General features: G+C 71.3%; 39 protein-coding genes. 26 read left to right on the top strand and 13 right to left on the bottom strand.

The window, feature by feature from the left end:
* A partial coding sequence (locus tag JNL41_RS11850; protein WP_293475172.1) for a transglutaminase family protein occupies positions 1–866 on the bottom strand: 866 nt, incomplete at its 3' end.
* A complete protein-coding gene (locus JNL41_RS11845) occupies positions 863–3,358 on the bottom strand; it encodes a circularly permuted type 2 ATP-grasp protein (protein ID WP_293475170.1) in 2,496 nt (831 codons plus the stop codon). The genes JNL41_RS11850 and JNL41_RS11845, both read right to left, overlap by 4 nt.
* 126 nt (positions 3,359–3,484) lie before the next feature.
* Between JNL41_RS11845 and JNL41_RS11840 the strand changes: the two genes are divergently transcribed.
* Both JNL41_RS11840 and JNL41_RS11835 read left to right on the top strand, forming a co-directional pair.
* Positions 3,485–4,270, top strand: a complete 786-nt coding sequence (locus JNL41_RS11840; RefSeq protein ID WP_293475168.1) for a hypothetical protein — start codon at positions 3,485–3,487, stop codon at positions 4,268–4,270.
* Positions 4,267–4,851 (top strand): N-acetyltransferase, encoded by a 585-nt coding sequence (locus JNL41_RS11835; RefSeq protein ID WP_293475166.1) that lies wholly within the window; start codon positions 4,267–4,269, stop codon positions 4,849–4,851. Before JNL41_RS11840 ends, JNL41_RS11835 begins: the two co-directional genes overlap by 4 nt.
* Before the next feature lie 46 nt (positions 4,852–4,897).
* Here the strand turns inward: JNL41_RS11835 and JNL41_RS11830 are convergent, their stop codons facing one another.
* The gene (locus JNL41_RS11830) at positions 4,898–6,529 is read right to left on the bottom strand and encodes a SpoIIE family protein phosphatase (RefSeq protein WP_293475164.1); all 1,632 of its coding nucleotides are present in this window, start codon (positions 6,527–6,529) and stop codon (positions 4,898–4,900) included.
* A 123-nt stretch (positions 6,530–6,652) separates the two neighbouring features.
* On the opposite strand from JNL41_RS11830, the gene JNL41_RS11825 reads away from it, so the two are divergent.
* From JNL41_RS11825 to JNL41_RS11810, 4 genes are read left to right on the top strand one after another with little or no spacing between them, the layout of a single operon-like run.
* Entirely contained in the window at positions 6,653–9,283 is a 2,631-nt protein-coding gene (locus tag JNL41_RS11825; RefSeq protein WP_293475163.1) for a hypothetical protein, read from the top strand.
* Positions 9,273–10,298 (top strand): hypothetical protein, encoded by a 1,026-nt coding sequence (locus JNL41_RS11820; protein WP_293475161.1) that lies wholly within the window; start codon positions 9,273–9,275, stop codon positions 10,296–10,298. The genes JNL41_RS11825 and JNL41_RS11820 overlap by 11 nt, the downstream gene beginning before the upstream one ends.
* Positions 10,295–10,684 carry a hypothetical protein gene (locus JNL41_RS11815; RefSeq protein WP_293475159.1) on the top strand — a complete coding sequence of 130 codons (390 nt, stop codon included), beginning with the start codon at positions 10,295–10,297 and terminating at the stop codon, positions 10,682–10,684. The genes JNL41_RS11820 and JNL41_RS11815 overlap by 4 nt, the downstream gene beginning before the upstream one ends.
* Positions 10,681–11,916: a hypothetical protein gene (locus JNL41_RS11810; protein WP_293475157.1), complete on the top strand. Its 1,236-nt coding sequence runs from the start codon at positions 10,681–10,683 to the stop codon at positions 11,914–11,916. Before JNL41_RS11815 ends, JNL41_RS11810 begins: the two co-directional genes overlap by 4 nt.
* Here the strand turns inward: JNL41_RS11810 and JNL41_RS11805 are convergent.
* On the bottom strand, positions 11,893–12,225 hold the full coding sequence (locus JNL41_RS11805; protein ID WP_293475155.1) for an STAS domain-containing protein: 333 nt from the start codon (positions 12,223–12,225) through the stop codon (positions 11,893–11,895). The two genes, JNL41_RS11810 and JNL41_RS11805, sit on opposite strands and share 24 nt — an antisense overlap.
* A gap of 90 nt (positions 12,226–12,315) precedes the next feature.
* Here JNL41_RS11805 and JNL41_RS11800 point away from each other — a divergent pair, with 90 nt between their 5' ends.
* The 7 genes from JNL41_RS11800 to JNL41_RS11770 all read left to right on the top strand — a co-directional run bounded on the left by JNL41_RS11800 (position 12,316) and on the right by JNL41_RS11770 (position 18,726).
* Entirely contained in the window at positions 12,316–12,720 is a 405-nt protein-coding gene (locus JNL41_RS11800) for an ATP-binding protein (protein WP_293475153.1), read from the top strand.
* Between the two features lie 48 nt (positions 12,721–12,768).
* Complete coding sequence (locus tag JNL41_RS11795; RefSeq protein ID WP_293475151.1) at positions 12,769–13,215, top strand: SET domain-containing protein-lysine N-methyltransferase; 447 nt, start codon at positions 12,769–12,771, stop codon at positions 13,213–13,215.
* Positions 13,212–14,426 carry a diaminopimelate decarboxylase gene (locus JNL41_RS11790; protein WP_293475149.1) on the top strand — a complete coding sequence of 405 codons (1,215 nt, stop codon included), beginning with the start codon at positions 13,212–13,214 and terminating at the stop codon, positions 14,424–14,426. The genes JNL41_RS11795 and JNL41_RS11790 overlap by 4 nt, the downstream gene beginning before the upstream one ends.
* Positions 14,427–14,500: 74 nt before the next feature.
* Entirely contained in the window at positions 14,501–15,433 is a 933-nt protein-coding gene (locus tag JNL41_RS11785; RefSeq protein ID WP_293475147.1) for a glutaminase, read from the top strand.
* An 85-nt stretch (positions 15,434–15,518) separates the two neighbouring features.
* Positions 15,519–16,250 (top strand): SDR family oxidoreductase, encoded by a 732-nt coding sequence (locus tag JNL41_RS11780; RefSeq protein ID WP_293475145.1) that lies wholly within the window; start codon positions 15,519–15,521, stop codon positions 16,248–16,250.
* 13 nt (positions 16,251–16,263) lie between these two features.
* Positions 16,264–17,106: a fumarylacetoacetate hydrolase family protein gene (locus JNL41_RS11775; RefSeq protein WP_293475143.1), complete on the top strand. Its 843-nt coding sequence runs from the start codon at positions 16,264–16,266 to the stop codon at positions 17,104–17,106.
* A 54-nt stretch (positions 17,107–17,160) separates the two neighbouring features.
* Positions 17,161–18,726, top strand: a complete 1,566-nt coding sequence (locus tag JNL41_RS11770; RefSeq protein WP_293475142.1) for an MFS transporter — start codon at positions 17,161–17,163, stop codon at positions 18,724–18,726.
* 97 nt (positions 18,727–18,823) lie between these two features.
* Here the strand turns inward: JNL41_RS11770 and JNL41_RS11765 are convergent, their stop codons facing one another.
* Positions 18,824–19,645, bottom strand: a complete 822-nt coding sequence (locus JNL41_RS11765) for an enoyl-CoA hydratase (protein WP_293475140.1) — start codon at positions 19,643–19,645, stop codon at positions 18,824–18,826.
* A gap of 118 nt (positions 19,646–19,763) precedes the next feature.
* Here JNL41_RS11765 and JNL41_RS11760 point away from each other — a divergent pair, with 118 nt between their 5' ends.
* The 5 genes from JNL41_RS11760 to JNL41_RS11740 are packed head-to-tail and all read left to right on the top strand — an operon-like array spanning position 19,764 to position 25,538.
* Positions 19,764–20,519 carry a VOC family protein gene (locus JNL41_RS11760; protein WP_293475139.1) on the top strand — a complete coding sequence of 252 codons (756 nt, stop codon included), beginning with the start codon at positions 19,764–19,766 and terminating at the stop codon, positions 20,517–20,519.
* 19 nt (positions 20,520–20,538) lie between these two features.
* Positions 20,539–21,012, top strand: coding sequence for a formate dehydrogenase subunit gamma (locus JNL41_RS11755; protein ID WP_293475137.1), 474 nt, complete (start codon positions 20,539–20,541; stop codon positions 21,010–21,012).
* Positions 21,009–22,481: a formate dehydrogenase beta subunit gene (locus JNL41_RS11750; RefSeq protein ID WP_293475135.1), complete on the top strand. Its 1,473-nt coding sequence runs from the start codon at positions 21,009–21,011 to the stop codon at positions 22,479–22,481. The genes JNL41_RS11755 and JNL41_RS11750 overlap by 4 nt, the downstream gene beginning before the upstream one ends.
* Positions 22,482–22,485: 4 nt before the next feature.
* A complete protein-coding gene (gene fdhF / locus JNL41_RS11745; RefSeq protein ID WP_293475133.1) occupies positions 22,486–25,326 on the top strand; it encodes a formate dehydrogenase subunit alpha in 2,841 nt (946 codons plus the stop codon).
* Complete coding sequence (locus tag JNL41_RS11740) at positions 25,323–25,538, top strand: formate dehydrogenase subunit delta (protein ID WP_293475131.1); 216 nt, start codon at positions 25,323–25,325, stop codon at positions 25,536–25,538. Before fdhF ends, JNL41_RS11740 begins: the two co-directional genes overlap by 4 nt.
* Here JNL41_RS11740 and fdhD read toward each other — a convergent pair.
* The 6 genes from fdhD to JNL41_RS11710 form a co-directional block, all read right to left on the bottom strand.
* Positions 25,497–26,321, bottom strand: coding sequence for a formate dehydrogenase accessory sulfurtransferase FdhD (gene fdhD, locus JNL41_RS11735; protein ID WP_293475130.1), 825 nt, complete (start codon positions 26,319–26,321; stop codon positions 25,497–25,499). The genes JNL41_RS11740 and fdhD overlap by 42 nt on opposite strands.
* Positions 26,322–26,353: 32 nt before the next feature.
* Positions 26,354–27,037 carry a DUF1080 domain-containing protein gene (locus JNL41_RS11730; RefSeq protein ID WP_293475128.1) on the bottom strand — a complete coding sequence of 228 codons (684 nt, stop codon included), beginning with the start codon at positions 27,035–27,037 and terminating at the stop codon, positions 26,354–26,356.
* A gap of 10 nt (positions 27,038–27,047) precedes the next feature.
* Entirely contained in the window at positions 27,048–27,665 is a 618-nt protein-coding gene (locus JNL41_RS11725; protein ID WP_293475126.1) for a gluconate 2-dehydrogenase subunit 3 family protein, read from the bottom strand.
* On the bottom strand, positions 27,662–29,716 hold the full coding sequence (locus JNL41_RS11720; protein ID WP_293475124.1) for a GMC family oxidoreductase: 2,055 nt from the start codon (positions 29,714–29,716) through the stop codon (positions 27,662–27,664). The genes JNL41_RS11725 and JNL41_RS11720 overlap by 4 nt, the downstream gene beginning before the upstream one ends.
* An 82-nt stretch (positions 29,717–29,798) precedes the next feature.
* Positions 29,799–30,635, bottom strand: coding sequence for an S-formylglutathione hydrolase (gene fghA, locus JNL41_RS11715; RefSeq protein ID WP_293475122.1), 837 nt, complete (start codon positions 30,633–30,635; stop codon positions 29,799–29,801).
* A 61-nt stretch (positions 30,636–30,696) separates the two neighbouring features.
* Complete coding sequence (locus JNL41_RS11710) at positions 30,697–32,115, bottom strand: alpha/beta fold hydrolase (RefSeq protein ID WP_293475120.1); 1,419 nt, start codon at positions 32,113–32,115, stop codon at positions 30,697–30,699.
* 111 nt (positions 32,116–32,226) lie between these two features.
* Between JNL41_RS11710 and JNL41_RS11705 the strand changes: the two genes are divergently transcribed.
* Positions 32,227–33,666 carry a LytTR family DNA-binding domain-containing protein gene (locus JNL41_RS11705; RefSeq protein WP_293475118.1) on the top strand — a complete coding sequence of 480 codons (1,440 nt, stop codon included), beginning with the start codon at positions 32,227–32,229 and terminating at the stop codon, positions 33,664–33,666.
* A 52-nt stretch (positions 33,667–33,718) separates the two neighbouring features.
* Here JNL41_RS11705 and JNL41_RS11700 read toward each other — a convergent pair whose 3' ends face one another.
* Together JNL41_RS11700 and JNL41_RS11695 are read right to left on the bottom strand one after the other, a co-directional pair.
* Positions 33,719–34,354: a carboxymuconolactone decarboxylase family protein gene (locus JNL41_RS11700; protein ID WP_293475116.1), complete on the bottom strand. Its 636-nt coding sequence runs from the start codon at positions 34,352–34,354 to the stop codon at positions 33,719–33,721.
* A 172-nt stretch (positions 34,355–34,526) separates the two neighbouring features.
* Positions 34,527–34,949, bottom strand: coding sequence for a heme-binding protein (locus JNL41_RS11695; protein ID WP_293475114.1), 423 nt, complete (start codon positions 34,947–34,949; stop codon positions 34,527–34,529).
* 157 nt (positions 34,950–35,106) lie between these two features.
* Here JNL41_RS11695 and wrbA point away from each other — a divergent pair, with 157 nt between their 5' ends.
* The 7 genes from wrbA to gltB all read left to right on the top strand — a co-directional run.
* On the top strand, positions 35,107–35,712 hold the full coding sequence (wrbA, locus tag JNL41_RS11690) for an NAD(P)H:quinone oxidoreductase (protein ID WP_293475112.1): 606 nt from the start codon (positions 35,107–35,109) through the stop codon (positions 35,710–35,712).
* A gap of 171 nt (positions 35,713–35,883) precedes the next feature.
* Positions 35,884–37,251, top strand: a complete 1,368-nt coding sequence (locus JNL41_RS11685) for an MFS transporter (RefSeq protein ID WP_293475110.1) — start codon at positions 35,884–35,886, stop codon at positions 37,249–37,251.
* A 30-nt stretch (positions 37,252–37,281) separates the two neighbouring features.
* Entirely contained in the window at positions 37,282–37,572 is a 291-nt protein-coding gene (locus tag JNL41_RS11680) for an antibiotic biosynthesis monooxygenase family protein (protein ID WP_293475108.1), read from the top strand.
* A gap of 96 nt (positions 37,573–37,668) precedes the next feature.
* The gene (locus JNL41_RS11675; RefSeq protein WP_293475106.1) at positions 37,669–38,607 is read left to right on the top strand and encodes a LysR substrate-binding domain-containing protein; all 939 of its coding nucleotides are present in this window, start codon (positions 37,669–37,671) and stop codon (positions 38,605–38,607) included.
* Positions 38,608–38,784: 177 nt separating this feature from the next.
* The gene (locus JNL41_RS11670) at positions 38,785–41,148 is read left to right on the top strand and encodes a TonB-dependent receptor (RefSeq protein ID WP_293475104.1); all 2,364 of its coding nucleotides are present in this window, start codon (positions 38,785–38,787) and stop codon (positions 41,146–41,148) included.
* A gap of 34 nt (positions 41,149–41,182) precedes the next feature.
* Positions 41,183–41,761 carry a VOC family protein gene (locus JNL41_RS11665; RefSeq protein ID WP_293475102.1) on the top strand — a complete coding sequence of 193 codons (579 nt, stop codon included), beginning with the start codon at positions 41,183–41,185 and terminating at the stop codon, positions 41,759–41,761.
* A gap of 197 nt (positions 41,762–41,958) precedes the next feature.
* Positions 41,959–46,482 (top strand): glutamate synthase large subunit (gltB, locus tag JNL41_RS11660; RefSeq protein WP_293475100.1); only part of this gene is annotated, 4,524 nt, incomplete at its 3' end.

Genomic DNA, 46,482 nt, shown 5'->3' with positions numbered 1-46,482 from the left:
ATCACGTCGACCTCGACCTTCAGGGTCTGGGCGCCGGAGGCGAGAATGACGCCGTCGATGGGGGCGACGTCGGCGTAGTCGCGGCCCACGGCCAGGACCAGGTGGTCGTTGCCGGCCAGGATGGCGTTGGTGGGATCGACGCCGACCCAGCCCAGCGCGTCGCCGCACCAGACCGAGACCCAGGCGTGGGTGGCGTCGGCGCCTTCCAGACGCGGCTGCCCGGGCGGCGGGATGGTGCGCAGGTAGCCCGAGACGTAGGCCGCCGGAAGGCCGAGGCCGCGCAGGCCGCAGATCATGATCTGGGCGAAGTCCTGGCAGACGCCGTGGCGGGCGGCGAAGGCCTGGACGACGGGCGTCGAGACCTCGGTCGCGCCGGGGTCGTAGCGGAATTCGCCGTGGATGCGCCGGTTCAGCTCGTCGATCGCCGCGACGATGGGACGGTGGCGCGGGAAGCTCGTCCGCGCGTACTCGGTGATCTCGGGGACGATCGGCGTCCGCTGCGTCGGGAAGAGATAGGCGGCGGGACTGTCCGGGCTGAGGTCGGAGGCCGCGAGCGCGGCGCCGCGGATCTGCTCCCACGGAGGGCTCTGCTGCGGATCGCCCGACGGCGGTACGTGGACGTCGATCCGCGAGTTCGCCTCGATCACCAGGGCCTTGTGCGGCTTGTCGACGGTGACGGTGAGGATACGCGCCCCGAAGGGTCCGATGCGGTCGAGTTCGGCCGACGGCGTGGGCGTGACGGTCACCTCGCTCTCCAGCACCGTCTGGGTCGGCGACGAGCGCGGCGTCAGCCGCAGCACGCAGCGGGCGAAGCTGACGTCGTCGTCGTAGCTGTAAGTCGTGCGGTGGCGCAGCTTGTAGTTCATGCCAGCCCGACCAGCTTGACCGTCGGCACGGCGTTGGCGCCCTGCAGGAAGAACCGGTCGGCGATGGCGTTGGCGAGGCTGAACAGCGTCTCCTCGTAGCGCGTCACATTGTCGGCGAAGAGCGCCGAGGCGTCTTCGGTCTCCAGTTCGGCGGCCAGCGGCAGCAGGATGCGCGACGGGGCCTCGGCGATGCCGTCCTCCTGCAGGGTCGGCAGGACGGCGATGTGTTCCTTCAGCGCCTGGACCTGGAACGCCACCGAGCGGGTGTTGAACGGGTCGAGCATGACGAGGTCGCGCACCGGGTTCAGCGCGAGGCCGATGATGTAGCGGGCGCGGTAGGTGATCTGGCTGTCGTTGAGGTCGAGCAGCAGGTCGAGGTCGTCGATCGAGGCCTCGTCGTGGGCCAGGGTGCGGACGAACTGGCAGGTGTTGGCGCCGCGCTCGATGCGCCGGCCCATGTCGAGGAAGCGCCAGCCGGCGACCCGGTTCATGTTCTCCTGGGCGAGGCCCGAGAGGCCGGCGAGGTGGCGCAGCGCGTTCTCGACCTGCTCAAGGGCCTCGGCCTCGTTGTGGATGGAGCCCGCGCCGCCCGCCAGGTCGGCCTCGAGGTCGACGAGCAGGCCCCAGAAGTCGGCGCTGAGGCGTTCGCGCATGCCGGACGCGGTGCGCTTGGCCGAGCGGACGAGGTTGATCACCGAACCCCAGGCCGAAGCGTCCTGCAGGCTGTTCTTCGCCGCGTCGGCCGCCAGGCCGCCGTCGCCCTTCAGCGCGCCCCAGTCGACCAGGATCTCGCGCAGCGCCTCGAAGGTCTGCCCCCGGCCGTGCAGCGAGGATTCCGAGTCCATCACGCTGGAGCAGAGGGCGCGGACCATCCGCGCCGTGGCCTCGGTGCGCTCCAGGTAGCGGCCCAGCCAGAACAGGTTGTCGGCGGCGCGGCTGGGCAGGTGGCCCAGGATGCGGCGCACCTTCACGTCCTCGCCGGCCTGGATCAGCGTCATGCGTTCGACGGGCTTGTCGTCGACGATCCAGACGTCGGTGGTGCGTGCGCCTTCGCCCATGAAGACGGCGCGGACGTCGGCGCCGTCGGACGTGCGGCAGAAGCCGCCCGGCATCACGCGCAGCCCTTCCGGCGTGGCGGCGCAGAACACCCGCAGCACGAACGGCGTCGGCTCCAGCCGCCCGTTCCGCAGCACCGGCATGGTCGAGAGCTGCGCCACCTCCTGGCCGACGAAGTCGCCGGGCCGGTCGGCCAGGCGCGCCCGCAGTTCGCTCTTCCGCTCGGGCGAAAGGTCGCTGAACAGGCGCGGGCCGGTGAGCGGCCCCGCGGGGCCCGGGAACGCCGGAGCGATCGCCATGTGCTCGAGTTCGGCTTCGACCAGCGCCTGCTCGCGCGGCTGGCCGCACCACCAGGTGGCGATGTTGGGCAGCTTCAGGTCCTGGCCCAGCAGCCGGCGGCAGAGCGGGGCCGAGAAGCCCATCAGGGCCCGCGACTCGACGACGCCTGCGCCGGGCATGTTGAGCACCGTCACCCCGCCCGAGCGGATGGCCTCCAGCATCCCGGGCACGCCCAGGTGCGAAGTGGCGTTCAGCTCCAGCGGATCGAGGAAGTCGCTGTCGACGCGGCGCAGGATGACGTCGGCGCGCTTCAGGCCGGCGATGGTGCGCACCCAGACCTTGCCGTCGCGGGCCACGAGGTCGTCGCCCTCGACCAGCAGGAAGCCGAGATAGCGGGCGAGGTGGGCCTGTTCGAAGTAGGTCTGGCTGAACGGGCCGGGGCTCAGGAGGCAGATGCGCGGCTCGTCGCGCTCTGCGCTGGCGGCGAGGCCGCGGCGCAGGGCGTCGAAGAAGGGCGCCAGCCGGTGGACGTTCAGGCTGGTGTAGAGGTTCGGATAGGCCCGGCTGACGACGAGGCGGTTCTCCAGCGCATAGCCCGCGCCGGACGGGGCCTGGGCCTTGTCCTCCAGGACCCACCAGCGGCCGTCGGGACCACGGCCCAGGTCGGCGGCGTAGATCTGCAGGTAGCGGCCGGCGGGCGGCTTCACGCCGCGCATCGCGCGCAGGAAGTCGGGGCTGCCGGTCACGGCGGCGGCGGGCAGGGCGCCCTCGCTTACCAGCCGGCCCTCGCCGTAGACGTCGCGCAGGATCGCTTCCATCAGCTCGGCGCGCTGGATCACGCCCGCGGAGATCTCGTCCCACTCGCCCTGGCTGAGGATCAACGGCAGCGGGTCGAGCGGCCAACTGCGCTCGGCCTCCTCGCCGTAGATGCGGTACGAGGCGCCGGAGTCGCGGATATGGCGCGCGGCCATGTCGAAGCGGTCGTCGGACGCCGCACCGGCGATCTCGCGCAGGAAACCCATCCAGTGCTCGGCGGGCCGGCCGCCCAGGCCCATCAGCTCGTCGGGCACGCCGGGCAGGGTGCGATAGCCGTCGAGCCAGCTCCTGAGCTGGTCGGCGCCGCGCCGCGTCCCTGCCGTGGAGTTGTCGTCCGCCACCGATTCGCGCCCCGGCTCCCCATCCCCGCGGCGACCGTACCATAGGTTCCGGGAAGTCATCCCGCCTTGGCGTCGGGCGCGACGCCTGCTCAATTGCGCGTCGGCAAGCGGGTTGCGGGGTGGACGATGGCGCGGCTGTTCCTGTCCGTCGACATGGTGGGCTCGACCGAGTTCAAGGCGCGCTTCACCGGCCAGGGCGCCGAGGCGTGGCTGGGCATCTTCAAGGCCTTCTTCACGAGCTTCCCGCTGATGGTCGCGGGCCAGATCGGCCACGCCTTCCTGGAGGACGACGCGACGCCGGCCATCTCGGTCTGGAAGGTGATGGGCGACGAGGTGGTGTTCGTCTGCGAGCCGGGCGGGGCCGAGGAGCTGACGACGATCCTGACGTCCGTCCTGAAGACCATGGCGCTCTACGAGGAGCGGCACTTCCAGCAGTTGCCGCTCAGGCTCAAGGGCACGGCCTGGCTGGCGGAATTCGACGACCAGAACATCGAGATCGAGATCCCGGAACTGTCGAGCGGCTCGGGCGAGCATGTCGACTTCATCGGGCCCGACATCGACCTGGGCTTCCGGATCGCCAAGTTCGCGCGGCCGGGCGTGATGGTGGTCTCGCTCGACGTGCTGGAGGCGGTGCTGGGCGCGGAGAACGCCGCGACGGCCGCTTTCTACCTGATGGGCCGCGAGGCGCTGAAGGGGGTCATGTTCGGCCGCTCCTACCCCATCGTCTGGATGCTCGAGGCCGGCGGCGCGATGCGGTTCCTGCCCTGGGAGGTCGAGCAGGATCCGGTGCTGGCGAAGGCCACGGCCTCCGAGCCGGCCGGCGCCGGCGAGCTTGCCGCGACCATCGAGGACATGCGCTTGTATCTGAAGAAAGTGCACGGCCGCGAACGGCCGCCGGTGAGGCTGGGATGAACCGACACAAGATCCGACTGGCGGCGACGGACGACAAGGCGGCCGTCCTCGACACCCTGATGCTCGCCTTCGCCGGCGACCCGTGCCTGCGTTTCGTGCTCGACACGCCGGACAAGCTCCTGCGCGGGTTCCACCGGTTCGCGGGCGGCATGGGCGGCGCGGCGGTGGACCTGGGCTCCGCCTGGCTTGCCGAGGATGGCGCGGCGGCGGCGTTGTGGCTGCCCCCCGGAGTCGGCCCGGACCGAGACTCCATGCTCGGGGTGGTCGGCGAGATGGCGCGCGAGGAGAAGCTGCCCACCCTGGGCGAGGTGGGCGACGCCATGGAGCAGTACCACCCGGCCGAGCCGCATTGGTATCTGGCGATGATCGGCGTCGACCCTGCGCAACAGGGCCGTGGCTGGGGCTCGGCGGTGCTGAAGGAGTCGCTCCGGCGCATCGACGAAGCGGGCGCCACCGCCTACCTGGAGAGTTCGAACCCCAGGAACGTGCCGCTCTACGAACGCTTCGGCTTCGAGGTGATGGGTTTCGTCCAGCCGGGCGACTTCCCGGGCCTCCATCCGATGATCCGCCGGCCGCGCTAGCCCCTTCGGCGCTCGGGTCGGGTCCGGGGCCGGCAAGCCGAATGGCCTACGCGCCTTCGTACCGCACCACCAGGATGGCCACGTCGTCGGCCTGCGGCGCCTCGCCCACGAAGACGCGGACGTCTTCGGCCAGGCCCTCGGCGATACCGCGGGCGCTGGAGTCCGGGCGGGCGGTGGAGAGCGCGGCCTCGATGCGGGCGATGGTGTAGAGGTCCTCGGCGGCGTTGGTGGCCTCCGAGACGCCGTCGGTGAAGAGGATCAGCGCGTCGCCGGCGCCGAGCTGGCAGCTCGCGGTTTCGAACTCCGCCTCCTCGACCACGCCCAGCGCCAGGCCCCTGGCCTTCGGCAGCCGGGTGATCGCGCCGCCGGCGCGGCGCAGGAAGGGCGGCTCGTGGCCCCCATCGGCGTAGTCGACGCGGCCGGTGCGCAGGTCGAGGACGCCGGCGAAGGCGGTCACGAACATCTGGGCGGCGTTGTCGCGGGACAGCTCCACGTTCACGCGGGTCATCACGTCGCCGATGGTCGCCGCGCTCAGCGCCGTGGCTTTGAACAGCGTGGTGGTCATGGCCATGAAGAGCGCCGCCGGCACGCCCTTGCCCGAGACGTCGCCCACCACGAAGAACAGGCGGTGCTCGTCGACCAGCACGTAGTCGTAGAGGTCGCCGCCCACCTGTTTGGCCGATTCCAGCAGGGCGTAGATGTCGATGTCGCGCCGGGCCGGGAACGGCGGGAAGCGGCGGGGCAGCATGCCCACCTGGATGTCGCGCGCCGCCGAGAGTTCGCCCTCGACCCGCTCGCGCGCCGCGGTCGCCTGCTCCATCTCGACCAGGTAGCGCTGGAGCCGCGAGATCATGGCGGTCATGGCCTCGGCCAGGCTACCGACCTCGTCCGAGCGGGTCGTGCCGATCCGCTGCATGGCCGCGGCTTCGCTCTCGTCGGGCTGGAAGTTCCGCTGCCCCATGTTGCGGGTGAAGAGGGTGAGCCGCGCCAGCGGCTGGACGATGCGGTCGACCAGGAGCCAGCCCAGCGCCATGGAAAGCGCGAACATGCCCGCCCCGATCAGGATCGAGGTCTCCAGCGCCTTCGTGGTCTGTTCGCGCACGAAGGCCAGGTCGATGTCGGCGCCGACCACGTAGGTCCGGTCGTCGACGCCGCGGACCGGCAGGTAGATCGAACGGAAGCGGCCGAAGCTGTCGCGGTACTCGTCGAAGCGGACCTTGCCGTCGGCGAAGCTGGCGTAGAGCGGCTTGGGGGCGGTGTCGTAGAGGGTGAAGAACTTCACCTGCTTACGGTTCTGGATCTCGTCGCGCGTGGCGCTGGTCGACACGGTCCGAATCTGATCGCCGAACTTCATGTAGGTGTAGACGTAGGCGAGGTCGGCCCCCTCGGCGAAGCGCGAGAGCCGGTATTGCAGCCGGTCGTATTCCTGCCAGGGGATCGAGTCGGGACCGGTGATGCGGGCGTGATAGCCGTCGTCGGCCATCTCCTTCACGGCCAGGACCGCGGTGCGCAGTCGCCCGTCGATGCCGTCGAGGATGGCGGCCCTGTCGATGTTGAAGAGCACGGCCGAGTAGACCGACGCGGCCACCAGGTTGAGCACGAACAGCAGCAGCAGGAGCTGCGCCTTCAGTCCGAAGCGCAGGCGCCGGCGCTCGACCTCTGCGCTCTCGTCGACCATTCCGATCAGCCGCCCGCCCTCTCCCCCTGGGGGATAGGAAGCTAGTCTATAAGGAAGCGTTGCTCCCGCGCCAGTTGAGGCGATTCGCGGCCAGGGGGATCAGACCAGGGGGATGGACAACGCGTGGCCGAGGTGCTGAACCGCCTCTTCCGGGTCGAGCGCGGGGAGTGGGGCAAGCTCCTCCGGTTCGGCCTGTTCGGGCTGATGCTGCAGACCGGGCTGGGTATCGGCTTCGCGGCCGGCGACGCGGCGTTCCTGACGCATGTTGGGCCGGCGAAGCTGCCGGTGATCTTCCTGCTCACGCCGGTCGTGATGGTCGTCTACACCGCGCTCTTCTCGTTCCTCCAGGTGCGCTTCCCGTTCGACCGGGTGGTGGACGTGACGCTGGTCCTGCTGGCGGCGGGCGGACTCGCCTTCGCCTGGCTGCTGGAGACGGGGCCGCGCGAGCAGGTCGCGATCTACTACGCGCTGAAACTGTACCTCGCGATGTGGTACATTGGACTCTACACTCTGTTCTGGAACTTCACGGACGCGTTCTTCGACATCCAGGACGCCAAGCGGCTGTTCCCGCTGTTCGCCGCCTTCTGCGCCCTGGGCGTCACCCTCGGATCGCTGATCGTCTCCGGGCTGGCGGGCGTCGTATCGCTGCCGGGGTTCCTGGCGGCCTGGGCGGCGATCGCGGGCCTGACGGCGCCGGTGGCGATCATGCTGCGCCGTCGGTTCGTCCGGATCGCCGACAGCGACGCCGACCTCGACGCCGAGAGCCGCAGCGTGGCCCAGCAACTGCTCCTGGTCTTGCGGACGTTCCGGGGCTCGCCCTACGCCCTGATGCTGACGGCGACGCTGTTCGTGACGCTGCTGCTCACCAACCTCATCGAGTTCCAGTATTCGTCGGTGCTGCAGAAGGGGCGGAGCGAAGCCGAACTCGCCAGCCTGTTCGGCGGGCTCTATGCGGCGACCAGCGTCTTCAACCTGATCGTCTGCCTCTTCGTCTTCAACCGGCTGGTGGGGCGGGCGGGGGTGAGGAACGTCGCGCTGATCCTGCCGGCGACCTACTTCGCGGTCTTCGCCTACTTCTTCCTGGCGGGGGGCGAGGTCGCGGCGCTGGCGGCCTTCTTCGCCTATCACGGCGTGCTGACCTCGATCGAATACAACAACCAGAACCTGCTGTTCAACGCGACGCCGTCGGCAGCGAAGCGGCCGTTCCGCACGATGGTCGAGGGGCTGGCCGAGCCGCTGGCCAGCCTGGTCGCGGGCGGCTTCCTGCTGCTGGCCGCCAAGGCGCTCGACGCGCGCGAACTCGCGGGCGTGGGCGTGCTGCTCGGTGCGGCGCTGATCGGCGTCGTGGTGGCGTTGCGCCACGTCTATCCGGCCGCCATGGAGGCCAACATGCGCCGCGGCTGGCTCCACTTCGGCGACCCGGCGGCGCGCACGCCGCGGTTCGACGAGGCCGCCGTGGCCCTGCTGGAGGCCAAGACCCGCGAGCCGGACTCGGGCGCGGCGGCCGCGGCGCGGGGCCTGTTGCAGAGCCGCACCCTCACCTCGCAGGCGCCGGCGCAGATCGACTCCGAAATCTCGGCCGCGACCGACATGTTCGCCGTGAAGCTCGGCGATCCCTCGCCGTCGGTCCGCCGCTACGCGGTGAGTTCGCTCGCCAGCGTCGCGGGCCGCGGCGACATCCACCTGGTGGCGCCGCTGGTCGCCCACCTGCCGCGGATGGACCGGGCCAGCCGCGAGACGATCCTGAAGCTGCTGGCCGCGATCGGCGACGTCGAGGCGATCCCGCAGATCCTGCCGGCGGCGGCGGAGCTCAGCCCGCGGGAAATCAGGATCACCGAGGACCTGCTGGCCGGATTGGGTGAGGCGGCGATCCCGCGGCTGGCGCAGGCGCTGGGTTCCGACGAACTGCCCTATCGGGCGCGGGCCCTGGCGGCGCGGGCGCTCTCGGCGCTCAGCCAGGCGCAGTTCCTGTCGCAGCTCGACCGGCTGGTGCGCGAGGAACTGGCGGCGACGGCGCGCAGGCTGGAGTCCGCCCAGGCGCTCGAGGCCGGCGCCGGGACCGACGCCGCCGCGCGGCTCCTCGCCCGGGCCTGCCGCGAGCGCATCGGATCGTCGGTCGACCTCGTGCTGGAGCTGCTGGCGCTGGGCGGTCAGCTTCCCGACTTCGACCTCCTGATCGTTTCGCTGCACTCGGCCAACCCGAAGGTGCGCGGCAATGCCATCGAGGCCATCGCGAGCGGCGTCGACCACGCGACCTGGCGGCGGCTGGAGCCGCTGGTGGCGCGGCGGGATCCGGGGCAGGCCCCGGCGATCGACCTGTTGCAGGTCTGCGACGAGGCCGTGGCGAGCGGCCGGACCTTCGAGGCCGCCGCAGCGGCGCAGGCCATGACCCGCCTGCTGCCGCCCGAAGCGCTGGCCGCGCGGCTTCGTCCGGCGCTCGGCCCGGACATGGCGCCGGCTCTGCGCCGCAGCATCTCGATTCTCCTGGGCCTGGCGCCGGCGGGGCCGACACTGGTCGACCTGGTCGGCGCGCTGACGGCGCAGCCGGACTTCGAGCCCGCCACGCTTGGCGCGCTGGCCGCGCTCGCCGGGCGTGCGACGCCCGCGGCGCAGGGCCGGCGGCCGACCGAGCTAGCGGTGGCCGGCGGGTCGTGGTGGCTCTCGCGGGCCGATATCGACGAGGTCGCTTCGCGCTACCCGGACCTGGCGCTCGCGATGCTGAAGGCGCGCGACGGACGCAGCTATGCGGCCTGACGGAACCCCGATCCAGGCGCTGCTCTGGCGCACCCTCACCCCGGCCATCGTGATCGTGGCGGTGGCGCTGGGCGCGCTGGTCTACGTGCGACTGTACGACACCATCCTCGACGGCTTCTCGCGCAGGCTAGCGACGGTGAGCGCGCTCACGGGCGTCCTGATCGACCCGGTCGATCACGACGCCCTGCTGGCGATGGCGAGGCCCGACGCCGACGCGGCGGCCATCGAGGCCGGCGAGGGCTATCGGCGCAACGTCGAGCCGATGCGGCGCATCCGGCGCGAGCTGGGGCTGACTTACCTCTACACGCAGGCCATCGGCGGGCCGCGGGACGTGCTCTACGTGCTGGACGCGACCGAGGGCGAGGAGCACTCGACCATCGGTTCGCCCGACGACCTACCCGACGACACCCTGGCCGGCCTGAAGGCCACGCAGACGACCGGGGCGATCTATGCCTCGCCGATCCAGTACCAGGAGCAGTGGGGCCTCCTGAAGACCGCCGCCGCGCCGGTGCGCGGGGCCGAGGGGCGGATCACCGCGACGGCGGGCGCCGACGTGAACATCTCGGTGATCCAGGTGGCGACCCAGAACGCGGTCCTGGCGAGCGCGATGATCGGCCTCGCGTCCTTGCTGGCGAGCGCGCTGGTGATCCTGGCGATCCTGCGCCGGGTGGCGCAGCCGATCGAGGGGCTGAAGGCCGATGCGCTGCGCATCGCCACCGGCGACCGCGCCCCGCCGGTGGAACGCCGAGCGCCGCGCGAGGTGGTGCGGCTGCGCGCGGCGCTGGCCGGGCTCGCCGATGAGCTGGTGGCCGCGATGCGGGCCGCCCGCGCGCGCACCCTGGCCGAGGATCGGGCGCGCGGCGTCGAGGCGATCCGCCAGGCGCTCGGCGCAGCGGAGGGCGGCGACGGCGTCGAAGCCCTGTTGCAGGCCCGCGCGCGGGCGGTGCTGGCGCGGCGGATCGCCGGGCGGCCTGAACTGGCGGCCGACACCGAAATGCTGGCGGGCCCGCGATGATCGGCGCCGGGGTCGTCCGCACGCTGTTCGCGCTCCGGGCGCTGGAGCCGTTCTCGCGTCTGGACGACGCCGAACTGCTGCTGATCGCGGACCACGCGCGGCTGCGCAGCTACCCCGCAGGCGGGGTGATCCTGCCGGCCGGACAGGTGGCCGACGTGCTGGTGGCGCGGCTCTCGGGCGGCGCGCGAACCGGCGCCGGCGCCGCCCCGCCGGTGTTCGACGCCGCGGGCCTGCTCTTCGGCCTCGCCGCCGCCCGGGACTACGTCGCCGGACCGGAGGGCCTGGAGGCGCTCGTGATCGCCAAGCCGCACGTCTTCACGATCGCGCGCGAGTGCCCGGAGTTCGTCCTCGGCCTGCGCGACATGGCCGGGAAGGCCGGCGCATGACCGTGCGGCGCACCTTCCTCCTGCTGGTCGTGCCGCTGTTCCTCGCACTCGCGGCGGTCAACGGCGCGCTGCTCTACGTCTGGGAGAAGACCGAGGCGCGACGCGGGCTGGAGGGACAGGCGATCGCCGCCGCGGTCACGACGGCGGCCTTCGCCGCCGGCTCCGACGACCTCGCCGTGACGCTGGCCGATCCGCGCCGGGCCGCCGCCCTCGCCGAAGCGGCCGCCAGCATCGAAGGGCTGGAGGGCCTGTACGTCGTGGACCCGGAAGGGACCGAGACGGCCATCGCCGGGCGTGCGCCGCACGTGTCGAAGCGCCGGATCGGCATGCCGACCGCGGCGACCGTGCTGCCGGTGCGGACCGCCCTCGACGGCCGCCGCATCGCGACCGCCGTCGCCCCGGCCGAACGGGGCCGCTACGTGATCGCCGAGATCGACGCCGAGCCGCTCTACGCCCGGCTCGCGAAGCTGCGGCGCATCATCGCCGGCGTCGTGGCGGGCGCGGGCGCCGTGGGCCTGGCGCTGGCTCTGTCGGTCGCCGGGCGGATCGACCGCGAGCTTGCGGTCAACAGCGCGTTGATCGCGTCGGACGACGCGGCGGCGGAGGCCGCGGCGCTGTCGATCCGCGAGACGCGGGACCTCGCCAACGCCGTGCGGCTGATGCGGACCAGCGTCTCGGGGCGGCTGTCGCGCAGCGCGCGCGAACTGGCGCTGAACGACCGTCGACGGACGGAGGCGGTGGCGGTGGCGGCCTATCGCGCCGAGGCCCTGCCGCCGGTCGTGGCGACGGCGGCGGGCGTGAGGGTAGCGGTCCGCGCGCTGGGGGCGGCGCCGGCGGGGGCGTTCGCGGCGCTGTGCGTCGTGGAGGACCGCGCGGCGCTGGCGCTGGGCGAAGCCGCGGGCGACGGGGCGGCGGAGGCGCTGGCGATGGCGCTGGCGGCGCGGGGCTTCTTCGAGCGGGCGCTGCTGGACGGCGATCCGGCGGCGCGGGCGGAGCAGGGCCGCGCGGCGTTCGGGCTCGACCGCGTCGCCTGGACGGCCTGGACCGCGGGGAGCCCGCCGCCGCAGACCCTGGGCCTGCTGGACGGCGACAACGACGCCCGCGCGGCGGCCTATGCCCGGCAGACGCCGGGCCTCGCGCCCGAAGCGGTGCTGGACGACCTGGCCGCGCTTCTGGAGGCGACGGGGATGGTCGCGGTGCTCAGGCCCTCACGCGAGGGCGGCCAGAGCTGAGTCGAGGTCGGGCTCGATGGCGAAGATCGTGCTGAACCCCGAGATGTCGAACACTTCGCGCACCGACTCCGAGAGGCCCGTCAGCACCAGCCGGTGTCCCTGGGCCTTCGCCGCCTTGGCCCCGATCAGCAGCACGCGCAGGCCCGCGGAGGAGACATAGGGCACCTCGGCGAGGGTGAGCACGACCTTGGCGTGGGTCTGCACACGGCCCGGCAGCACGGCCTCGAGCACGCCCGCCGAGCCCGAATCGAGGCGGCCGGACGGCGCCATCACCAGCGTGCCGCCGCGGGTTTCTTCACCGATGTGCATCAACGCTCTCCAGCCGTCGCGCGATTATCGGGGAGATTGAGCTAATTTTCCACGCGGCTAAGCTCGGAAATCGGTCATCAGGGGCCCGGCATGCTTCCGGACATCTCCCGCACGCTCGGCGGCCGCGAGGCCCTCCCGGCGCTGCTGGACGACATCGAGTCCGGCCTGTCGGCGCGCGGCGTGCCGGCGGCGGCGATCGCGGCGGTGAGCGTGGCGCTCGACGAGGTGGTGACCAACGCCTTCGGCCACGGCGGCGCGACGACGGTCGAAGTGGCCGCGCGGGTGGCCGACGGAAGCGTGACCGTCGAAGTCGGCGACGACGGACCGGCCTTCGATCCGACCTGCGCGCCCGAGCCCGATACCGGCGCGGAACTCGAGCATCGCCACGTCGGCGGGCTCGGCATCCACATGGTCATGAAGCTGATGGACGGCGTGGCCTATGAGCGGCGGCCAGGCCGCAACCACCTGCGGCTTTCGAAGGCCGTAGGACTTTAGTCGTGTTTCCGGCCCTAGGCTGACCCTTCATCCTGGGCGGAGGCGACGGTGCGGAGCGAAGCGGTGGCGCGGTCGCCGGCGGAGACCTTGCGGATTTGCCGGCCCGACGACGCGCGGGGCCTGGGCGTCGAGACGATCGTCGCGCGCAGCCGGGGCGAGGTGCTGCACGTCTTCACCGGCGAGATCGGTCCCGAGATCAGCCAGCACAGCCTGCAGGTCGACGAGACCAACCACATCGCCGACACCGAGTTCATCGGCTATCTCAGCCACGCGTGCGCCCCGAACTGCCGGCTCGACATGCGCGCATTCCAACTGGTGGCGCTGAAGGACATGCCGGCGGGCGAACTGCTGACCATCGACTACGCGGCCACCGAGGACCGGCTGTTCAGGCAATTCGCCTGCCACTGCGGCGCGCCGCAGTGCCGCCGCTGGGTCACCGGCCGCGCGGAGCCTCCGAACGTCGAGGGGCAAGCCCACCTCAAGGGCCTGTCGTGAGCGCGCCGCGCGCTGCGGCGGCGCCGCCGTGGTGGGTGCGGGACGACCTCGGCTACGTGGACGGCCGGCTGCACCTGGCGGGCTGCGATGTGGCGGGCGCCTACGACGAGGCGGGCGGGCCGCTCTTCCTCTACAGCGCCGCGCGGGTGGCGGCGAACCTGGCGCGGCTGAAGGCGGCGCTGGCGCAGACGGGCCGGACGGGGCGGGTCTACTACGCGATGAAGTGCAACCGCTTCGAGCCGCTGCTGGCGCGCCTGCGCGGGCAGTGCGGCCTCGACATCTGCTCGCCGAACGAGATGGACAGGGCGCTGGGCAGCGGGTTCGCGGCGAGGGACATCAGCTTCACCGGCACCGGCGTCTCGGACCGCGATCTCGACCGGCTGCTCGCCCAGCCGGACCTGCACATCAACTGCGACACCGTCGGCATGATCCGCCGCATCGGCGAGCGCGCGCCGGGCCGCGCCATCGGCGTGCGCGTGAACCCCGCCCGCGGGGTCGGCTACAGCGAGCGGCTGATCTACGCGGGCGCGGACGTCACCAAGTTCGGCATCTACCGCGAGCAGTGGGGCGCGGCGCTGGAGGCGGCGCGGGCGCATGGGCTGACGATCCGGACGCTGCACTTCCACGTCGGCTGCGGCTGGCTCGACCCCCAGCTCGCGAGCTGGGAGGCCGCCATCGCCGAGGGTCTGTCGTTCCTGGACGACCTGCCCGACGCGACGACGGTGAACATCGGCGGCGGCCTGGGCCTGCCGCAGACGGCGACCGACGCGCCGCTGGACCTGGGGCGCTGGGCGGCGGTGCTGAAGCGGCGGCTGGCCGGCCGCGACGTGACGCTGGCGGTCGAGCCGGGCGACTACATCGTCAAGGACGCCGGCCTCCTGGTGCTGGAGGCGACCGACGTGGAGGTGAAGCGCGACGTGGAGTTCGTGCAGGTGAACGGCGGCTTCAACCTGCATCCGGAGCCGGCGCACTACGACCGCCCCTGCGAGCCGATCGCCTGCGTCCCGTCGACGTTCGACGAACGCGCCTGGCGGCCGGTGACCGTGTCGGGCAACATCAACGAGGCGCTGGACGTCTGGGCCCGCAGTCACCGCATGCCGCCGATGGCCGGCGGCGACCGCATCGCCTTCCTGAACACCGGCGGCTACGGCGCCTCGATGAGTTCCAACCACTGCATGCGCGGCGACCTGACCGAACGGCTGCTCGGCTAGAGCCTTCGACGGTCCTTCGGCTTCCCGACCAGGGTCCAGTGGACCGACGCCGCGGCGGCGCTTACCGTCCGCGAATGGCCGAGCCGGATCTGCAGAGCATCCTCGCCGAGGTGGCGCGCGAGGTGGAGCCGCACCGCGGCGAGGGCGCTGTCGCCGACTACATCCCGCCGCTGGCGCGCGTCGATCCGCGCCGTTTCGGCATGGCGATCGTCACCTGCGACGGGCAGGCGGCCGAGGTGGGCGACGCCTGGATGCCGTTCTCGATCCAGAGCATCTCCAAGGTCTTCACGCTCACCATGGCGCTCGAGAAGCACGGCGATGCGCTGTGGCGCCGCGTGGGCCGCGAGCCGTCGGGGTCGCGGTTCAACTCCATCGTCCAGCTCGAAGCCGAGAAGGGCGTGCCGCGCAATCCCTTCATCAACGCCGGCGCCATCGTGGTGACCGACGCGGTGCTGTCGCAGCGCCAGCCGGATGTCGCCATCGCCGAGATCCGCGATTTCTTCCGCAGGCTCGCCGACAACGACACCATCGACGTCGACCGCGAGGTCGCCGAGCAGGAGGCGGCCACCGGGTTCCGCAACTTCAGCCTCGCCAACTTCATGAAGGGGTTCGGCAACATCCACGCCTCGGTGGAGAATTCGCTCGCCACCTACTTCAGCCAGTGCGCCATCCGGATCACCTGCCGCCAGCTCGCGCGGGCGGGGTTGTTCCTGGCCAATGCCGGCGTCGACCCGATCACCGGCGAGCGCATCGCCTCGGCCGAGCACGTGCGGCGCATCAACGCCATCATGCTGACCTGCGGCCACTACGACGCCTCGGGCGAGTTCGCCTTCCAGGTCGGGCTGCCCGGCAAGAGCGGCGTCGGCGGGGGCATCCTGACCATCGTGCCGGGCAAGGCGGCCATCGCCGTCTGGTCGCCGGGCCTGAACGAGGTGGGCAACTCCCAGGTGGGGACGCTGGCGCTGGAGAAGCTGGTCCGGCGCACGGACTGGAACGTCTTCGACTAGACATTCGGCTCAGTGGGGGCTCCCGGCCAGAAAAGGGCGGTTCAGGCATGGCGGGGCCCGACGCACGCCGTTACCCTGCACGGCGATGAGCGGACGTCTCTCGGGCAAGCGCGCCTTCGTCACCGCCGCCGGCGCCGGCATCGGCCGCGCCACGGCGCTCGCCTTCGCCCGGGAGGGCGCGCACGTGGTCGCCAGCGACATCGACGAGGCCGCGCTCGCGACACTGGACGGCGTGACGGCCGAGCGGCTGGACGTCACCGATCCCGACGCGGTGATCGCGGCCGCGGCGAGGTGGCCCGACCGGGAAATCCTGTTCAATGCAGCCGGCTGGGTGCCGAACGGCTCGGTGCTGGAGACGTCCGACGCCGACTGGGCCCGCGCCCTGGACCTCAACGTCACCTCGATGGTGCGGACGATCCGGGCGTTCCTGCCGGGGATGCTGGCGCGCGGAGCAGGCTCGATCGTCAACGTCTCGTCCGTGGCGTCGTCGATCAAGGCGGCCCCCAACCGCTTCGCCTACTCGGCCACCAAGGCGGCGGTGATCGGGATCACCAAGGCCGTCTCCGCGGATTTCGTCACGCAGGGCATCCGCTGCAACGCCATCTGTCCGGGCACGGTCGATACCCCGTCGCTGACCGAGCGGCTGAAGGCCACGGGCGACGAGGCGGCGGCGCGGATCGCCTTCATCGCCCGCCAGCCGATGGGCCGGCTGGGAACCGCCGACGAGATCGCCCATCTCGCCGTCTACCTCGCCAGCGACGAAGCGGCCTTCACGACGGGGCAGGCGCATGTGATCGATGGCGGGTGGGCCGCCTGATGGGGAGTCGGGGATGAAACTGATCCGGTTCGGCGAGCCGGGGCGCGAGAAGCCCGGCGCGATCGACGACTGGGGCGTCTGGCGCGACCTCTCCAGCGAGATCGAGGACTGGGCGGGACCTGCGCTGGCCGCGGCCACCGTGGCGCGGGTGCGCGACCTCAACGTCGCCCAGTTCCCCAGCGTCGATCCGGCGACACGACTGGGTCCGTGCGTGGGCGGCGTCGGCAAGATCGTCTGCATCGGCCTGAACTATGCGGAGCACGCCGCCGAGACCGGCGGCAAGGCGCCGGCCGAGCCGGTGGTCTTCCTGAAGGCCAGCGCGCCCACCGGCGCGAACGACGACGTGCCGCTGCCGCGCGGCTCGGTGAAGATGGACTGGGAGGTCGAGCTGGGCGTGGTGATCGGCAAGCGCGCGGCCTATGTCGACGAGGCCGACGCGCTGGACCACGTGGCCGGCTACTGCGTCGCCAACGACCTCTCCGAGCGGCAGTGGCAGCTCGAGGGCACGGGGACCTGGGACAAGGGCAAGGGCTGCGACGGCTTCGGGCCGATCGGCCCCTGGCTGGTGACGCGGGACAAGGTGCCGGACCCGCACGCGCTCGGCATCTGGTGCGACGTCAATGGCGAGCGGGTGCAGGACTCGTCCACCGCCAAGATGATCCACAAGGTCCCGTTCCTGATCAGCTACGTGAGCCGGTTCATGAGTTTCTCGCCGGGTGACGTGATCATGACTGGCACGCCGGCCGGCGTGGGCCTGGGCATGAAGCCGCCGCGGTTCCTGAAGGCCGGCGACACGGTGACCCTGGGCATCGACGGCCTGGGCGAACAGCGCCAGCGGATCGTGGACTCCGTCTGACGCCTCGCGCACTGTCCGCGCCAAGAAGAAGAGAGAACCTGGGGGGAAGTGACGATGGCGGACGCCGCAGTCGAGCCGCCGCGCGCGAAGGGACCGGGCGTCTACGCCTGGTACGCGCTCGGCGTGATGGTCGTCGTCTACATGCTGAACTTCGTCGACCGGCAGATCCTGTCGATCCTGGCGGAGGACATCAAAGGCGACCTCGGCCTCACCGACGCCCAACTGGGCTTCCTGTACGGGACGGCGTTCGCGATCTTCTACACCCTGTTCGGCATCCCGCTCGGGCGGCTGGCGGACATCTGGTATCGCGGCCGGCTCATGGCGATCGGGCTCGCCGTCTGGTCGTCGATGACCGCGCTCTCGGGCTTTTCCACCACCTACGCCCAACTGGCGGTGGCCCGCGTGGGCGTCGGCGTGGGCGAGGCCAGCGCCTCGCCGGCGGCCTTCTCGATGCTGGCCGACTACTTCCCGAAGGAGCGGCGCGCGCTGGCCGCGGCGATCTATTCGGCGGGGCTCTACGTGGGCTCGGGCCTGTCGCTGCCGCTGGGCGGGGCCATCACGGACGCCTGGAACGCCGCATTCCCGAACGGCAGCGGCCCGTTCGCGCTGGCCGGCTGGCAGGCGACGTTCCTGGCCGTGGGCCTGCCGGGCCTCGTCGTCGCCGCCTGGGTCTGGACGCTGCGCGAGCCGCCGCGCACCGGGCCGCGCGGTGAGCCGATGCCGGTCGCCAAGCCCGGCGCCTGGGGCATCTTCCTGCGCGAGTTCGCCGCCATCCTGCCGCCGTTCACACTGATCAGCGTCGCGCGCCACAAGGGGCTGAAGCAGAACCTGATCGCCGCCGCGGTCATCGCCGCCGCCGCGACGGGGCTGATCCTGCTCACCGGCGACTACGCCCAGTGGATCGCCTACGCGATGGGCTGCTACGCGGTCTTCTCCTGGGTGCAGTCGCTGAAGGCCACCGACCGGCCGACCCACGAGCTGATCTGGGGGACGCCGCAGGTGCTGCTCTGCATCGTGGGCATGGGCGGCCTCGCCACCGTCACCTACGGGTTCGGCTTCTGGGCCGCGCCCTACGCGATCCGGACGTTCGGGGTCACGCCGCACGAGGCCGGGCTGGCGCTGGGCATCCCGAGCGCCATCGCCTCGGCGGTCGGCGTCATCGCCGGCGGGCGGATCTCCGACGCCTGGAAGTCCCGCGACCCGCGCGGCCGGCTCTTCGTCTGCATGCTGTCGTCGGTCACGACCTTCCCGCTGATCGTCCTGATGTTCACGCGGCCCGACTTCGGCAGCTACGCGTGGGTGAACCCGATCGTCGCCATGACCAGCTCGGCCTGGGTGGGCTCGACGGTCGCCGCCTACCAGGACTTCGTGCTGCCGCGGATGAACGGCACGGTCTCGGCGACCTACGTCCTGGGCTCGACCATGGTGGGCCTCGCGATCGGTCCCTACGCCTCGGGCAAGGTGGCCACGGTGACGGGCTCGCTGCAGATGGGCGTGTTCAGCCTGCTGCTGATGCCGCCGGTGTCGCTCTTCTGCCTGTGGCTGGTCAGCCGGAAGATGGCGGGGCTGGAGGCCAGCAAGGTCGACCGCGCCATCGCCGTCGGCGAGCCGGCGTACTGAGGTCCCGTCGGGGGAGGCCGCGGAGCGGCGCCCTCCGATTCGATGAACCGCGTATCCAAAATGACGGAGCCCCCGCTTCCGCGGAGGCTCGGGAGCTTCAGCGGCCCGTGAAGACCGGCTCGCGCTTCTCCACGAAGGCCCTGGCGGCTTCCTTGTGGTCGGCGGTCTGGCCGCAGTGGACGTGGTGGGTGGCCTCCAGGTCCAGGCAGTCGTCCCAGTCGCCGGCCATGGCGCGGTTCAGGTTCTCCTTCATGTAGCGGTAGGCGATGGTCGGGCCGTTCGCCAGCCGCAGCGCGATCTCGCGGGTCTTCGCGGCCAGTTCGTCGAACTCGCAGACCCAGTTGGTGAGCCCGAGCCGCAGGGCCTCCTGCGCGTCGATCCGGTCGGAGAGGTAGTACATCTCGCGCGCCTTGGCCGAGCCCACGAGCTGGGTCAGGAAGTAGGTGCCGCCGTAGTCGCCCGAGAAGCCGACCTTGGCGAAGGCGGTGGTCATGATGGCGCTCGAGGCCATGATCCTGAGGTCGCAGGCGAGCGCCAGGCCCAGGCCCGCGCCGGCCGCTGCGCCCGGCAGGGCGGCCAGCGTCGGCTTGGGCATCTTGAAGAGCTTGCCGGCGGTGGCCCGCTGGTTGACCCGCTGACGGTGGATGGCCGCGTCGATGCCGAGACCGGGACCGCCGCCGTCGTTGCGGCTGTTCATCCCCTTCACGTCGCCGCCGGCGCAGAAGCCTTTCCCGGCCCCGGTCAGCACCACGACCTTCACGTCGGGATTGAACTCGGCGTCGGCCAGGGTGCGCGCCAGCGCCTGGTTCATGTCGTCGCTCATGGCGTTGCGCGCATCGGGACGGTTCAGCGTGATGGTCAGGACGCCGCTGTCGAGATCAGCGATGAGGTCGTTGGTGCCGGTGTCGATCGCGGCCATGGTCGGGCTCCCTTCGTTGTTGGCGCGACCCTACGCCGTTGCCGCGCGCGGAAGGAAGTCCGCTTGACCGACGCGGGGTCGCCCCCTGTAGTCGCCGGCAAAGGAACGGGAGGACGCCATGCGTATTCGCCAGATCGCCCTGGTGGGCGAGGACCTCGACAGGGCCAAGGCCGAGATCGTCGACGTCCTGGGCCTCGGCAAGGACTATCCGGATCCCGGCGTCGGCCACTTCGGGCTGCACAATGCGGTCTGGCCGGTGGGGGACACCTTCCTGGAAGTCGTGGCGCCGGTTCAGGCGGGAACGACCGCGGGGCGGCTGCTGGAGAAGCGCGGCGGCGACGGCGGCTACATGGTCATCATGCAGGTCGACGACATGGCCGCAGCGCGCCGTCACGTGGCCGACATCGGCGTGCGCATCGTCCACGAAACCGACCGCGACGACGGCAAGGTCGCCTGCAGCCACCTGCACCCGCGCGACGTGGGCGGCGCGATCCTGTCGCTGGACGCGATGACGCCGAAGGAGCGCTGGGAGTGGGGCGGTCCCGACTGGCAGACGAACGTGAGGACCGACATCTCGCTGGAGATCGTCGGCGCCGAGTTGCAGGGCGACGACCCCGAGGCCATGGCCACCCGCTGGGGCGAGGTGATGCAGCGGCCCGTGAGCTACCGCGACGGGCGGTGGATCGTGGGCGTCGACGGCGGCGAGATCCGCTTCGTGCCGGTGAGCGACGGGCGCGGCGAGGGCCTGCGCGCCTTCGACGTGAAGGTCCGCGATCCCGACGCGGTGAGGGCGCGGGCCAAGGCTCGCGGCGCTGTGGACGCCGACGGGACGGTGAAACTCTGCGGGACGCGTGTGGAGCTCGTGAAAGCGTAGGGCCGCGCCGGAGCCCCTCATGAGCGATGGCCCCACCTCGGACTGGAGCCCGGATGGCGTCCGCCAGATCGTGGCGGCGCACGCCGGCCTGGAGGGGCCGTTGCTGCCGATCCTGCACGCGATACAGGCGCAGTTCGGCTGCGTGCCGCCGGCCGCCGTCCCGGTGGTGGCCGAGGCGCTGAACCTGACGCGGGCCGAGGTCCACGGGGTGGTGAGCTTCTACCACGACTTCCGCGACGCGCCGGCGGGGCGGCGGGTGGTGCGGCTCTGCCGGGCCGAGGCGTGCCAGTCGATGGGCGGCGAGGCGGCGGCGGCCGACCTGCTGGCGCGGCTCGCGCTCGAATGGGGCGGGACCACGCCGGACGGCGCCGTGACGGTGGAGCCGGTCTACTGCCTCGGCCTGTGTGCGGTGGCGCCGGCGGCGCTGGTGGACGGCGAGCCGGTCGGGCGGCTGGACGCGCGCCGCCTGGCGGACGCGGTGGACGCGCGGTGACGCGCGTCTACGTACCCAGGGATTCGGCGGCCCTGGCCGTCGGCGCCGAAGCCGTGGCCCACGCCTTCGTGGCGGCGGGTTGCGAAGTCGTGCGCACGGGCTCGCGCGGCCTCTTCTGGCTGGAGCCGCTGGTGGAGGTCGAGACGCCGGAGGGCCGCCGCGCCTTCGGGCCCGCGACGCCCGGCGACGTGGCCGCGATCCTGGCCGGGGGCAGCCCGCTGGCGCTCGGCGACATGGCCGCTCACCCGTGGCTGGCGGCGCAGAACCGGCTGACGTTCGCCCGCTGCGGCGTCGTCGATCCGCTCGTGGCGCCGGCGTTCGACGCCCTGGCGCGGGCCCGCGAGATGGGGCCGGACGCCCTGATCGCGGCGGTGACCGCCTCCGGCCTGCGCGGCCGCGGCGGCGCCGGCTTCCCGGTCGGCGTGAAGTGGCGGACGGTCCGCGAGGCGGCGGGCGAGCACAAGTACGTCGTCTGCAACGCCGACGAGGGCGACTCGGGCACTTTCGCCGACCGCATGCTGATGGAGGGAGATCCGTTCGCGCTGATCGAGGGCCTGGCGATCGCCGCTTTCGCGGTCGGCGCGGGCAAGGGTTTCGTCTACTCCCGCTCGGAGTATCCGCACGCCAACGCGACGTTCGCAGCGGCCATAGAGACGGCGCGGACAAAGGGTCTGCTGGGATCGTTCGACATTGAACTAAGGGTCGGCGCCGGGGCCTACGTCTGCGGCGAGGAGACGGCGCTGCTGGAGAGCCTCGAGGGCCGGCGCGGCCAGGTGCGGGCCAAGCCGCCGCTCCCGGCGCACCGCGGGCTGTTCGGGCGTCCGACCGCGGTCAACAACGTGCTGTCCCTGGCGACCGTCCCGTGGATCGTCCTGAACGGCGGCGAGGCCTATGCGGCGCTCGGCACGGGCCGTTCACGCGGGACCATGCCGATCCAGCTCGCGGGCAACGTGGCGCGGCCGGGGCTCTACGAGGCGCCGTTCGGGCTCACCCTGCGCGAGATCGTCGAAGACATCGGCGGCGGCGCGGCCACCGGCCGGCCCGTCCGCGCGGTGCAGTGCGGCGGCCCGCTGGGCGCTTACTTCCCGCCGGCCCTCTTCGACACGCCCTACGACTACGAGGCCTTCGCGGCGAGGGACGGGCTGATCGGCCACGGCGGCATCGTGGTGTTCGACGACACCGTCGACATGGCGGCCCAGGCTCGCTTCGCCCTGGAGTTCTGCGCCATCGAGAGCTGCGGCAAGTGTACGCCCTGCCGTATCGGCTCGACGCGCGGGGTGGAGACGCTCGACAGGGTCCGCGCGGGCGTCGACGTCGCCGGCGGCCTCGCCCTGGTCGAGGACCTCTGCGAGACACTGAAATTTGGTTCGCTCTGCGCGCTCGGCGGGTTCACACCCTATCCGGTGATGAGCGCCATCCGGCATTTCCCGGAGGACTTCGCATTCCGCCCCGACGGCGGAGGAACGTAGCGCCATGGCCCGCGTCCTCGAATTCGACCTCGGCACGCCGGAAACGGTCGGCGAACCGATCGGCCTGACCATCGACGGCGCCGCAGTGACCGTGCCCGAGGGGACCTCGATCCTGCGCGCCGCCGCCGTCGCCGGGATCGCGATCCCCAAGCTCTGCGCCACCGACAGCCTGGACGCCTTCGGCTCGTGCCGGCTGTGCCTGGTGGAGATCGAAGGCCGCGCCGGGACGCCCGCCGCCTGCGCCACGCCGGTCGCGCCGGGCATGGCGGTGCGCACGCGCTCGGCGCAGCTCGACCGCGTCCGCCGCAACGTGATCGAACTCTACCTCTCGGACCATGCCGCACACCCGGACCGCGGCGAGTGCGAGCTCTGCGCCCAGGCCGCGGCTCTGGGCGTGCGCGGGAGCCGCTACGCCGGCGGCGCCGCGCACGACGGCCTGCCGTGCGACGAGTCCAACCCCTACTTCGTCTTCGATCCGGCCAGGTGCATCGTCTGCTCGCGCTGCGTGCGGGCCTGCGACGAGGTGCAGGGGACGCTCGCGCTCACCATCGAGGGCCGCGGCTTCGCCTCGAAGGTGTCCGCCGGCCAGGACGAGCTGTTCCTGTCGTCGGAGTGCGTATCGTGCGGAGCCTGCGTCCAGGCCTGCCCGACCGAGGCGCTGGTCGAGAAGGCCGTGCTCGAGGTCGGGCCGCCGGACCGGTCCGAGGTGACGACCTGCGGCTACTGCGGCGTCGGCTGCACCTTCAAGGCGGAGCTGCGTGACGACCGGTTGGTCCGCATGGTCCCGTGGAAGGACGGCAAGGCCAACCACGGCCACTCCTGCGTGAAGGGTCGCTTCGCCTGGGGCTACGCCAGCCACCGCGAGCGCGTGCTCGAGCCGATGATCCGGACCTCCATCGGCGAGCCGTGGCGCACCGTCTCCTGGGACGAGGCCATCGCCCACACGGCGGCCGAGTTCGCACGCATCGAGGCCAGGTACGGGGCGCACGCCATCGGCGGCATCACCTCGTCGCGCTGCACCAACGAAGAGACTTATCTCGTCCAGAAGATGATCCGGGCGCGGTTCGGGGTGAACAACGTCGACACCTGCGCCCGCGTCTGCCACTCGCCCACCGGCTATGGCCTGAAAACCACGCTGGGGACCTCGGCCGGCACGCAGGACTTCGACAGCGTCGAGCAGGCCGACGTCATCGTGGTGATCGGCGCGAACCCGACCGACGGACACCCGGTGTTCGCCTCGCGGATGAAGCAGCGCCTGCGGGCCCTGAGCGAAGGAGGCGGGGGCGCGAAGCTGATCGTGATCGACCCGCGCCGCATCGACCTCGTGCGGACGCCGCATGTGCGGGCGGCGCACCATCTGGCGCTGAGGCCCGGGACGAACGTGGCGGTGCTGGTAGCGCTGGCGCACGTCATCGTGACCGAGGGGCTGATCGACGAGGCGTTCGTGCGCGAGCGCTGCGCGATCGAGGACTTCCAGGCCTGGGCCGAGCATGTGGCCGGGCCGGAGCATTCGCCGGAGGCCACGGAGGCCGTGACCGGCGTGCCCGCGGGCGAGCTGCGCGCCGCTGCGCGGCTCTACGCCACCGGCGGCGCCGCGGCGATCTACTACGGCCTGGGCGTGACCGAGCACAGCCAGGGCTCGACCGCGGTGATGGCCATCGCCAACCTCGCCATGGCCACCGGCAACCTGGGCAAGCCGGGCGTCGGCGTAAATCCGCTGCGCGGCCAGAACAACGTCCAGGGCGCCTGCGACATGGGCTCGTTCCCGCACGAGCTGACCGGCTATCGCCACGTCTCGGACGAGGCGACGCGGGCGCTGTTCGAGGCCGCCTGGGGCGCGCCTATCGACCCCGAGCCCGGCCTGCGTATTCCCAACATGCTGGACGCCGCCGTCGCCGGACGTTTCAAGGCGCTCTACGTGCAGGGCGAGGACATCCTGCAGTCGGACCCGAACACGAAGCACGTCGCCGCCGGACTGGCCGCGATGGAGTGCGTCGTGATCCACGACCTCTTCCTGAACGAGACCGCGAACTACGGTCACGTCTTCCTGCCGGGCTCCACCTTCCTGGAGAAGGACGGGACGTTCACCAACGCCGAGCGGCGCATCCAGCGCGTCCGCCGCGTCATTCCCCCGAAGAACGGCTTCGAGGACTGGGAGATCACCCAGAAACTCTCGACCGCGCTGGGCTATCCGATGGCCTACGAGCACCCCTCGCAGATCATGGACGAGATCGCCCGGCTCACGCCGACGTTCGCGAGCGTGTCCTACGACCTCCTGGAGCGCGAAGGTTCGGTGCAGTGGCCCTGCAATGCGGCGGCGCCCGCCGGTACGCCGGTGATGCACCTGGAGCGGTTCGTCCGAGGGCTGGGCAAGTTCGTGGTCACCGAGTACCTCGCCACCGACGAGAAGGTGGGCCCGCGCTTCCCGCTGCTGCTGACCACCGGCCGGATTCTCAGCCAGTACAACGTCGGCGCCCAGACGCGGCGAACGGAAAACGTCGTCTGGCACGAGGAGGATGTGCTGGAGATCCATCCGCACGACGCCGAGGAGCGCGGCGTTCGCGAGCGCGACTGGGTGCAACTGGCCAGCCGCGCCGGTTCGACCACGCTCAGGGCGCGGATCACCGACCGGGTCGCGCCGGGCGTCGTCTATACGACCTTCCACCACCCCTCGACGCAGGCGAACGTGGTCACCACCGACTACTCCGACTGGGCGACCAACTGCCCCGAGTACAAGGTGACCGCCGTGCAGGTCGCGCCGTCCAACGGGCCCACCGACTGGCAGGAACGCTACGAGGCGATGAGCGCCCGCAGCCGGCGGATCGCGCCGGAGCCGGCCGAATGAGCGCGGCGGCGCGGCCGGACCGGCTGATCTACATGGCCAACCAGATCGCCCGCTTCTTCGACGACCAGCCCGGCGACGCCGCCGCGGGCGTCGCCCAGCACCTGAAGAGCTTCTGGGACCCCCAGATGCGCGCCGAGATCGTGGCCTGGCGCGCCGCCGGCGGCGAGGGGCTAGATCCGGTCGCGCGGGAGGCGGTCGGCCGGCTCGTCTGAGGGCGCGCTGAAGACGGTGTGGCCGTCGGCGCGAGCGAGCGCCACGAGCGTCAGGCCGGCCTCCTCGGCGCGGCGGATGGCGAGCGCCGTCGGAGCCGAGATGGCCACGATCATGGGCGCCCCCAGGCGCGCGGTCTTCTCGACCATCTCGAACGAGCACCGGCTGGTGATGAGGATGAAGCCCGTGGCGGGGTCGATGCCCGCGGCCAGCAGGGCGCCGCCCAGCTTGTCGAGCGCGTTGTGGCGGCCCACGTCCTCGCGCACGAGGAGGACGCGCCCGTCGGGCGCGGCGAAGGCGGCGGCATGGGTGGCGCGGGTCTCGCGGCCCAGCGGCTGGGCGCCGTCGAACGCGGCGGTGGCGCGCTGGATCGCCTCGGGCGCGATGTCCAGGCGGGCCGCGACGCGGGGCGTGGGCCGCATGGCGTCCTCCAGCCGCTCGACGCCGCAGAGGCCGCAACTCGTGCGGCCTTCGATCGAGCGGGCGCGCGCGGGAGCTGCGGCGCCGTCCAGGCGCACGTCGGCGGTGATGCCGAGTTCATGCACCTCGACGGCGACGTCGCGGATGTCGGCGAAGGCGGCGATCGCCTCGCTCACCGTGAAGCCGATGGCGAGTTCGGTGACGTCGCGCGGCGTCGCCATCACCACGGCATAGGGCTCGCCATCGAACGACAGCGCGATGGCCGTTTCGGCGGGGACGTCGCGCGTGATGTCGCCGACGCCGTCGGCACGCCACATGCGCCCGGGCAGGGGCGTCACCGGCGGGGGCAGGGGGCGGGCCGTCATGGGATCAACCTAACGCTCCCACGCCACGAACGTCAGTCCAGCCGCCTGATCCTGATGTTGCGGTAGGCGACGTCGTCGCCGTGGTTCTGCAGTGCGATGTGGCCGCGCGCGCCCTGCGCGAACATGGGCCAGGCCCTGAACTTGCTGCGGTTCACGCGGGCCTTGAAGTCGTCGGAGCCCAGGTCGTACTCGACCACCTTCGCGCCATTCAGCCAGTGTTCGACGTGGCCCTTGCGGATCACGATGCGGCCCTGGTTGTACTCGCCGACCGGCTTCGTCACGGCCCCCGCCGGTTCGTAGAGGTCGTAGAGCGCGCCGGCGCGCTGCCGCGGCGGCTCGCCTCGGCTGTTGTCCAGCACCTGGTACTCCGGCCCGCTCCAGTAGGTCTCCTCGCCGTCCTCGGTCACCCGGTACATGACGCCGGAGTTGCCCCTGGGGCTGATCTTCCATTCGAACGCCAGCTCGAAGTCGCCGAACGTCTCCCTGGTCATGATGTCCTTGGACGTCTTCGGGTCCGGGCTCAGGGCGCCGTCGGTCACATGCCAGCCTGAGTCCGGCGCGGGGGCCCTGAAGCCGCGCCAGCCGGCCGTCGTCGCGCCGTCGAACAGCAGCGACCAGCCGGCGCCCTTCTCGGCAGGGGTGAGCGAGTTCATCGGCTGAGCGAGGGCTCCCGTGGCGAGGACCGCCAGCACCACACCGAACGCGAACGCCTTCATCACCGCTCCTTCAGAGCCCGAGTTTCACCAAGGCCTGCTCGACGGCCGCCTTCGCTTCGGCCGACGGGCCGGGGTCGACGGCACGGCTCTCGTTGCCGATGTAGCCGATGTCCCGGAAACCTTCCTGCGTCGTGTAGTAGGCGCCGACCACGAGATAGCGGAAGCGCCTGAAGAAGGTCCTGGTCGTCTCGTCCGTGGCCTCGGGGAGGGCCGTCAGCCAGGCCGCGCGTTTCCCGGAATCGCCCATCGCCTTGATCAGCGGCTTCAGGCCGTCGCGGATGATCGGGCGGTCCTTCAACTGGTCGGGGTAGGGCGCGCTCACCCACTCGTCGATGAAGTCGGGCACGCCCAGCGCCGTGGCCGCGGGCGCGGTCCCGCTGGCCGGCAGGATGAAGTCGCAGAGGAGCGCGGCGGCCTGCAGTTCCTGCTTCGACAGAAGGCGTGGCCAGGGCGCCTTTTCGGGCTTCACCAGCCTGGGGTCCGTGCCGTAGCCCGCGGCCGGCTTCTCGCCCGGCGCGCAGCCGGCGACGACCACGCCGGCCCCGGTGGCGGCCCCGACCGCGCCGATCCAGGCGATGGCCGTGCGGCGGTCGATCCTGGAGACGTAGGGCTTGAAGGTCTCGCTCACAGCGCGCCCTCCTTCGCGAGCTTCGCCAGGTTGTCGGCCGAGCGCCAGGCCAGCGCGATGATCGACAGGGTCGGGTTCTTGTCGGGACTGGAGACCAGGACCGCGCCGTCCATCACGAAGAGGTTCGGCACGGCCCAGCTCTGGCCGTACTGGTTCACCACCGAGTCCTTCGCCGACGCCCCCATGCGGGCGGTCCCGACCTCGTGGATCATCTCGCCGCCCTTGGAGATGGATTTCCGGCCATCGCGCTCGGGCGTACCGAGAGGCTTCCCTCCGAGCTTGTCGATCACCTCCAGGAAGGTGGTCGTCATGTGCGCCGCCTGCCGGGTCTCGCTCTCGCCCCATCTCCAGTGGAAGCGCAGGACGGGGATGCCCCACTTGTCCTTCACCTTGGGGTCCAGCTCGCAGTAGCAGTCGTCGTTGGGGATCATCTCGCCGCGGCCGTTGAAGCTGATCAGGCTCCCGTAGCGCTGGCGCAGGTTGGCCCGCAGGTCGTCGCCCACGCTGAGGTCGCCCTCGGCCAGGACGCGCGACGCGCCCATCCGCACGGTGCCCACCTCGTGGATCATCTCGCCGCCCTTGGAGATGGCCTTCTTGCCGTCGCGCTCGACCTTGCCGATGGGCTTGCCGCCCAGCTTGTCGATCACCTCCAGGAAGGTGGTGACCATGTGGGCCGCCTGTCTCGTTTCGTGCTCGCCCCACTTCCAGTGGAAGCGCAGGACCGGGATGCCCCACTTGTCCTTCGCCGCCGGGTCCAGCTCGCAGTAGCAATCGTCGTTGGGGATCATCTCGCCGCGGCCGTTGAAGCTGATCAGGCTGCCGTAGCGACGGCGCAGGTTGGCGCGCAGGTCGTCGCCCACGCTCATGTCGTCCTCGGCCAGCAGGCGGGCCGCCCCCATCGAGGGCATGCCGCGGCCGCCGCCCAGCTCGATGTGGTAGCCGCGCGGGAAGCCCAGTTCCCTGTGCCTGTCGTAGCCCCACCAGGGCACGTAGAGGTGCTCGACGCTCATGCCGTCGTCGTTGGTGGGCGGCAGGCCCTCCAGCGACGGGAACTGGGCGGTCACGTTCAGGCCGACCGAGTCCATGAGGTAGCGGCCGACCATGCCGTGGTCGTTGCAGAGACCGTCCGGGAACTTGGCGCTCCTGGAGTTGAGCAGGATGCGCGCGGTCTCGCCCGAGCCGGCCGCCAGCACGACGGCCCGCGCCGTCGCCGAGTGGTGCTTGCCCGTGACGCGGTCGACCCAGGTGACGCCCTTCGCCTTGCCGGCGGCGTCCACGTCGACCTGGTAGACGAGTGCGTTGCAGGTGATCGTCAGGTTGCCGGTCGCCTTGGCCGGCGGGATCAGCACCGTGGTCGACTGGAAGTTCGCCCCGATCGCGCAGCCGCGGCCGCAGGGCGTGGCGAAGACGCACTGGTTGCGCCCCTCCATCGGCTGGGTGACCACCGCGGCGTGCATCGGCACGACCGGGATGCCCATGGCCTCGAAGCCGCGGGCGTAGAAGGTCTCGAAGGCGCGGGCCGGCGGGTTCTGCATCAGGCAGCCGGGCGGCGAGTCGGGGGTGTTGGTGAGGCCGCGGGGCGCGGCGGCGCCCGAGACGCCGATCAGCTTCTCGGTCTTGTCGTACCAGGGCGCGAGGTCGGCGTAGGTGATGGGCCAGTCGTAGCCCAGGCCGTCGCGGGAGCGCGGCTTGAAGTCCATCGGGCCGAAGCGGAGCGAGATGCGGCCCCAGTGGTTGGTCCGCCCGCCCAGCATGCGCGGCCGCCACCAGGTGAACGCCTCCGACCCCTCGGCGACGGTGTAGGGCTCGTTCGGCACCTCCCAGCCGCCGTCGACGGTGGCGTCGTAGAAGCCGAAGGGCTTGTCGGGCGTCGAGGCCCCGCGGAGCGGCGCTTCGGCGTTGATGTTCCACATCGGAGTCTCGGCCACGGGGTCGTAGTTGCGCCCCGCCTCGAGCATCAGGACCTTCATGCCCGACCTGGTCAGGTGATAGGCGCTCATCCCGCCGCCGGCCCCGGAGCCGACGATGATCACGTCATAGGGCTCGGCCACGCGGTTCTCCCCTCCTGCGGACTCGACGCCGCCACCGTGGCCCAGGTCGCCGCCCCGGGGAAGGGCGGCGTGCGCCGCGCGGTCAGCCGAGCCGTTCGGCGTGCCAGCGCAGGTGGTCCTCCATGAACGAGGCGATGAAGTAGTAGCTGTGGTCGTAGCCGGGCTGGCGGCGGAGCGTCAGCGGGATGCCGGCGTCGCGGCAGGCGGCTTCCAGCAGCTCGGGCCTGAGCTGGCTTTCGAGGAAGCCGTCGGCCTCGCCCTGATCGACCAGGAGGTCCGGCAGGCGTGCGCCGTCCTCGATCAGCGCGGTGGCGTCATGGCGCCGCCAGGCCGCCCGGTCCGGGCCGAGGTAGCCCCCCAGCGCCTTCTCGCCCCAGGGGCAGCGCATCGGCGAGGCGATCGGCGCGAAGGCCGAGACGCTCGCCCAGCGGCCCGGATGCCGCAGCGCCAGGGTGAGCGCCCCGTGGCCGCCCATGGAGTGGCCGGTCAACCCCTGGCGGGCCATGTCGACCGCGAAGGCCGCGGCGACCACCTCGGGCAGTTCGGAGACGACATAGCTCTCCATCCGGTAGTTCGCGGCCCACGGCGTCTGGGTCGCATCGACGTAGAAGCCGGCGCCCAGGCCGAAGTCGTAGGCGCCTTGCGGGTCGTCCGGCACGCCCTCGCCGCGGGGGCTGGTGTCGGGGGCGACGAAGATCAGGCCCAGCTCGGCGCAGACCCGCTGGAACTGGCCCTTCTCGGTCACATTGGCGTGGGTGCAGGTCAGGCCCGACAAGTACCAGACCACGGGCCGCGGCCCGGCTTGCGGCGGGACGAACACCGAAAACGTCATCGGCGTCTTCGTCTCTCGGCTCTCGTGGCGATAGACGCCCTGGACGCCGCCGAAGGCCTTCGTCGTCGAAACGGTCTCGAGGGTCACCGAAGCCTCCGCGGGTCTGGGGCCGCGGGTCAAGCATGGGTCCGGCGCCGCGGCAAGGCGGTCAGACGCGGAACTTCGGCGGCGGCAGGCTGAGCCGGGTGTCGCCCACCCGCTCGCCCCGGAAGAAGCGGACGATGAGCGGCCCGACCTCGGGATGGGACTCGAAGACGTCGTGGCCGGCGTTCTCGACCAGCACCTGGGCCTTGTTGCGGAACTGGGCGGCGACCTCGGCCTGTTCGGCCAGCGGCGTGCGGCCATCCAGCGAGCCCGCGATCAGCAGCGCGCGGTGCGGGATGCGGATCGGGCGGCGGAAGTCGTCGCCCAGGTCCATGCCCGGGATCGCGCCCAGCAGGTGCGGCATCGGAAAGTTCAGCGCGTCGCCCAGCACAGCCGTCTTCGCCTCGCGCTCGACCATCGCGAGCCTGCCCCTGGAGACGCCGGAAGCGAGGTCCATCGCCGTCGGCATGCCGTCGACCGTGATCGGGGCCCCGAGCGCGCCGATCAGCGGCGCCAGCACCTCGGTCCGGCCGCCATCCAGCCCCACGTACAGCCGCGGGATCATGGCGAGCGTGTCGGGGTTCTTGATCAGCGCCCCGGCCGTCATCTGCATGGCGAAGCCGCCGAGCCGGAAGGTCGTGCCGTCGGGCCGGGTGAGCGTCGCCGGGTCGGCCTCCAGCCGCGCGTGGACGCGCCGCATGAGCGCCGGCAGGTCGGGGACGGCGGCGCGGACGTCCCTGTCGGCGGCGAGCAGCCGGTCGACCCGGTCGAGGTAGCCGTCGATCCGCGCCGGGCGCTTCACCGTCTGGTCCTGGCCCTCGAGGCTCGCCAGCACGACGTCGCCGATCCGGTCGCCGTGCCGCCTGAGGGCGGCCAGCGCCAGGTGGCTCCCGTAGCTGATGCCCCACAGGTGGATCTTCTCGGCGCCGAGATGGACGCGGAGGTCCTCCAGGTCGTCGGCGCTGTCGTCGGTGTTGTAGCCGCGCATGGCGACGCCGGCCTTCGTCCAGTCGGCCCAGGCGCCCTGGGCCTCGGCGCGGGTGGCGGCGGTGAGGCCCTCGCGGGTCAGGGGCGGCAGCGGACCCTTCGGCGTCGGCCGGCGCGGGATGCGGCCGTTCGCGCCTGTGCCCCGCTGGTCGAAGGCGATCACGTCGGCGACCTCGCGCAGCGCCAGGAAGATCGGGAACCGCGGGCCCGTCGCCGTGCCCGAACCCGTGCCGCCCGGTCCGCCGGCCAGGTAGACGATGGGGTGGCCGGGTCTGGCGGCGGTCGAGCGGAAGCGGACGTAGCTCACGGGGATCCTGCGGGATTTCGGATCGCGCCGGTCCTCGGGAACCTCGAAGACGCCGCGCTCGGCGTCGACCTCCTGGCCGCGCCAGCCCCTGAAGCGGAACGGGCCGGCCGTCTGGGCGAAGGCGGCGGCGGGCAGGGCAAGGCCGGCGGCGGCGAGCACGCCGCGGCGGGAAAGGGTGCGGATGTCCATGCCGCCAGCAGAGCCCGGGTCGCCGTCTCGCGCGCCCCCGCATCGGCGAACGGCGCCGCCGGATCGGCGAACCGGAGCGCGGATCGGCGAACGGCGCCGTAGAGTGGCGCCATGTGGCGGGCGGTCCTCGTGGCGATGCTGGCGACGGCCTGGGCGACCGCGGCGCAGGCCGCGCGCGTCGGGCCGTGGGAGCTGTGCGCCGGGACCGGCCCTGCCGGCCTGCACGACTGCCGCCCGGTCGCCGGTCCGCGGGAGGTCGATCCCCAGGGCCGCGAACGCTGGATGCGGGCGCCGGTGGGGCCGCGCGGACCGAACGACGCGACGCCGACGCTGCTGGTCGCCGGCGCGATGTCGACGGAGGCCTGGTTCAACGGCGTGCGGATCGGCGCCAACGGCCGGCCCGGCGCGACGGCGGCGGAGGAGCATCCCGGGCTCTACCAGGCCGCGATCCCGATCGACCCGTCGCTCTGGCGCGGCGATGGCCGCAACGAGCTCGTCGTGCGCATGTCGGCGCACCACGCCGGTCTGCGTTTCGCCCACCCGGTCGGAGGGGTGTGGATCGGGCGCTACGCCTATCCCCTCGGCATGCTGGCGCTGACCTTCGGGGCCGCGGGCGCGCTGGCGGCCGCTGCGTTCGGATTCGGCGCGGTCTACGCCATGCGCCGCACGGGCTCGAGCCTGATGCTGGCGGCGCTCTCCGGCGTCGCGGCCGCGCAGGCGCTGGTCGAGAACCTGCGCAACCTCGTGGCCTATCCGTATCCGCTCCACGCCTGGCGGGTGGGCGCGATCTGGATGCTCGCGGCGGCCTTCGCCCTGTTGCTCGTCGCCTACGCCGCCGTCCGGTTCGCGCCGCGGCGGCGCAACCTCCTGCTGGCCGTGGCGGTCCCATCGGTCGCGGCCTCGCTGCTGCATGCGGGCTTCGACCAGAGGACCGGTTGGGCGCTGGTCGCGGGCGTGGCCGTCGCCGGCGCGGCGGCGGCGATCGGCGTGCGGGCAGGGCGGCCCGGAGCGGCGCCGGTGCTGGCCTATCTCGCGCTGTTCGCTGCGGTCGCGGCGATCTCGCCGTCGTGGCTGCTCGACCTCAACTTCTTCCTGCTGGCCGCGACCCTGCTGATCCCGCTGCTGGTCGCCGAGGTCGTGCGGGTGAGCCGCGACGACCGCGCCCGCGAGACCGCGCTCGCGCGCGCCGCCGGCCGCCCCGACCGCCTGACCGTCGCCACGGCCCGGGGCGTCGAGCTGACGCCGCTCGGGGACATCGTCGCGATCCTGGGCGCCGACGACTATGCCGAGCTGCGGCTCGCGGGCGGCCGCAGCCTCCTGCACGACGCGCGGCTGGAGCAGCTCAGCGCGGAGCTGCCGTCGGGCTTCGTGCGCGTCCACCGCTCGGCCATCGCCAACCTCGCCCACGCCGAGCGGCTGGAGCGCGACGGCGCCCGCTGGCGCCTGCACATGAGCGAGGGGGCGGCGCTGCCGGTCAGCCGCTCGCGGCTCGCGGCCCTGCGCGACGCGCTGGACCCGCCGCAGGTCGCTGCGCGGACGTCGGCGCGGTAGGCCTCAGGCGACGACGGAGCGGGGATCGCGGCGCCGTGCGCCTGGCCGGCGCCTATCCGGCGTAGCGCTTCCAGTCCTGGACGGTCGGCGACGCGGCCGGGCTTTCCGGCGCCGGGATCTCCACCACGCGCTCGGGCACGTCGTCGTATTCGAGCCTGAGCGCCTTCGTCGTCGTGGCGTGCAGGCTGTACATGCTGACGAAGTAGCTCAGCATCAGGATGTGGTCGTCCGACAGGTGCTTGCGCAGGATCTCGAAGAGCCGGTCGTGGACCCGGCCGTCCTGCAGGATGAGCCCGTCGACGTAGGCCAGCACCGCCCGCTCGGTCGGCGAGTAGAGATCGACCACCTGCCAGTAGGGCACGGCCTCGATCTTCTCCTCCGGCACGCCCAGACGCCGGGCGGCCTTGCAATGCTGGGAGAAGACGAAATGGCTGCCGCGGCCGTAGCCGGTGCGCAGGATGGCGAGTTCCCGCAGATGCGGGTCCAGCGAGGCTTCGGCCATCGGAAAGGCGCTGAAGGCCTTCAGAATGCCCGGGACGTTCGCCCAGGCGGTCCACCAGTTGCCCGGCGTGCCGGTCGCCGTGCCGGGCTGGGCGACGGGATCGCGCGCCGCGCCGAAGATCTGATCGTACAGCGCCTTGACGTCTGCTGTGGCCTCTTCGCGCGGCACGAGTTTCACTCTCGGCATCGGGTGCTCCTGGACTTCGTCGGGCTGAACGCTAGTGACCCGGCCGCGCCCTCGCCAAAGCAGAAATATTTGGCCCGCAGGCAATTTGGTTTGGCGTGGGATCTGGCGGCAAATCCCATTGCCGGGCGTGAAATTTTGTTGCCCTGACGCCGCGCCGCGGCGGCCGGCTCGGCTAGCCGAGCGCCGCGACGCCCGCCTGGGCGACGACCATGTCCTGCTCGTAGTGACCGCCGCTCACGCCGATGCCGCCGACGTTCGCGCCGTCGACCTGCAGCGGGTAGCCGCCGCCGAACACGATCAGGCGCGGCGTCTTGACGATGCCGTGCAGCAGCGGCGGGTCGTCCTTGATGAAGTTGTGCCAGGTGTCGGTGGAGATGCCGAAAGCAGCGGCGGTGTAGGCCTTGTCCTGGGCGATATCGACGCTGAGCAGCGGGGCGCCGTCCATGCGGCAGAACGCCTTCAGCACGCCCGATTCGTCGACGACGGCGATCACCATCGGCACGCCGATCTCGACGGCCTTGGCCTCGGCGGCGGCGATGACGGCCTGTGCGGCCTCGGCGGTGATCGAGGCCTTGCTGATCGTCCTGGCGCCCATGGGCGGTTCCTCCCGGTTTCTCTGGCTTCCGCTCTAGCGGACCCGGGATACCGGCGAACCCGCCAAAAGATTTGCGGCCACCGACAAATTATTTGCCGCTGGCGGAGCGGTCGGCCGCGGTCGAGGATCGGCGCCTTTGCAGGGGGAGGGACGGCCGATGGCGGCGAACATCCTGGTCGCGTTCTATTCGCGTGGCGGATCGGTTGAGGCCTTGGCGAAGGCGATCGGCGAGGGGGCCGAGGCGGCGGGGGCCCGGGTCCGGCTGCGCCGCGCCCGCGAGCTCGTCGGGCCCGAGGTGATGGCGCTGGCCCCCGGATGGACCGACAACGCCGCCCGCATGAACGCCGCCTACGAGGCGCCGACGCTCGCCGACGCGGAATGGGCCGACGGGATCATCCTGGGCGCGCCGACGCGGTTCGGCTCGCCGGCCAGCGAGCTGCGCGCCTACCTGGAGGGGCTGGGCGCGCTCTGGGTCCAGAACAAGCTGAACGACAAGGCCGGGGCCGCCTTCACCTCGACCGGCACGCTGCACGGCGGGACCGAGGCCACGATCCTTTCGTTCTACCCCACCCTGTCGCACCTCGGCTTCGTGATCGTGCCGAACGGCTACGGCGCGCCCCTGTCGCGTGCGGCCGGCACGCCCTACGGCTCCTCGTCGGTGGGCGCGCCGACGGAGAACGACCTGGAGGTCGCCCGCCACCAGGGCGCCCGCGTCGCCCGCGTGGCCGGGGCGCTGCGCGCGGCGCGGGGGCTGAGCGACTAGTTCGACTCCAGGTTCGGCGGCGTCTGCGTTGGAGAGGAAGAGAACCTGGCCTGCGGCAAATCCGAGCCATGCGCCACAAATCCGGTTTGTCGCGGGGCGGCATTTTTTGGCTATGCCCACGGGCCGACGCCGAACCTAGCATCGCGCCAAAATAGGGGAGGGAAGCTACCGATGACCGCGCCAGCGGCCGCCAAGGCGGCGTCGTCCCCCCAGGCCGGCTACATCTGGTTCGTCGTCGCCGCGCTCAGCCTCGTGAACATGGTGAGCTACGTCGAGCGGCAGATCCTGACCCTGCTGTTCGCGCCCATCAAACGCGACTTCCAGCTCACCGACACAGAGGTCAGCCTGCTGGCCGGCGCGGCGTTCGTGATCTTCTTCGTCGTCTTCGGGCTGTTCTTCGGGCGGCTGGCGGACCGGCGCAACCGCAAGCACATCATCCTGATCGGCGCGCTGTTCTGGAGCATGGCCACGACCGCCTGCGGTCTGGCGCAGAACTTCCTGCAACTGTTCCTGGCGCGGATCTCGGTGGGCATCGGCGAGGCGAGCCTCAACCCCTCGGCGCTCTCGATCCTGACCGACACCTTCCCGCGCGAGCGGCTCACGCGGGCGATCAGCATCTACACCGGCTCGCAGTACGTCGGCGCGGGCCTCGCGCTGGTGGTCGGCGGCCTCGCCATCCACTTCGTCGCCATGCTGCCGCCGGTGGACCTCCCGGGCGTGGGCGTCCTGCGGCCCTGGCAGCTCACGTTCGTCTTCGTGGGCCTGGGCGGCCTGCTCTTCGCCATTCCGGCGCTCTTCATCCGCGAGCCGGCCCGCAAGGGCCTCGCGCCCGAGCCGTCGGCCGACGAGAAGGCCGCACGGCGCTCGCAGTTCGCCGCCTTCTTCGGGGCCAACAGGCGGATGCTGATCTGCCACTTCGCGGGCTTCTCGCTCTCCAGCATGCTGGGGTTCGGCAGCGCCGCGTGGATGCCGACCTTCTTCATGCGCGTACACGGCTGGGCGGCGCAGGACATCGGCTACGTCTATGGGGGCATCATGGCCGTCATGGGCCTCACCGGCGCCCTGGTCGGCGGCCGTCTCGCCGAGTGGCTCGAAGAGAAGCGGGGCGTGAAGGACGTCTACTTCCTCATGCCGATGGTCACGATGAGCGCCAACATGGTGCTGCTGATCGGCGCGGTGCTGTCGCCGTCCGACGAGGTGGCGCTGGGCCTGCTGACGCTGTCGACCTTCATCGGCACCCTGCCGCTGTCGCTGATCGCGGGCTCGCTGCAGATGGTGGCGCCCAACCAGCTCCGCGGCCAGCTCTCGGCCAGCTTCAGCTTCGTCGCCAACGTCCTGGGCGTGGCGTCCGGCCCGACGGTCGTGGCCCTGATCACCGACTACGTCTACCGCGACGAGCACGCGGTGGGCCTGTCGCTCGCCACCGCCAGCGTGATCGTCACGCCGGTCGTGGTGACCATCCTGGCCATCGGCCGCGCCGGGCTGAGGGACAGCCTGGCCCGCGCCGCGGCGCTGCATGCGGCCCCGCAAGGGGCCTGAACCGACATCGCAACGAGGAGCGTGAGAGAGATGGGGATCGGTCTGGTCGTCCGCCTGAAGGTCCATCCGGGCAAGGGCGCGGCGTTCGAGGAAGCCTTCGCCGTGCAGGCGGCGGGCGTGCGCGCCAACGAGCCGGGCAACAAGCTTTACCAGCTTGTCCGCTCGCGCGAGGACAAGGACGTCTACGTCGTCATGGAGCTCTACGACGGCGAGGCCGACCTGGCGACGCATCGCGACGCGCCGCACATGGTCGAGAATCGCGGTCGCATCGGGCCGCTGGTCGCCGAGCGCCTTGGTTTCGAGATCTTCGACGCCTGCTGAGGCTTTCGACCGCGGTGGCTTGACCGTTGCGCGGCAGGCGGGGTTCCCTTCGGCCCCACGGGCGCCCGCAGCGGGGCGGGAGGACGCGACACGGTCATGGATTGGCTTCCGCCCCTCACGGCGCTTCGGGCCTTCGAGGCGGTCGGCCGCTTCGGCGTCGCCGGCGCGGCGCGCGAGCTGAACGTCACGCGCGCGGCGATCCTGCACCAGATCCGGGTGCTGGAGGCCGATCTCGGGGTCATCCTGTTCATCCGCTCGAACCGTGGCCTGACCCTCTCGCTCAAGGGCCAGGAGTACCTGGCGCAGGTGGCGTCCAGCTTCGATGCCCTGCACGAGAGTTCGCGGCGCCTGAAGCATCCCGAGTCGGGCCGCCACCTGGTGCTGGACAGCGTGGTGTCGTTCGCCACCGACTTCATCGTGCCGCGGCTGCACCGATTCTACGCGGCGAACCCCGACGTGATCCTGGAGATCAAGGCCCTCAACAAGTGGTACGGGCCGATCGAGTTCGAGCGCACCGGCGCCAACGTGGCGATCCGCGGCGCCGGCATGGCGGGCGAGTTTCCCGGCCTCTGGGCCGAGAAACTGGCGCACGAGATCCACTTCCCGGTCTGCTCGCCGACGCTGCTGGAAGGCCCCGACGCCATCCTGGAGCCGGCCGACCTGATCAAGCATCCGCTCCTCGACGCCACCGTCGCGCCCGAGGGCTGGCGCGACTGGATCGCGGCGGCGGCCGAGCAGGGCGCGGACCTCAGCGGGCTCAGCCTGGAGGACGCCCGGCGCTTCGATCTCTTCAACATGTCGATGACCGCCGCCATCCACGGCGTGGGCGTGGACCTGGGCCGATCGCCCCTCGTGGACCACTGGATGCAGCAGGGTCTGCTCGTGGCGCCCTTCGACCTGGCGGTCACCTCGAAACGCTCGTATTGGTTGATCTGTCGCGAGGAGTTCGCAGAACGGCCCGAGTTCAAGGCCTTCCGGTCATGGCTGTTCGACGAACTGGATGCGCTCGGCCGCGACTTCCGGCCTGCGACGTAGCTGGAAATCATCTGTGATTTCAGGACGTTGATTCCGTCAAACTGCATTTTCCGCAGGGCAAATTTTTCGCATCTCCGAGCGCTCCCGGCGCTCGCCTAGTGTCCCCCGATGGCTCAGTCGGCGCAGGTGCGTCGCGAAGAAGCCGATGAACGACATACGCCGAAGAGCGGGGGAAACATGACGGGAAGAGGCAAGCTGCTGGCCGGCGCGGCCATGGTTGCGGCCCTGGTCGGGAGCGGCGCGGCTTACGCGCAGGACGGCCAGACGGACGACGGCCCGCGGGTCGCCACCGAGATCGAGACCCTGGTGGTCACCGCCGAGCGGCGGGCGGAGTCGGTGCAGGACGTGCCGGTCTCGGTGACGGCGATCGGCGAGGCGCAGATCCAGCGCGCCTTCCTCAACAACCTGGCGGACTTCACCCGCGCGGCGCCGAACTTCACCATCGAGGGCGTGGGCTCGGTCAGCCGTTCGTCGGCGGTGGTCTACTCGCGCGGCATCGGCTTCTCGGGCATCGACGGCGGTGAGCCGCCGGTCGGCGTCGCGATCGACGGCCTCGCCTACTTCACCAACGCCGGCACGCTGCTCAACACCTACGACGTGTCGCAGATCGAAATCCTGCAGGGGCCGCAGGGGACCCTGTTCGGCCGCAACACCACCGGCGGCGTCATCAACATCCGCACCAACAACCCGACCCCGGACTACGAGGTCTCTGGCAAGCTCAGGGCCGGCAACTACGGCCGGTTCAACACCAACGTCGTGGCCAACCTGCCGATCACCGACACGCTGGCGGTCCGCATCGCGGCCGAGACCCGCAAGTCGGACGGCTTCTTCCGCAACCTCTACGTCGATCCGGTCACGACCCAGCGGCAGGGCGACACCCGCGTCGGCGGCGACAACAGCCAGGCGATCCGCGGCAAGATCCAGTGGAAGCCGGTCGACGACCTGACGCTCATGTTCACGGCGTTCTACACCAAGCAGCGCCAGGACGTGCCCGTGGGCCAGAACGGCAACGGCCCGACCGACGCGCTCTACACGCGCGGCCCGATCACGCCGAACTCGCCGGTCGCCGGGCGTCCCGGCGTCGGCTATCCGGGCGGCCCCACCGACATCCGCACGGTCCGCCGCGACACCGACGGCGCCGACAACCTGGACCAGAAGGGCTTCATCTTCGACACCCACTACCGCACGCCCTGGGGCTTCGACCTCACCACCATCTCGACGTACCTGAAGTACCGGTCGCTGCAGATCGCCGACTTCGACGCCACCGACCTGAACTACTTCACGTCGAACATCCACACCGGCCGCAGCCAGCAGAGCGTGGAAGTGCGCCTCCAGGGGAACGACGCGGAGTCGCCGCTGCAGTGGCAGGGCGGCGTCTTCTACTTCTCGACGCGGCACAAGAACGACCAGACCAACATCCTGGGCCCGAGCTTCTTCGCCAACACGGCGGCGACGACGCCCGTGACGCTGCAGAACCTGGCGACCCGGACCTACGCCCGCAGCCTCGCGGCGTTCGCCCAGGCCGACTACCGGGTCATGGACAACCTGATCCTGACCGCCGGCGCCCGCTACACGACCGAGCGCAAGCGCATCACCAACTATCCGTCGCTGCGCAACCTGAACTACCCCTACGACGCGACCAACATCGTCACCCCGGCCATCTCGAACCAGAAGACCTGGGACGACATCATCTACCGGCTCTCGGCGCGCTACGAGTTCAGCGACGACCTGATGGCCTACGCCAGCTACTCGACCGGCAAGAAGGCCGGCGGCTTCTCGGCCTCGGCCACGACGCTGTCGCAACTCGACCCCTACAAGCCGGAGTCGGTGAAGGCGATGGAAGCCGGCGTGAAGTCGGACTGGCTGGACAACCGCCTGCGCGTCAACGTGACGGTGTTCAACAACAAGTACTCGAACCTGCAGGTCGGCGCGTTCCGTCCGGTCGCGGGCGGCAGCGGCCAGCAGTCGTTCGTCGCCAACGACGCCTTCGAGCGCGCCAAGGGGGTCGAGGGCAAGGTGACGGCGCTGCCGATCCCGGGCCTCGAGCTCAACGCCTCGGTGGGCTACCTGCACGCCCGCTACACCAGCTTCGTCTCGGCGCTGAGCTACAACTTCCCGGGCCACGTCTGTAACGGCGCGGTCGCGGGCGTGCCGATCCGTCAGGACCACGCCGACTCCAGCGACCCCTGCTACCTGATCCCGCCGCGCGCGCCGAAGTGGACCGCCAAGCTCGAAGGCGCCTACTCGATCGACCTGGGCGAGTACGGTGTCCTGACCCCGCATGTGGCCTGGTCGTACGAAGGCGCGCACTTCACCAACCTGACCAACGCGCCGCAGGGCTTCCAGGGCCGCTACGCCGTCTGGGACGCGGACCTCACCTACGAGGATCCCAAGGACCGCTACCGGGTCTCGGCGTTCATGAAGAACGTGACCAACAAGACCCACCTGATCAACGCCAACCCCATCGCCGGCCTGTTCAATGCGAACTACTATGCCGACCCCAAGGTCTATGGGGTCGAGCTGGCGGTGACGTTCCGATAGCGGTCCTGAGGGCCGCCCGAAGGGAGTGGAAAAGATGACGCAGCCCGCAAAGGCGTTCCGGTACTCCGGCGTCAATCACGTGGCCCTTGTCTGCAAGGACATGGCCGAGACGGTCGACTTCTACGAGAACGTGCTGGAGATGCCGCTCGTCCGCTCCATGGCGGTGCGCGACCACCAGCACTTCTTCTTCGACTGCGGCGGCGGCGCCCTGATCGCCTTCTTCTGGTTCCGGGAGCCGCCCCCGTTCTCGCCGGGAATCGCCTCGCAGCCGCTCGACGTGGCGAAGGACGGGATGATGTCGGCCGTCGCCTCGATGAACCACCTGGCCATCAACATCGAGCCCGAGGCGTTCGACGCTTCGGTGGCGCGGCTGCGGGCCAAGGGCGTCGAGTGCCACGTCATCAACCACTCGGACGGTCCCGACGGCCACCCGGCCGAGCCGACCGAGCACACCTGGATCCGCTCGGTCTATTTCACCGATCCGAACGGCATCAAGCTGGAGCTGGCCGCGCTGACCCGGCCCTTCACGCCCGAGGACCTGCTCGTCGATCCGATGGACGAGAAGGGCAATCCGGTGCCGTTGAAGCGCCGCATGCCGGAGCCTGCGGAGTAACTCCGGTTTGCGGGGCGGTCCCCCGGGACCGCCTTCGCACGCGCGTTGCCGCCCTGGCGCCCATCCGGGAATGATCTTCCCGGGAAGCGCCAATTTGTCCGTCGACAAGGGTCATTTCTACCGCGTAATAGCCCGCGAGTTCCGGGCGGCCACGCGTGTGGCCGGCTGCCCGACCTGCTGACTATGAGAGACGACTGATGACCCCGCCCGAGCGGCAAGGCCTGTACGATCCGCGGAACGAGCACGATGCGTGCGGCGTGGGCTTTGTGGCGAACATCAAAGGCCGCAAGTCGCACGAGGTCATCCAGGCGGGCCTGCAGATCCTGCTGAACATCGACCACCGCGGCGCGGTGGGCGCCGATCCGCTGGTGGGCGACGGCGCGGGCATCCTCATCCAGATTCCGGACGGTCTCTATCGCGCCTGGGCGGCCGGGGAGGGCGTCGACCTGCCGCCGGCCGGCGAGTACGCGGTGGCCATGTGCTTCCTGCCGCAGGACCCGCTGACGCGCGCGGCGGCGCTGGAGCAGTTCGAGCACTTCCTGCGCGTCGAGAAGCAGCCGCTGCTGGGCTGGCGCGACGTGCCCGTGGACACGACGGGCCTGGGCGAGGCGGTTCTGGCCTCGATGCCGGTGATCCGCCAGGCCTTCGTCGGCCGTGGCCCCAACGTGAAGGACCAGGACGCCCACGAGCGGAAGATCCTGGCCGTCCGCAAGCAGTTCCAGAATCCGCTGGCCGAACTGGCGGCCAAGCGTGGGCTGCCGTCGCTGACCGACGTCTACCTCCCGTCCTTCTCGACGCGGACCGTGGTCTACAAGGGCCTGCTGCTCGCGGGGCAGGTGGGCAGCTTCTACGAGGACCTGCGCGACGCGCGCTGCGAGAGCGCGCTGGCCCTCGTCCACCAGCGGTTCTCGACCAACACCTTCCCGTCCTGGAAGCTCGCGCACCCCTACCGGTTCATCGCCCACAACGGCGAGATCAATACCGTCCGCGGCAACGTGAACTGGATGAACGCGCGCCGGCGCACCCTGGAGAGCGACCTCCTGGGGCCCGACCTCAACAAGATGTGGCCGCTGATCCCGCACGGGCAGTCGGACACCGCCTGCCTCGACAACGCGCTGGAACTGCTCGTCGCCGGAGGCATCCCGCTGGCGCAGGCGGTGATGATGCTGATCCCGGAGGCCTGGGCCGGCAACCCGCTGATGGATGCCCGGCGCAAGGCCTTCTACGAGTACCACGCCGCGCTGATGGAGCCGTGGGACGGCCCGGCCGCCGTGGCCTTCACCGACGGCCGCCAGATCGGCGCGACCCTCGACCGCAACGGCCTGCGGCCCGCCCGCTTCGTCATCACCGACCAGGACCATGTGATCATGGCCTCCGAGGTCGGCGTCCTCGACGTCCCCGAGGAGCGCATCGTGCGCAAGTGGCGGCTCCAGCCCGGCAAGATGCTGCTCATCGACATGGAAGAGGGCCGCATCATCGAGGACGAGGAGATCAAGACCTCCCTCGCCGAGGCCGAGCCCTACGAGGAGTGGCTCAGCGAGACCCAGTTCAAGCTGGAGGAACTGACCCTGGACGACGTCGCGGGCGAGCCGGGGCCGAACGATCCCGACGCCCTGCTCGATCGCCAGCAGGCCTTCGGCTACACCCAGGAAGACCTGCAGTTCTTCCTTGAGCCCATGGGCAGGGACGGGGACGACCCGATCGGCTCGATGGGCCACGACACGCCCATCGCCGTGCTCTCGCGCCGCTCGAAGCTGCTGTACGAGTACTTCAAGCAGAACTTCGCCCAGGTCACGAACCCGCCCATCGACCCGATCCGGGAAGAGCTGGTGATGAGCCTGGTCTCGATGATCGGGCCGCGGCCGAACCTGCTGGGCCGCCAGGCCGGCACGCACAAGCGCCTCGAGGTCGCCCAGCCGATCCTCACCGACGAGGACCTGGCGAAGATCCGCGCCGTGCATGAGCTGCTGGACGGGGCGTTCCGCACGGCGACCATCGACATCACCTGGCCGATGGCCGAGGGGGCGGGCGGCCTGGAAGCCGCGCTCCTGCGCATCTGCCGCGAGGCCACCGAGGCCGTGCTGGCCGACGTGAACATCCTGATCCTGTCGGATCGGGAGACGTCGGTGGAGCGCATCCCGATCCCGGCGGCGCTGGCTACCGCGGCCGTGCATCATCACCTGATCCGCCAGGGCCTGCGCATGCAGACCGGCCTCGTCATCGAGACCGGCGAGGCGCGCGAGGTCCACCATTTCTGCGTGCTGGCGGGCTATGGCGCGGAGGCCGTGAACCCCTACCTCGCGTTCCGGACGCTGGAGCAACTGCGGGTCACGAACGGCCTCGCGCTCAGCGCCTACGACGTGCGCAAGAACTACATCAAGGCCGTCGGCAAGGGCATCATGAAGGTGATGTCCAAGATGGGCATCTCGACCTACCAGTCGTACTGCGGCGCGCAGATCTTCGACGCGGTGGGGCTCTCGTCGGCGCTGATCGAGCGCTACTTCACGGGCACCGCCACCACCATCGAGGGCGTGGGCCTGCCCGAGATCGCCGAGGAGACGGTGCGCCGCCACCGCGACGCCTATGGCGACAACCCTGTCTACAAGTCGATGCTGGACGTCGGCGGCCAGTACGCCTGGCGACTGCGCGGCGAGGCGCATGCGTGGACGCCGGAGTCGATCTCGGGCCTGCAGCATGCCGTGCGCGGCAATCTGCCGGGCGAATACGGGAAGTTCGCCAGCGCCATCAACGAGCAGTCCGAGAAGCTGCTGACGCTGCGCGGGCTGATGCGCTTCAAACCGGCCGAGGCCGCGATCCCCCTCGACGAGGTCGAGCCGGCCTCCGAGATCGTCAAGCGCTTCTCCACCGGCGCCATGTCGTTCGGCTCGATCAGCCGCGAGGCGCACACGACCCTCGCCATCGCCATGAACCGCATCGGCGGCCGTTCCAACACGGGCGAGGGCGGCGAGGAGCCCGACCGCTTCAAGCCGCTGCCCAACGGCGACTCCATGCGCTCGCGCATCAAGCAGGTCGCCTCCGGCCGCTTCGGGGTCACGACCGAGTACCTGGTCAACGCCGACGACATCCAGATCAAGATGGCCCAGGGCGCCAAGCCCGGCGAGGGCGGCCAGTTGCCCGGCCACAAGGTCGACAAGAACATCGCCAAGGTGCGCCACTCGACGCCGGGCGTCGGCCTCATCAGCCCGCCGCCGCACCACGACATCTATTCGATCGAGGACCTGGCGCAGCTCATCCACGACCTGAAGAACGCCAACCCCGTCGCCCGCATATCGGTGAAGCTGGTGTCGGAGGTGGGCGTCGGCACGGTGGCCGCGGGCGTCGCCAAGGCGCGCGCCGACCACGTCACCATCTCGGGCTTCGAGGGCGGCACCGGGGCCTCGCCCCTGACCTCGCTGACCCACGCCGGCTCGCCGTGGGAGATCGGCCTGGCCGAGACCCAGCAGACGCTGCTGCTGAACGGTCTGCGCACCCGCATCGCGGTGCAGGTCGACGGCGGCCTGCGCACCGGCCGCGACGTCGCCGTCGGCGCGCTGCTGGGCGCCGACGAGTTCGGCTTCGCGACGGCGCCGCTGATCGCGGCCGGCTGCATCATGATGCGCAAGTGCCACCTCAACACCTGTCCGGTGGGCGTGGCCACGCAGGACCCGGTGCTGCGGGCGCGCTTCACCGGCCAGCCCGAGCACGTCATCAACTACTTCTTCTTCGTGGCGGAAGAACTGCGCGCGATCATGGCCGAGATGGGCTTCCGCACCGTCGACGAGATGGTCGGCCGCGTGGATCGCCTGGACATGGCCGAGGCCGTCGACCACTGGAAGGCCCATGGCGTCGACCTCTCGCGCCTGCTCTACGCCAAGCCCGCCGAGGGCCAGGACTGCCTGCGCCATCGGGACTTCCAGGACCACGGGCTGGAGAAGGCGCTGGATCATCAGTTCATCGCCGCGGCGCAGCCGGCGCTCGCCCGGGGCGAGCCGGTCCGCGGCGAGTTCGCGATCCGCAACGTCAACCGCACCGCCGGCGCCATGCTCTCGGGCGAGGTGGCGAAGGCCTACGGCCATGCGGGCCTGCCGGAGGACACCATCGCGCTGACGCTGAAGGGCACGGCCGGCCAGAGCTTCGGCGCCTTCCTGGCCCGCGGCGTGAGCCTGACCCTGATCGGCGACGCCAACGACTACGTCGGCAAGGGTCTCTCCGGCGGCCGCGTGGTGGTGCGCCAGCCCGCGGAGGCCCGGCGCGATCCCACCCGCAACATCATCGTCGGCAACACGGTGCTCTACGGCGCCATCGCCGGCGAGGCCTACCTCGAGGGCGTGGCGGGCGAGCGGTTCGCCGTGCGCAACTCGGGCGCCGTGGCGGTGGTCGAGGGCGTGGGCGACCACGGCTGCGAGTACATGACCGGTGGCGTGGTGGTGGTGCTGGGCGACACCGGCCGCAACTTCGCCGCGGGCATGAGCGGCGGCGTGGCCTACGTCTACGATCCGCGCAGGCGCTTCGACCCGCTCTGCAACAAGGCGATGGTCGATCTGGGCGCCGTCGAGGCGACGCCCGCCGGCGCCGACGAGGCCGGCCGGCCCAGCCAGCGCTCGGTCTCGGTGGAGAACGCCGGCATGGGCGACATGCTGGGCTGGGACGCCGAGCGCCTGCGCATCCTGATCGAGCGTCACCACCTGCACACGGGCAGCCGCCGGGCCGCCGAGATCCTG

It is taken from the genome of Phenylobacterium sp., from assembly GCF_016793285.1.
Classification (GTDB): domain Bacteria; phylum Pseudomonadota; class Alphaproteobacteria; order Caulobacterales; family Caulobacteraceae; genus Phenylobacterium.
Note: the sequence above shows the minus strand (reverse complement) of the source record. Positions and strands in the feature narration are given on the sequence as shown.

Excerpts from the sequence above, each read along its gene's own strand:
- JNL41_RS11770 (WP_293475142.1), top strand. The coding sequence starts at position 17,161 with ATGGCGGACGCCGCAGTCGAGCCGCCGCGCGCGAAGGGACCGGGCGTC.
- JNL41_RS11800 (WP_293475153.1), top strand. The coding sequence starts at position 12,316 with ATGCTTCCGGACATCTCCCGCACGCTCGGCGGCCGCGAGGCCCTCCCG.
- JNL41_RS11685 (WP_293475110.1), top strand. The coding sequence starts at position 35,884 with ATGACCGCGCCAGCGGCCGCCAAGGCGGCGTCGTCCCCCCAGGCCGGC.
- JNL41_RS11740 (WP_293475131.1), top strand. The coding sequence starts at position 25,323 with ATGAGCGCGGCGGCGCGGCCGGACCGGCTGATCTACATGGCCAACCAG.
- JNL41_RS11670 (WP_293475104.1), top strand. The coding sequence starts at position 38,785 with ATGACGGGAAGAGGCAAGCTGCTGGCCGGCGCGGCCATGGTTGCGGCC.
- JNL41_RS11675 (WP_293475106.1), top strand. The coding sequence starts at position 37,669 with ATGGATTGGCTTCCGCCCCTCACGGCGCTTCGGGCCTTCGAGGCGGTC.
- JNL41_RS11705 (WP_293475118.1), top strand. The coding sequence starts at position 32,227 with ATGTGGCGGGCGGTCCTCGTGGCGATGCTGGCGACGGCCTGGGCGACC.
- JNL41_RS11695 (WP_293475114.1), bottom strand. The coding sequence starts at position 34,949 with ATGGGCGCCAGGACGATCAGCAAGGCCTCGATCACCGCCGAGGCCGCA.
- JNL41_RS11805 (WP_293475155.1), bottom strand. The coding sequence starts at position 12,225 with ATGCACATCGGTGAAGAAACCCGCGGCGGCACGCTGGTGATGGCGCCG.
- JNL41_RS11815 (WP_293475159.1), top strand. The coding sequence starts at position 10,295 with ATGATCGGCGCCGGGGTCGTCCGCACGCTGTTCGCGCTCCGGGCGCTG.
- JNL41_RS11785 (WP_293475147.1), top strand. The coding sequence starts at position 14,501 with ATGGCCGAGCCGGATCTGCAGAGCATCCTCGCCGAGGTGGCGCGCGAG.
- JNL41_RS11780 (WP_293475145.1), top strand. The coding sequence starts at position 15,519 with ATGAGCGGACGTCTCTCGGGCAAGCGCGCCTTCGTCACCGCCGCCGGC.
- JNL41_RS11665 (WP_293475102.1), top strand. The coding sequence starts at position 41,183 with ATGACGCAGCCCGCAAAGGCGTTCCGGTACTCCGGCGTCAATCACGTG.
- JNL41_RS11820 (WP_293475161.1), top strand. The coding sequence starts at position 9,273 with ATGCGGCCTGACGGAACCCCGATCCAGGCGCTGCTCTGGCGCACCCTC.
- JNL41_RS11700 (WP_293475116.1), bottom strand. The coding sequence starts at position 34,354 with ATGCCGAGAGTGAAACTCGTGCCGCGCGAAGAGGCCACAGCAGACGTC.
- JNL41_RS11830 (WP_293475164.1), bottom strand. The coding sequence starts at position 6,529 with ATGGTCGACGAGAGCGCAGAGGTCGAGCGCCGGCGCCTGCGCTTCGGA.
- JNL41_RS11775 (WP_293475143.1), top strand. The coding sequence starts at position 16,264 with ATGAAACTGATCCGGTTCGGCGAGCCGGGGCGCGAGAAGCCCGGCGCG.
- JNL41_RS11810 (WP_293475157.1), top strand. The coding sequence starts at position 10,681 with ATGACCGTGCGGCGCACCTTCCTCCTGCTGGTCGTGCCGCTGTTCCTC.
- fdhF (WP_293475133.1), top strand. The coding sequence starts at position 22,486 with ATGGCCCGCGTCCTCGAATTCGACCTCGGCACGCCGGAAACGGTCGGC.
- JNL41_RS11835 (WP_293475166.1), top strand. The coding sequence starts at position 4,267 with ATGAACCGACACAAGATCCGACTGGCGGCGACGGACGACAAGGCGGCC.
- JNL41_RS11755 (WP_293475137.1), top strand. The coding sequence starts at position 20,539 with ATGAGCGATGGCCCCACCTCGGACTGGAGCCCGGATGGCGTCCGCCAG.
- JNL41_RS11730 (WP_293475128.1), bottom strand. The coding sequence starts at position 27,037 with ATGAAGGCGTTCGCGTTCGGTGTGGTGCTGGCGGTCCTCGCCACGGGA.
- JNL41_RS11710 (WP_293475120.1), bottom strand. The coding sequence starts at position 32,115 with ATGGACATCCGCACCCTTTCCCGCCGCGGCGTGCTCGCCGCCGCCGGC.
- JNL41_RS11840 (WP_293475168.1), top strand. The coding sequence starts at position 3,485 with ATGGCGCGGCTGTTCCTGTCCGTCGACATGGTGGGCTCGACCGAGTTC.
- fdhD (WP_293475130.1), bottom strand. The coding sequence starts at position 26,321 with ATGACGGCCCGCCCCCTGCCCCCGCCGGTGACGCCCCTGCCCGGGCGC.
- JNL41_RS11680 (WP_293475108.1), top strand. The coding sequence starts at position 37,282 with ATGGGGATCGGTCTGGTCGTCCGCCTGAAGGTCCATCCGGGCAAGGGC.
- JNL41_RS11760 (WP_293475139.1), top strand. The coding sequence starts at position 19,764 with ATGCGTATTCGCCAGATCGCCCTGGTGGGCGAGGACCTCGACAGGGCC.
- JNL41_RS11765 (WP_293475140.1), bottom strand. The coding sequence starts at position 19,645 with ATGGCCGCGATCGACACCGGCACCAACGACCTCATCGCTGATCTCGAC.
- wrbA (WP_293475112.1), top strand. The coding sequence starts at position 35,107 with ATGGCGGCGAACATCCTGGTCGCGTTCTATTCGCGTGGCGGATCGGTT.